Here is a 53,039-nt window from a genome sequence, read left to right on the forward strand (position 1 = left end):
CGCCAGTCGAACCTCCAGCCCGACGAACTTCTGGAAGCCCAGCGCCAGGTCCGGCGTGGCGACCGGCCCTCGCCCGTCGATGACTGCCCTCGCCGTCAGCCGCCGACCGTCGGCCAGCACCGCCTCGGTCTCGGACAGCGACACGACCGGCGCCCCCAGCATGATCCGGCCGGGCAAGGCCGCGCTGACCACCGCCGCGAACCGTTCGGCCGTCACGCTGCGGTATCCGGTGGAGAGATTGCGCTCGAACTGGGGAAACCGAACCGCATAGCCGGGCCAGCGATGCACGACCAAGGGGTCGATCCAGCCGTGTTGCGCCGCCGTCAGATCGCCTTCGAAGAAGGACCAGGTATGCACGCCGCCTAGCGTCTCGGCCGCCTCGACGATTCGGACGTCCAGGTCGGGCCGAACCTGCGACAGGCGCAGCGCCAACAGACCGTTGGCGAGGCCGCCGCCGATCAGGAGGAGGTCAGGCCCGGAGGTGTCAAAGGCGTCGGCCTGCATTCCCGACAGGTGGCACGCGACGACGGATGCGGCAAGCGAACAGGATGCCTACTCGCCCACAGTGCGCTAGTGTCGCGCCATGTCCGCCGTCTCCCCTGCGCCCCGGATCGTCCCGAACCAGACCCTGATCGGTCTGACGCTCGCCGGGATGATCGCGTCGGCCTGGCTGATTCTGCACATCTACGGCGTCTATTTTCACCGCTGGACGGCGTGGAGCGTTCTGATCGCCCCGCTGATCGTCGCCACCCAGACCTGGCTGTCCGTCGGCCTGTTCATCGTCGCGCACGACGCCATGCACGGCTCGCTGGCGCCGGGCCGGCCCAGGCTGAACGTCGCGGTCGGCAACCTGGCTCTGGGCCTCTACGCCGGTTTCCGGTTCATGCCGCTGAAGACCGCCCACCACAGCCATCACGCGGCGCCCGGCACGCCTGACGATCCCGACTTCCATGCCGACGCCCCGCGCGCCTTTGTCCCGTGGTTCTACGGCTTCTTCCGCACCTATTTCGGTTGGCGCGAGCTGGCCGTTCTGACCCTGCTGGTCTGCATCGCCGTCTTCGCCTTGGGCGCGCACGTCCCGAACCTGCTGGTCTTCTGGGCCGCGCCAGCCCTGCTCTCGGCGCTCCAGCTCTTCACCTTCGGCACCTGGCTGCCCCACCGCCACACCGACGACGCCTTCCCCGACCACCACAACGCCCGCAGCAGCCCGTTCGGCCCCGTCCTGTCCCTGCTGACCTGCTTCCACTTCGGCCGCCACCACGAGCACCATCTGACCCCGTGGAAGCCCTGGTGGCGACTGTCGCGACGGTCGATGCCATAAAGATCGAGTATCTCGACAAACATCTCCCGACCGAGGGCGACAAACATTCTCGCAAGCCCACACTCGGAGAGAAAGACCTAAAAGCCTCCCCGCCTAGGGCCTCGACCGCACCTCGAAGTCGAGGGTCCAGCGGCCATCCCCGGCCCGGCGAAAGTCGGCGATGCGCGAGACGATCTGGCGATCCAGGCCATCGAGCAGGGCGGTTCCACTGCCGACCGAGGCGACCGTTGCATTTGTCTGCCAGAACGGGCCGCTCTCGCCCTTCAGCGTAAAGCGCAGATGGACGGTGTCGTTGGCTTTAGGCATGGCGCGCTCGGACAGGAGATCGTTCCGGACAAAAATCAGCCCCGTCGCACAGGGCGACGAGGCCGGAAGTCGATTTGGGAGGAAACGCCCAGGAAGGGCAGACCCGAGATGGCGATGCGCGAACAGGGGTTCAAGGGCGATCCCATGACGTTCGCCACCTCTAGCCGCCAGACAGTGCGGTCGCCACGACCGGCGCCAGACCTTCGGCGATGATGCGCACCCCTCGGGCGTTGGGGTGGATGCCGTCTGGCTGGTTGTAGCGACGATCCAGAGCCACGCCTTCCAGCAGGAAGGGATAGGCCGGGACATCGTCCTGGCGCGCCAGATCCACGAAGATGCGGTCGAACTCGGCGGCGTAGGCGCCGTACTGCGGCGGCGCCTTCATACCCGCCAGCAGGACGGGAATGTCGCGCGCCTTCAGCGATGCGATGATGGCCTCCAGATTGGCCCGGACCGTTTTCGGATCCACGCCTTGAAGCATGTCGTTGCCCCCCAGGGCGACGATGCACAGATCGGTGTCGTCCTGGACGCTGTAGCCGACCCGGGCCAGCCCGCCGCCGGTCGTGTCGCCCGACACCCCGGCCCCGCGAACCCTCACCCTGAGCCCCTTTGCACGCAGCGCCTCTTCCAGCCGCACCGGCAGGGCCTCGGCCGAAGGCAAGCCGAAGCCGGCCGTGATGGAATCGCCCAGCAGGGTCACGACCTTTTCCAGCGCGCCCGAACTGTCAGCCGTGGGCGGGGGCGAAGCCGAGGGTGCCGCCGGCGTCTCTGGCGGGTCGTCCTTCGCGGGGCTGCAACCGGCGAGCACGAGCCCCAAACCTCCGGTCAGGAGCGTGCGGCGAGGGATGGGCGGCATGGGCGATGAGGGCTTTGGAGTCATGATCTGCGCACCCATATAGGGACCGACCTTCCTCCTCCCAATGCAGCAAGCGACATATCGATGGCTTCAGCCGCCCCGCTCGTCCTCGACGGCGTCGTCCTCACCCTGCCCTCGGCCGCAGGCCCCGTGGAAATCCTTCGCGGCGTGGACCTGGTCGTGGCGCCGGGGGAGACGGTCGCCATCGTCGGCCCCTCCGGGTCGGGCAAGTCGTCGCTGATCTCCATCGCCGCCGGGCTGGAGACGCCGACACGTGGCCGAGCGATGCTGTTCGATCAGGACCTGGCCGCTCTGGGCGAAGACGGCCGCGCCCGACTGCGCCGGGGTCGCGCCGCCCTGGTGTTCCAGAGCTTTCACCTCCTTCCCAATATGACGGCCGAGGAGAATGTGTCCGCGCCGCTGGAGCTGGCTCATCGGCCTGATGCGGTCGCGCAGGCACGGGCCTGGCTGGAACGGGTCGGCCTTGGCGCCCGGCGGTCGCACTATCCCCATCAGATGTCGGGCGGCGAACAGCAGCGCGTGGCCTTGGCCCGCGCCCTGGCCGTCGGGCCGGAACTCCTGTTCGCCGACGAACCGACCGGCAATCTGGACGGAACCAACGGCGCCCTGGTCGCCGACATGCTGTTCGACCTCGTGCGCGACAGCGGCGCGGCCCTGGTCCTGGTGACCCATGACGACCGTCTCGCCGCACGCGCGGATCGGATCGTGACGATGCGCGATGGTCAGGTCGTCGTCACGTCGCAGGCCTCCGCATGAGGCTCGCCTTCCGCTTCGCCCGCCGCGAGCTCCGCTCCGGGATCGCGGGGTTTCGCATCTTCCTGGCCTGTCTGGCCCTGGGCGTGGCGGCGATCGCCGCCTCAGGCTCGACCGCCGAGGCCTTCCGCCAGGGGCTGGCCAGTCAAGCGCGGGAGATCCTTGGCGGCGACGTCGTGTTCAGCCTCGATCAGGGCCGGTTCAGCCCCGACCAACGCGCCGCCTTCGCCGCCCTGGGTCCGGTCGCCTATTCGGTGCGGGCCAACGGCATGGCCGAGACCGGCGCCGGCCGACGTCGCCTGGTCGATATGCGCGGGGTCGACGCCGCCTATCCCCTGGTCGGCGCGGTCCAACTGTCGGGCGCGCCCGATCTGGCCACGGCCTTGCGCGTCGAGAACGGCGTGGCGGGCGCTGTCGTCGAACAGGGCCTGCTGGATCGACTCGCCCTCAAGCTCGGCGACACCTTCACGGTGGGTGGAACGCCGTTCGTCGCGCGCGCCGTCCTTCTGGCCGAACCCGACCGGCTGGGCCGGGGCTTTGCGCTTGGCCCCCGCGTGGTGACGACCGTTCCCGCCGTCGAGCGGGCCGGCCTGCTCGCCCCCGGCGGCCTGTTCGGCGAGGCGGTGCGCATCGTCCTTCCCGCCGACGTCGATCCCAAGGCCGCCATCGCAGGCATCGAAAAACGGTTTCCGCAGAGCCGGCTCGAAGCCCGAGATCGGTCGGAGGCCGCCGCCGGCGCCGGACGACTGATCGATCAGCTCGAATACTTCCTCGGCTTCATCGGCCTGGCGTCTCTCGTGGCCGGCGGGCTCGGCGTGGGGGGCGCCGTATCGGCCTATCTGGAAGGCCGCAAGCCGTCGATAGCGACCCTGAAGGCCCTCGGCGCGGAGGGCGCGCTGATCCGCGAGATCTATCTGATCCAGATCGGGGTTCTTGCCGCCGTCGGGGTCGCCATCGGTCTCGTGATCGGCGCCGTCGTGCCGCTCGTCATCGGCGTGCTGGCGAAGGACAGCCTGCCCATCCCCGCCCTCTTCGCCGTCTATCCCGCGCCGCTCGTCAAGGCCGGGGCGTTCGGCCTTCTGGCGGCCGCTGCCTTCGCGCTCGCGCCCCTTGCCCGCGCCCGTGCGACGCCGCCGTCGGCCCTGTTCCGTCGCCAGCTTACCGACCGGCCCGTCCTCGGCGTCGAACTGGTCTTCGCCGTGCTGGCCGCGATCGGACTGGCGGGCCTGGCCCTTTGGACCGCACCGTCGAAGCTTGCGGCGGCCGCATTGATCGGCGGCACGGTCGTCGCCTTCGCACTTCTCTGGCTGCTCGGTCGCGCGGCGGCCGCCCTCGCCGGACGCCTGAGACGACACGCCGGCGGCGCGGTGCGCCTGGGGCTGGCCAATCTCGCCGGCCCCCGCTCGGCGGCGCGCACCGCCTCCCCCGCCATCGGCCTGGGTGTCGCACTTCTGGCCATGGTCGTGCTCATTCAGTCCAGCCTGCTGGGCCAGATCACCGAGGTGGCCCCGCGATCGGCCCCGTCCGTGGTCTTCACCGAAATCCCCGCTGATCGCGGTGCGGCGTTCGATGCGGCGGTGGGCAAGGTGATGGCGAACCCTAGGCCGGATCGCTACCGACGTCTTCCACTCCTCACGGGGCGGATCATGCGGTTGAAAGGCGCGCCCGTCGATCTCGACGCCCTGCCTCAGGGAGAACGCTGGGCCTTCGACCAGGACATTCTCCTGACCGCGCTCGCCGGCGCGCCGGACGATGCCAACCTCGTCTCCGGCCGGTGGTGGGCCGCCGATTACGCCGGTCCGCCTCAGATCGCCCTCTCGCAAGATTTGGCCAAGGCCGCCGATCTCAAGGTCGGCGACAGCCTGACCCTGCAACTGCTGGGTCGAGAGATGGACGTGCGCATCGCGGCCCTGCGCCGGACCGAGCCGGGCGGCTTCGGGACCAACTTCCTGCTCGTCCTCAACGCCGCCGCCATCGAAGGCGCCAATCCCCGCAGCGTCGCCATCGCCCGCGCCAGCCCCGCCGAGGAACAGGCCCTGACCCAGACGCTTGGCGCAGACTTCCGCGAAGTGAACGTCATCAGCGTCCGCGAGCAACTTGAAGCCGCAGCCACCCTCTTCGACCGCCTCGCCCTGGCCATACGCGGGGCCGCGGCCGTCGCCGGTCTCGCCGGTCTGCTCGTTCTGGTCGGCGCCATCGCGGCAGGCGTGCGCGAGCGGGCGCGCGAGGCGGCCGTCCTCAAGGTGCTGGGCGGCTCCCACGCCCAGATCCTGACCGCCTACCTCGTGGAATACAGTTTGGTCGGCGCCATCGCCGGCCTCGCCGGTCTCCTGCTCGGCGCCGCCGGCGCCTGGCCGGTCGTGACCCTGGCCTTCAAGGCCACATGGAGCATGGACTGGGCCGGCGTCGTCCTGCTGCTGACCGGCGCCACGGGCATCGCGGCCCTGGGCGGCGCCATAGCGGCCCTGCACGCCCTGTCGCAACGCCCCGCGCCGGTTCTCCGGTCGGACTGACGCCTGCTGTACCGTCTAGGCTTACGGTGCACGACCGCCCTACTGCGTCGGAGCGATGCGCCACACCGTGTTGGACAGGTCGTCGGCGACCAGCAGGACACGCTTGTTCGGGTCGAAGGCCACGCCGACCGGCCGGCCGCGCGCCTCGCCGTTCTTTAGGAAGCCGGTGGCGAAATCGACCGGCGGGCCTGCGGGACGACCGCTGTTGAAGGGCACCCAGGCCACCTTGTAGCCGGACGGATCCTGGCGGTTCCAGCTGCCGTGCATACCGATGAAGGCACCGTTGGAAAACGCCCCGCCGAAGCCGCCGTTGCGCGCGAAGTCAATGCCCAGCGCCGCGACGTGCGAGCCCAGGGCGTAGTCCGGCGCGATGGCCTTGGCGACCATCTCCGGATTTTGCGGCATCACGCGCGGATCGCGGTTCTGGCCCCAATAGCTGTAGGGCCAACCATAGAAGGCGCCGTCCTTCACCTGGGTCAGATAATCCGGCACCAGTTGCGGGCCCAGTTCGTCGCGCTCGTTGACCACCGACCACAACAGGCTGGTCGTCGGCTCGATCGCCAGGGCCGTCGGGTTGCGGATGCCGGTAGCGATTGTCCGGCGCGCGCCGGTCGCCCGGTCGATCTCCCAGACCACGGCCCGCTCTTCCTCCACGGCCATGCCGCGTTCGCCGATGTTGGAGTTGGAGCCGATGCCGACATAGAGCTTGGTCCCGTCGGCGCTGACGGTCAGGGACTTGGTCCAGTGGTGGTTGATGCGCGAAGGCAGTTCGGTGACCCGCTCGGCCGGCGTCGAGATGCCGGTCTGGCCCGGCTGGAAGGCGAAGCGGACCAGCGCGCCTTGCTCGGCGACGTAGAGAGACCCATCGACATAGGCGAGGCCGTAGGGCGCATCCAGGTTCTCGACCAGGACGGTGCGCAGTTCGGGGATGCCGTCGTTATTGGCGTCGCGCAGCAGGGTGATGCGGTTGCCGCCTTTGATCTTAGTGTTGCCCTGTTTCTTGATGACGCCGGCGATCACGTCCTTGGGGCGCAAGGGCGGGGCGTGGCCGCCGCGCCCCTCGGCGATCAGGACGTCGCCGTTCGGCAGCACCAGCATCTGGCGGGGGATCTTCAGGTCGGTGGCGAAGGCGCTGACGGTGAAGCCTGCCGGCACGGTCGGCGTCTCGCCGTTCCAGTTTGCGGGCGGGCTGATTTTCATCGCCGGGACCAGGGTTTCGTTGACCTGGGGCAGGTCGGGCGTGGCGCCCGTCTGGTTCAGCTTGGGATCGCTGGCGTTGCCGCACGAGGCGACGGTCAGGGCCATGGCGAGGGTCGCGGCGCTGGCGGCGAGCAGGTTCTTGTTCATCGGACGCTCTCCCGCGCGGCATAGGCGGTCCAGCCGGCGACCAGGACCAGGATTGTGCAGAGGATCGACAGGATCACGCCGAAGGCGCCGACCGAGCTCCAGGCGTCCTGGCTATGCTTGAAGGCGTTGACCAGGCCCAGCACCCAGGCCAGCGCCAGGGCGACCAAATGGATCAGCGCGCGACGCGACCGGCCGAAAACGAAATCGACGATGGAGAAGACGCCCGCCAACCCGCCGAACACCAGGGCGCCGGTGATCAGCCAGGCCGAGAAGTTGGTCCATTGAATCTCGGCCGTCTTCAGATAGGCGATGTCGGTGAACAGGGCGAAGGTGAACAGGGCGATCGGAAACGCCAGCAATAGGCCGTGCAGCGGTCGAATGACCGCACCTGATAGTCCGTGGGTGCTCATGCCGGCCCTCTCCTGAAGTCTAGCTTGGCTAACCGTCTGATCGCGAAATGGTTCACCCGTTTTGAATATCGGCGCCGCGTCATTTCCGCCCGACGGTCGCTCAGACCGGCGCGACAAGCACCAGGGTCTGAAACACCACGCCGATCCCGCCCAGCAGCCCTCCTGCGACCGCCAGTCGAAGGCCGAAGGCGCGGGTTTCGTCCGTGGGCTTCATTCGCAGCCAGACGATGCAACGCCAGCACAACCCGGCGATGGCGATCAGGCAGATCATGCTGAAGACCAGCCCTGCCCCGTTCCACGCCCCGGCGTCGTCGCGGGCCACGTCGCTGGCGCTCGACAGCAGGTAAAGGCCCATAAAGTGGGCGGCCCAGATCAACAGGCCGCCCAGCATCAGCAGCCAGAACCTCATGCGCCCACGCCGGGGAACAGGCGGATCAGCAGGGTCGTCGCCGCCCCCTGAACCGCCGTGAAGGCCACGAACAGGGCGACCACTTCAAAGGTCGCCGGATAGCGCGACGACACCAGACCGCACAGCCAGCGCAGCAGGACGAAAGGTCCCATCAGAAGCGAGATGCCGACGAACGTCCCCTGCCAGGCCAACAGCGCATAGACGGTCGCACCCTGGCTGGACGCGTCGGGACGCAGGCCCGAGTTCCACCAGGCCGAGGCCTCCGCCGCAAAGGCGCCGCCCGCCGCCAGGGTCGCGGCCAGCATCAGGACGGCGGCGATGCCGGCGCTGCGGGGCCGGTCCAGTTTCAGTGCGCCTTGAGACGCCCATGCGCCGACGCCGGCGGCTGCGAGCAGGCCCAGCGTCAGCGGCAGCGAACCGATCTCCGGCGGCGCCTGCCACAGGTCAGGCCGCCTGCTCCACAGGAAGACGTAGGAGAAACAGGCCATGATCGCGACCATGCCCGACACGATCAGGGTGATAACCATGGCCCACCAGCCATGACTGCTGGGGCCTGAGACATAGGTCGGCAATCGCACGCCGCCGCCTACATCCACCGTCGCCGGGCCGCTGGGCCGATCCAGGCCCCAGCACCATTTGAGGATGCAGTAGATGGCCAGAACGCCGCTGATGACCGACACCAGATAGGCCTGGATCGTCAGGATCAGGAAGAATCCAGCCGTGAAGATCGCGCCCCACACATACCAGCTGGACGGCCGGGGCATGCGCTGCAGATATTGCGGCTCGGCGTTGATCGGACTGGTGATCATCGTCTCACGCTCGCCACGCGGCGCACCGGGCAGGAAGTAGCGGCCGGCTTCCACATCGCGGGCCAGGTCGGGCTGGTCCCAGACGGGATACAGACTCTTGATCACCGGGACAGAGCGCAACGAATACCGGCCGGAGGGCAGCCACTCCAGCCCGGGCCCGCCGAAGACATTGCCCGCGTCCTTGTTCCCGAACGGTCGGAAGTTGCGCACCATGTCGACGACCCACAGCAGGACCGCGAGGCCGAACATGAAGGAGCCGACGGTCGAGATCATATTGGGCAGGTCCCAGCCCCGGTCCGGCAGATAGGTATAGACCCGGCGCGGCATGCCCATCAGCCCGGTCAGGTGCATGGGCATGAAGGTCAAGTTGTGGCCGACGAACATCAGCCAGAAGATCCACTTGCCCCACCGCTCGCTCAGCGGCCGGCTGCTGGACATCGGGGTCCAGTAGTAGATGGCGGCGAACAGGGGGAAGACCATGCCGCCGATCAGGACGTAGTGCAGGTGGGCGACGATGAAATAGCTGTCGTGGGCCTGCCAGTCGAACGGGACCATGGCGACCATGACCCCGGTCAGCCCGCCCATGACGAAGATCACCAGCCCCCCGACCGCGAAAAGGCCGGGCGTATTGAACCGCATCTTGCCCGCCGCCAGGGTGGCGATCCAGGCGAAGACCTGCACCCCCGCCGGCACGCTGACGGCCATGGAGGCGGCGCTGAAGTAGTTGATCGAGATCTGCGGCATGCCCGTGGTGAACATGTGGTGCGCCCATACGCCGAAGCTGATGAAGCCCGTCGCCAGCATGGCCAGAACCACCAGCCGATAACCGACCAGCTTGGTCTGGGCGACCGCCGGGATCAGGGTCGACATGGCCCCCGCCGCCGGCAGGAAGATTATGTAGACCTCGGGGTGGCCGAAGAACCAGAACAGGTGCTGCCACAGCATGGGGTCGCCGCCCTTGGCCGCATCGAAGAAGGGCCAGCCGAGCGCGCGTTCCAGCTCCAGCAGAAGCGTGGACAGGATGATCGACGGGAAGGCGATGATGATCATGCAGGCGAAGATCAGCATGGCCCAGGCGAAGATCGGCAGCTTGTCCAGCGTCATGCCCGGCGCGCGGGTCTTCAACACGCCGACGATGATCTCGATGGCGCCGGCGATGGCCGAGATCTCGATAAAGCCGATGCCCAGCAGCCAGAAGTCGGCGTTGATCCCCGGCGAATAGGTGGTCGAGGTCAGCGGCGGATACATGAACCAGCCGCCGTTCGGCGCCAGGCCGAAGAACAGCGAGGCGAAGAAGCACAGCCCCCCAACCAGATAGGCCCAGAAGGCGTAGGCGCTCAGCCTCGGGAACGGCAGGTCGCGCGCGCCCAGCATCTGGGGCAGCAGCAGCACGCCCAGGGCCTCGACCGCCGGGACGGCGAACAGGAACATCATCACCGTGCCGTGCATGGTGAAGATCTGGTTGTAGGTCTCCTGCGCCAGGAAGCCCGTCATCGGAAGGGCCAGCTGGGTCCGCATCAACAGGGCCAGCACCCCGGCCAGCACGAAGAACAGCATGGCCGCGCCGACGTAATAGACGCCGATGTAGTTGTTGTTGATCGCGGTGATCCACTCCCACGGACGACGCGGGCCGCACCAGACCTCTTCCAGCTGCTCCAGCTCGCCCTCGGGCCGGGCTTCGGTCGTGGGGAAGCGTTTGTAGAGTTCGGGATCGAACCCGGTTTCCGAACTCATTTCAGGCTTTCCAGATAGGCGGCGACGGCGCGCACGTCCTGGCCCGACAGGACCGCATAGGACGGCATCCGGTTGCCCGGCTTCAGACTCTGGCTGTCCGATATCCAGCCCGCCATCGTCCCCTGATTGTTCGGCAGGATGCCGGCGCCCAGGGTCTGGCGCGATCCGACATGGGTCAGGTCCGGGCCAGCCAGGCCGTTCGCCTCGGTCCCGCGAATGGTGTGGCAGGCGGCACAGCCCGACGCAGCGAAGACATTGCGCCCTTGGTCGATCAGCGCCAGCGGTCCCTGGGCCGACGGCACGGCGGCGGCCGGCCGCGACTGTCGTGCCAGCCAGGCGGCGTAGTCGGCCGGCGCATGGGCCACGACCACCAGCCCCATCAGGGCGTGCGGCCCGCCGCAATATTCGGCGCACTGTCCGCCGTAGGTCCCGGGCGCATCGGCCTGCAACCGCATGAAGTTGCGACGGCCGGGGATCATGTCGGTCTTTCCGCCCAGGCGCGGCACCCAGAAGCTGTGGATCACGTCGGCGCTTTCCAGCTCGAACACCACCGGCTGGCCAGCTGGAATGTGGACCTCGTTGGCGTCCTGAACGATCTCGCGACCCTGACCATCCAGATAGGCGACGCGCCACCACCACATCTCGCCCGTGACCCGCACCCGCATCTCGCCCGGCTTTGGCGCATCGGCCACCCGCGCGGTCGTAGTCAGTCCATAGATCAGCAGGCCCGTGAGAACGACCACCGGAAAGACCAGGCCGGCAATCCAGATCAGGCGCTCGCCCCCGACCCGCCGCTTCCACTTGCGCGGCCCGAACAGGGCGACGCCCAGCGCGACCAGCACGACGACCATGACCACCGCCGCCATGACGAACAGCACCCAGGCCACGGTCTGGATCGGCCCGGCGAACGGTCCGGCCGGGTCGAGCACGGGCGGGGGCCATCCGGCGATTCCGGGAGGAGCTTCAGTCTTCATCGAGCGTGTACAGATAGGCCGCAACGTCGCGGGCTTGGTCTTGCGTCAGGGGCATGGGCGGCATGGCGGTTCCGGGGTCCATCGACGGCGCGTCGATCAGCCAGCGGATCAGGACATCGGGCTGGTTCGGCAGACGCCCGGCGATCAGGGGCCGCGCGCCGAAACCGGCAAGGTTCGAGCCCGAGCGTCCCTCAGGCCAGGCGACGCCGGGAATCTTGTGACAGGCGGCGCAACCGACTTCCTCGATCACCGCCAGTCCGGCTACCGGATCGGCCTGAACCATCGGTCGCGGCAGATCGGCCTTGTCCACGCAGGCGCACAGGGCGAGCGCCAGCGCGCCGACCGTCACCCGCCGTCCCATCGCCTCGCCCGTCGTCCGAAAACCCATCCGCCCCCCAAAGCTTCGCCAGAGCAATCCCCTTGCCGGACGGAGGTTCCCGACTGCGACATGGAGCCCCGTCGCAATCCAATGCGGAACCTCCGCCATAAGCAGGTGTTGCACCGCCGTGCGCGCGCCCCTTTCCGCCCTACTCCTGCTGACCGGCCTGGCCGCCTGCGACTCCACGCCGGGCCAGACGGATCGCGCCTTCACCGCCGATGGCCAGATCATCGCCATGAGCGGCGGCGCCGGCGGCGCGGCCAACGCCTGTTTCACCTGCCACGGTCTGGACGGGGGTGGGGACGGCGTGGCGGCGCCCCGTCTGGCGGGTCTCGACGCCGGCTATCTGCAGAAACAGATGGAAGACTACGCCTCTGGTCTGAGGCCCGATGACGCCATGACCCGAATCGCCAAGGCGCTGGACCAGAAGGGCCGGCGCGAGGTCGCGGCCTACTATGCGTCCCTGCCCGCTCCACAAACCCAGATGCCGGCTACGGCCCCCGCGCCTACGATCTATCTCCAGGGCGACGCCTCGCGCGGCATCGTCGCCTGCGCCTCCTGCCATGGCGCGGACGGTCAAGGGTCCGGACAGGGCGGCAATCCCCAGATCGCGGGCCAGCCCGTCGCCTATACGCTGGAACAGATCGGGCGGTGGAAGTCGGGCGAACGCCGCAACGATCCGCGCGGGGTCATGGCCGCCGCCGTCAAATCGCTTTCGGACCCAGAAGCCCGCGCCATAGCGTCCTGGCTGTCGACGCAACCCGCTTCTCCAGCGCCCGCCAGCGCCGCTGCCACCGGGTCCGCTTCCGTTGACGCAGCGGCACGACCGGCAGCATCGCGTGAAACACGTCGTCCCTATCGATCAGATGGTGCTTGAGCGCCGCGCCGGCGTGGATCGGGATCATCAGCAGCAGGGTCACGACCAGGCCCCAGTGCATCCATTCCGCCGCCGCCTCGATCCCCCATAGTTGGGTGTTCGACAGATCCTGCAACGGCAGCAGCGGCCATTTGATGAAGCCCAGCGTCTCCAGCTGCCGCGTCCGATCCGTCGCCGAGATCATGGCCCAGCCCGACAGCGGCAGGCCGAACAGACAGATGTAGAAGACATAGTGGGTCACATGGGCGGCCATGCTCTCCCACCCCGGCTTGTCGGCATCGTTGATCAGATTGGGCGCCAGCAGTCGCCACGACAGCCGCCCGATCACCAGGATCAGCATCAGCACACCGACCGCGAAATGCAGGTCATAGGCGGCCATCATGGCGCCGCCGACCGGCTGACGCCCCATCCACCAGCCCCAGCCGAGCTGGAAGATCACCAGCCCCGCCATGACCCAGTGAAACAGGATGCCGACGGGCGAATACCGGCCCTCGTCATGGTGCCCCGCCGCCCATTCGAGCAGTTGCGTGAAAAGCTTCTCGATCACGCCGCCCGCGCCTCGACATCAGGCCCGATCACTTGACCCAGCCGCCAAAGCGCCGCGAACAGATACAGCGCCGCTGCCGGCGCCCACATGATCAGCCCGGCCGCCTGCTGATCCTCCAGCGGCGTCATGCCCCAAGCCAGGGTGGTGTAGGCATGCGGCGCATAGACGGCCTGCCCTGCAAAGGTCAGCACCGCTCCCAGCAGGCCCATCGCCAGCATCGCCGCCAGAAGCGCCACGACCGCCGCCGGCGCCGTGGCCGCCCGCGCCGCCGCCCAGAACCACGTCGCACTGGCCAACAAGCTGATCTGCATCACCCAATAGACGCCATCATTGGAAAGGGCGGCGGCATAGGCCCCCGGCGCATGCCAGGCCCAGAAGATGACCGCCTGAACCGCCGTCGCCAGCACCAGCGACCCATATCGCCGAACCGGCAAGGCGCCCGCCAACAGCGGCGCAGCCACGCCGACCAGCAAGACGTGATGCACCGTCCGCGCCGAGAACAGCGCCGAACTCAAGGCGCACAAGGGCGAAACGAACCCCACCGCCAGCACCGCCATCGCCGCCAACCCAAAGGCGCGTCGCCACCCTTCGAGACGCAGCGCGATCAGACCCGTGGCCACGACCAGAACCAGCAGTAACACCGGATCCAGGTTCCACCGCCAATCGCCGAGTTCAGGCGCGACGCCGCAATAGGGCGTCCACATCCCCCCCGCGCTCATGATCGCATCATCTCAGGCATCAGGTGCGTCCCCTCAAGCTTCAACATGGAAAGCCGCAGCGCCGCGCCCCGGTTCCAACTCGGGGTGCGCAGTCTCCACTAACAGAATGGGCGGTCGATTAAGACGCAGATTGCGAACGCTTGAGGTCGTCACCAACACCCCGGAGAACGGCCGGTCGGAACTTGGAAAGAAACGCTCGACATTGATGCTTCTCATAACGGCGACCAGTCGCGCCCGATTTTCCGGAGACACACAGGCATCGAAGGCGGCCGCCAGACGACAGACGTGGGCGGGATTGCGCAGATCGACGGCGTAGGCCCGGCGGAAATCGCCAGCGGATCAACATCCTGTTGGAGGGTTTAGGCGAGTTCGACTTGCGTCCTACGTCGCCTTGACTGCCTGGGAGTGGGCGGGTCTCAGAATGCACAAAACCCCACAGTGTGAACTGTGGGGTTTTGTTTATAGTTTGGGTGCGGGAGTAGGATTTGAACCTACGACCTTCAGGTTATGAGCCTGACGAGCTACCGGGCTGCTCCATCCCGCGGCAAACGGTAGTGTCGAAAAGGAAGAACGGTTCGAGAAGTGCGCTCAAGTAGGCCGAAGGCCGTTAGCGCGTAAATCATGTGTGCTTGGTAGACCCGGCGACGACCTACTCTCCCGCGCCTTGAGACGAAGTACCATTGGCTCTGGAGGGCTTAACGACCGAGTTCGGAATGGGATCGGGTGGGGAACCTCCGACATAGTCACCAGGTCAACCAAGCACACATGATTTCTGGCCTATCGGGCTTTCGCCCTACTTGAGGCCAGATACCACTCAAGCTCAAGCAGCGCGAAGCGCGGTAGCTTAAGCAAGAGTGAGAAGAAGACATTGTCTGAGATTGCTTCGGTCAAGGAGCAATCATCGAATGAGTTTTGCTGAGAAACGATCAAACCGATCGGATTATTAGTACCAGTAAGCTTCATGGGTCGCCCCACTTCCACACCTGGCCTATCAACGTGGTAGTCTTCCACGATCCTCAGCGAAGCCTTGTTTTGAGGTTAGTTTCCCGCTTAGATGCTTTCAGCGGTTATCTATTCCATACTTAGCTACCCTGCTGCACAGCTGGCGCCATGACAGGTACACCAGAGGTATGTCCATCCCGGTCCTCTCGTACTAGGGACAGATCCTCTCAAGCTTCGAACACCCACGGCAGATAGGGACCAAACTGTCTCACGACGTTCTGAACCCAGCTCACGTACCACTTTAAATGGCGAACAGCCATACCCTTGGGACCTGCTCCAGCCCCAGGATGTGATGAGCCGACATCGAGGTGCCAAACTTTGCCGTCGATATGGACTCTTGGGCAAAATCAGCCTGTTATCCCTAGAGTACCTTTTATCCGTTGAGCGATGGCCCTTCCACTCGGGACCACCGGATCACTATGGCCGACTTTCGTCTCTGCTCGACTTGTCAGTCTCGCAGTCAGGCGGGCTTATGCCATTGCACTCGACGACCGATTTCCGACCGGTCTGAGCCCACCATCGCGCGCCTCCGTTACACTTTAGGAGGCGACCGCCCCAGTCAAACTACCCACCACGCCATGTCCCGGGACCGGATAACGGCCCTCGGTTAGACGTCAACGACAGTAAGGGTGGTATTTCAAGGACGACTCCACCAGAGCTGGCGCTCCGGTTTCATAGTCTCCCACCTATCCTACACATACGGTCGCTAACGCCAAGGCGAAGCTATAGTAAAGGTTCATAGGGTCTTTCCGTCTGACCGCGGGAACCCCGCATCTTCACGGGGAATTCAATTTCACTGAGCCTATGCTGGAGACAGTGGGGAAGTCGTTACGCCATTCGTGCAGGTCGGAACTTACCCGACAAGGAATTTCGCTACCTTAGGACCGTTATAGTTACGGCCGCCGTTTACCTGGGCTTCAGTTCGTCGCTTTCACAACTCCCTTTAACCTTCAGGCACCGGGCAGGCGTCAGACCCTATACGTCGCATTGCTGCTTCGCAGAGCCCTGTGTTTTTGCTAAACAGTCGCTACCCCCTGGCTTGTGCCACTCAGTCCTGGTTGCCCAGGGTGAGTCACGCTTATTCCGAAGTTACGCGTGCAATTTGCCGAGTTCCTTCAGCATAGTTCTCTCAAACGCCTTGGTATGCTCTACCTGACCACCTGTGTCGGTTTCGGGTACGGTCTCTGCTGGAGTTATTTCCTGGGACAACGCCCCCGCACACACAATCCAATAAGTGGGTACGAGTTAAGCCATCCGTCACTTCCAGCTGGTGCAGGAATATTTACCTGCTTCCCATCGACTACGCTTTTCAGCCTCGCCTTAGGGGCCGACTAACCCTGCGCAGATTAGCTTTACGCAGGAACCCTTGGTCTTTCGGCGGGAGTGTCTCTCACACTCCTATCGTTACTCATGTCAGCATTCTCACTTCCGATACCTCCAGCCAGGCTCACGCCTGACCTTCACCGGCCTACGGAACGCTCCGCTACCGCTTGCAGTAAACTGCAAACCCATATCTTCGGCGCACGGCTTGAGCCCCGTTACATTTTCCGCGCAGGTTCGCTTGATCAGTGAGCTGTTACGCTTTCTTTAAAGGATGGCTGCTTCTAAGCCAACCTCCTGATTGTCAAAGCAATCCCACATCGTTTCCCACTTAGCCGTGACTTGGGGGCCTTAGATGATGGTTAGGGTTGTTTCCCTTTTCACGACGGACGTTAGCACCCGCCGTGTGTCTGCCCGATAGTTCTCTTGGGTATTCGGAGTTTGGTTAGTATTGGTACCGCTCGCGCAGCCCGCAACCATCCAGTGCTCTACCCCCCAAGGAATTCGTCGGACGCTCTACCTAAATAGATTTCGCGGAGAACCAGCTATGTCCAGGTTTGATTGGCCTTTCACCCCTATCCACAAGTCATCCCAGAATTTTTCAACATTCACGGGTTCGGTCCTCCAGTTGGTGTTACCCAACCTTCAACCTGCTCATGGATAGATCACCTGGTTTCGGGTCGTCATACGTCGAACTTAGCGCCCTATTCAGACTCGCTTTCGCTGCGCCTACACCTAACGGCTTAAGCTTGCTCGACACATGAAGTCGCTGACCCATTATACAAAAGGTACGCCGTCACCCCGCTTGGGGGCTCCGACTGCTTGTAGGCTTCCGATTTCAGGATCTGTTTCACTCCCCTTGTCGGGGTGCTTTTCACCTTTCCCTCACGGTACTTGTTCACTATCGGTCGTAGAGGAGTACTTAGGCTTGGAGGGTGGTCCCCCCATGTTCAGACAGGATTTCACGTGTCCCGCCCTACTCGAGTCTCTTGCTATTTGATGACTACGGGGCTTTCACCCACTATGGCCGACCTTTCCAGATCGTTCGTCTTTATTTCACAAGAGCACTGGCCTGGTCCCGGTTCGCTCGCCACTACTACGGGAGTCTCGGTTGATGTCCTTTCCTCCGGGTACTGAGATGTTTCAGTTCCCCGGGTTCGCTTAATGAACCTATGTATTCAGTTCATTATACCTTTCAACAATCCGCCAATCGCCGTCCTGGCCGAAACCAGAACGAAGTTGGAAGACTGTAAAGGTGGGTTTCCCCATTCGGAAATAACCGGATCAAAGGGTGCTAGCGCCTCCCCGGTTCTTATCGCAGCTTGCCACGTCCTTCATCGCCTCTCTACGCCAAGGCATCCGTCAGAAGCCCTTCAACGTTTGATCGTTTCTCAGCAAAACTCATGCTTGGTTTATTCCGCCCGACTGGAAAGTTGCCGGGGGACCAAGCCTGATATTTGTCAGACAATGTCTTCTTCTCGAACATAACCTAAAAGCTCAGGGGAGCCGGTTGCGTTCTTCCTTTACGATTTCAATGCACGCCAACCTTACGGCTGACGGCAAACTTGAATGCGATCACAAGATCCTGGTGGAGCCAGACGGAGTCGAACCGACGACATCCTGCTTGCAAAGCAGGCGCTCTACCAACTGAGCTATGGCCCCGTTCCAAGGAACAGTGCGAAGCCCAGGAGAGCTGTCGGCGATGCCGTCTTGAGGCTGAGAACCCCGGCGAACCAGAAGTCCTGGTAGGCCCGGGCAGACTCGAACTGCCGACCTTACGCTTATCAGGCGTACGCTCTAACCACCTGAGCTACGGGCCTATGGCAGCGACAGCCGGGCTATAAGACCCAGGCTCGCGATCGCGTCACCAGTACAACGACCCGAATGGTCGATGCGTCGATGACGAAAGTGGAAAGAGAAACGGAGACGGCGGCGTTCCGCCGTTTGTGCTCGGCGCTGTGAAGCGCTTCGCTATTGGAGCCTCAATAGACAGCCTCGTGAGAGACAGCCTGGAGAAGCATCCTTAGAAAGGAGGTGATCCAGCCGCAGGTTCCCCTACGGCTACCTTGTTACGACTTCACCCCAGTCGCTGACCCTACCGTGGTCGCCTGCCCCCTTGCGGTCAGCGCAGCGCCTTCGGGTAGAACCAACTCCCATGGTGTGACGGGCGGTGTGTACAAGGCCCGGGAACGTATTCACCGCGGCATGCTGATCCGCGATTACTAGCGATTCCAACTTCATGCCCTCGAGTTGCAGAGGACAATCCGAACTGAGACGACTTTTAAGGATTAACCCTCTGTAGTCGCCATTGTAGCACGTGTGTAGCCCACCCTGTAAGGGCCATGAGGACTTGACGTCATCCCCACCTTCCTCCGGCTTAGCACCGGCAGTCCCATTAGAGTTCCCAACTAAATGATGGCAACTAATGGCGAGGGTTGCGCTCGTTGCGGGACTTAACCCAACATCTCACGACACGAGCTGACGACAGCCATGCAGCACCTGTGTCCTAGTCTCCGAAGAGAAAGCCAGATCTCTCTGGCGGTCCAGGCATGTCAAAAGGTGGTAAGGTTCTGCGCGTTGCTTCGAATTAAACCACATGCTCCACCGCTTGTGCGGGCCCCCGTCAATTCCTTTGAGTTTTAATCTTGCGACCGTACTCCCCAGGCGGATTGCTTAATGCGTTAGCTGCGTCACCGAAATGCATGCATCCCGACAACTAGCAATCATCGTTTACGGCGTGGACTACCAGGGTATCTAATCCTGTTTGCTCCCCACGCTTTCGAGCCTCAGCGTCAGTAATGAGCCAGTATGTCGCCTTCGCCACTGGTGTTCTTCCGAATATCTACGAATTTCACCTCTACACTCGGAGTTCCACATACCTCTCTCATACTCAAGACACCCAGTATCAAAGGCAATTCCGAGGTTGAGCCCCGGGATTTCACCCCTGACTTAAATGTCCGCCTACGCTCCCTTTACGCCCAGTAATTCCGAGCAACGCTAGCCCCCTTCGTATTACCGCGGCTGCTGGCACGAAGTTAGCCGGGGCTTCTTCTCCGGGTACCGTCATTATCGTCCCCGGTGAAAGAATTTTACAATCCTAAGACCTTCATCATTCACGCGGCATGGCTGCGTCAGGCTTTCGCCCATTGCGCAAGATTCCCCACTGCTGCCTCCCGTAGGAGTTTGGGCCGTGTCTCAGTCCCAATGTGGCTGATCATCCTCTCAGACCAGCTACTGATCGTCGCCTTGGTGAGCCTTTACCTCACCAACTAGCTAATCAGACGCGGGCCGCTCTAATGGCGATAAATCTTTCCCCCGAAGGGCACATTCGGTATTAGCACAAGTTTCCCTGAGTTATTCCGAACCAAAAGGCACGTTCCCACGTGTTACTCACCCGTCCGCCACTAACTCCGAAGAGTTCGTTCGACTTGCATGTGTTAGGCCTGCCGCCAGCGTTCGCTCTGAGCCAGGATCAAACTCTCAGGTTGAGTTGACTTCTGACCTAAGCTTAAGAACATCCCGAAGGACGTCTTGGCATTAGTTCTACGTATTTTATTGACGAGTTCCCATTCATCGATCCGAAGACCGACGCATGGTATCTTTTCAAAAAGACCGCAGATAGTCAGTGTCGTATGATGACCTTCTAGGGTCATCGCAAGAACACCGCCGCCTGCGTTTCTCTTTCCAAATCAACAATGTCAAAGACCAAAACCGCATCAGCGGCCCGACTTGTTTAGCGCCGTGTCGTCGGCGGAGGCGGGGATTTAGAGACCGCCGAACCTCATGTCAACCGCTCTTTTCAGAGATCTTTCGGAGAGAAAGGCGAACCCTTCAGACCGCAAGAAACCACCGGAGGAAAGCGAGGCTTACCTCTAAAAACCCGTCGGCGATTCGATTGGAGCGCGGAACCTAGTGAAACCAACCGATGAAAGCAAGAAGTTTTTCAACCCCTCCTCCCGTGGGACCTTGGAGATTTGCACCCCCTCAGACCCGTCGGCCGGCCCGTTTCCGAGCGAGGCGGCTCTATACGTAGACCCCGATTTGTCCGCAACCAGATTCTGACAGGACCGCGAAACTTTCTCAAAGAGCACGAGTCAACGAGCGACGGCAGCAGTCGTCAGCCCGCAATGTAAGTGCGCAAACTCGCGGCCTCCTGGGCGTGCTCAGCGATCTGGCATTTCACCACGTCGCCGATGGAGATGACGCCGACCAATCGTGTGGCTTCCATCACCGGTAGATGTCGGATGCGTCGGTCGGTCATGCGAGCCATCAGGGCCGACATCTCCTCGCCGGGTTCGGCGAAGATCACCTTGGCGGTCATATAGTCGGCGACCGGACGATCCAGCGCCTTGGCGCCATCGGCGGCCAAGGCCTTGACCACGTCCCGTTCGGAAAAGACGCCGACGACATGGTCGCCGTCAAAGACGACCAGCGCCCCGACCCTTTTCTGCTCCAACTCTGCGCAGGCCTGCGTCACCGTCAGGTCGGGCGTGATGGAGAAGACGGCGTTTCCCTTGGTCTTGAGGATTTCGGCGACGAACATCGCGGCTCCTTCTCTCTAAAGAAGAGACGACCGCAGGGCCGGAATGGCGACAGGGCCGCTCGGGAACCGATGATTGCTCAGCACACGCCAGGAATCAAACGCCGCTGACGGATTTCGGCGCGACGCCTCTGCCGAACAGCCGGCCCAACGGCCCGATCGCCAGGAAGCCGACGACGAAGCCGACCGCGTGGGCTTCCCACGCGATACGCGCACCTTCCGCGCCGGGCGCATAGCCGATCAGGCCGGTCAGCGCATTGATCCCCATCCAGGCGACGGCGGCGCTGATGACTCGGCGATCGGTCATCGGCAGCACCCTGCCCTGCCCTCCAAGCAGCCGGGTCGCCGCCCCGATCAGGCCGAACACCGCACCCGACGCTCCCACCATCGGCTCGGTCGAGCCCCAATGGATCAGCCCATAGCCCAGCGCAGCCAACACGCCGCAGCCTATATAGAAGAGCAGGAAGACCGTCGGCCCGATCTTGTCCCCGAACAGTCGCGCCACCGGCGTTCCGAACGCCAGCGCCGCGACCGCATTCATGATGGCATGGGTCCAGCCGCCGTGCAGCAGCATGGCCGTCAACAATCCGCCCCAGCGTCCCTGCTCCAGATCTACCGGCGCGAAGGCCATGCTCATGCCCATGTCGGGCAGATCGCGCTGGAAGAAGAACAGCGTCGGCATCGACAGCACGATCAGCAGCACGACCAGCGGCACGTTGAACGCGGGTTCTCTGACGGGCTGGCTGTTCTGCGGATCGAATCGACCGGGTGCGTCTGACATGGCGCACAAATGCTCAGTGACCCTCGTCACATCAAGCGCTTCTTAATAACCTTAATGCAGGTTGGGGTGCGGATCACGCTCGTGGTTCGGCGTACGTTTGCGCGAGGAACCACCAGAATGCCCGCCAAGAGGCTGTTTACATCCACCGCCGTCGTGGCCGTCGTCGCCGCAGCGAGCCTGCCGGCAGCCGCCCAATCGACGGGTTCCGGCAGCGCGTCGCGCTTCCAACAGGGTTATGGCGGCGCGCGTTCGGCCGCCAGCACGGCGACCACCGGCTATACCCGCGACGCCAACGGCAATCGCCTGATCGTCAACGGCATCATCCAGCCGGGCGCCTCGTCCTATTCCAGCCAGTCGGGCGGCGTCGCCTCGGCCTATGCGGGCGCGGGTTCGTCCAGCAACGGCGGCACGACCATCGGCGGCTCCACCGCCATCGGCAATCAGCTGAACGTGGTGGTCCAGGGCAGCCGCAACACCGTCATCGTCAACTCGACCCAGACCAATACCGGCGCGATCAACGCCGGCACGGCCCTGAACGGGAATATCAACCTGCCATGAGCCGCCGCCATCTTATCAAGGGTTCCGCCGCCGTGTCGGCCGTAGCCCTGCTGCTCGCCGGTTGCGTCAGTCCGGTCGCGGGTCCGTCGGGTCAATATGCGACCCCGATCGGCAATGCGCCGGTGACCGCCAACCCGACCCCCTATTCCGCGGCGCTCTACTGCCTGGCCGACTACGCCCGTCGCTACAACCTGCCCTCGCCGCGCATGGCCGTGGGCCGGATCAGCGATTACACGGGCACGGTCTCTTCGGACGGCGGGCGTCAGATCACCGGCGGCGCCTCTCTGATGGCGAACTCGGCCCTGGCCAAGGCGGGCGCCCGGATCGTCGAACGCTACGACACCTCGGTGTCCGAGCTGGAACTGCGCTACGCCAACAACAAGCTGATCGGCGACCAGGCTCCCGAAGCCCAAGGTCCCGAGGACACCCAGTATCGCCGCATCCTGGCCGGCCAGGTGCCCGGTTCTGACTTCTATGTCGTCGGCGGCATCACCGAGGTGAACTACAATATCCGCTCCGGCGGCTTCGACATCGCCGGCGGCGAGGTAGACAGCAATCGCCCCGGTTCGGGTATCGTCAACCACCGCGTCTATGTGATGAACATCGCCATGGACCTGCGCCTGGTCCAGACGACCACGCTCGAAGTCGTCGACGTCGTCTCCTATCAGAAGCAGATCATCGGCCGTGAGATCTCGGCCGGCGTGTTCGACTTCCTGAACGGCAATGTCTTCGACATCTCGGCCGGCACGGGAGGGATGGAGCCGACGCAGCTGGCCGTCCGCGCCCTGGTCGAACGGGCCACGGTCGAGTTCATGGCCAATCTCTACGGCGCGCCCGGCCCCGAAATCTGCCTCAACGCCGCCAACGATCCGCTCGGCGATTCCGCCGTCGGTCCGACCGGCGGCTATTATCCGGCCTACCCCACTCAGGACACCAACAATGGCCAGACACGCGCCGATCCGTCTCGCTGGCATGATGGCCGCGACGGCGACGTTCGCCGCACTCGCCACTGAAGCGAGCGCGCAAGCGACGCCGGTCTGCGATCCGCAGGCCGGCGACGCCTGTTCCAGCACCCAGACCCAGTCCGGCGACGTCACCGGCCTGGTGGACATCGACCTGTCCGTCGATCAGGTGACCGTCAGCACCAGCGCCCAGGGCAATGCGCTCGCGGGCGGGGTGACGGCTGCGTCCGCCGGCCTTGTCTCGCGCCAGACCATGACCGGTGCGACGGTCGCGCGCAGCAATGTCGTCGTGAACGGCGAGGCCGACGGCCAGCTCAGCGTCCAGACCACCGCGCGCGGCAACTATCTGGCCGTCACCACCAATGGCGCGACCTTCGCCGTCGATGCGACCCAGTCCACGACCGGCGATCAGGTGCGGGCCGGAACCTATGTCCAGGCGCCGGGCGGCCGCGTGCTCCAGGGCGGCTTCGCGACCAGCGCCGCCGTCGCCAACACCGTCGCCATGGGCGGTCCCTCGTCCTCCTTGACCGGCGTGATCGACCAGACGGCCCAGACCACCGTCTTCGCCGAGACCGTCGCCGACGTTCAGTACATCCCCGCGCCCGCCACCTTCTCGTCCCAGGCCGTGGCCAATGCGGTCCAGACCAATACGACCGGCGCCTCGAACCAGGATCTGGCCATCCGTCAGTCCAACGGCGCCTCGACGACCGAGGCCCGCACCGACGTCTATGTCGACAACGCCTGGGACCTGACGGTCGGTGCCAACGCCGGCGCCAACCAGGCCATCACGGCCAACGCCGGCGGCTCGATGCTGATCGCGACGGACCAGGCCAACGCCGGCCGCGTTCGCGTCGACGCGCGGGTCCAGACCAATCTCCAGGGCCAGACCGTGCTGGCCGCCCGCAGCGTCGCCAACGAGACCGTCGCCGGCAACAACGACATCTATCTGAAGCTGGACAACACCCAGCTGAACTCGGGCGGAGTCGAGGCCAACGCCACCTACGTCGGCGTGAACGGCTACGACGCCTATGTCGGGGCCGACGCGGTCGGCAATGCGGTGACCGGCTACGCCTGTTCCCAGTGCGGCGGCGACGTCAACATCACCAACTCCCAGACCAACAGCGGCAACGTCACCGCCACGACCAGCGCCACGGTCGCCTCCGGCCGCACCGCCGTGGTCGGCGCCAACGCCGTCGGCAACACCGCCACCTTCTACGTCAGCCGCCCGGGCGGCTGATCCAAACATGACAAGTCGGTAAGGTTCTCCGGCCCAGCTTGCCGGGAAGGCAAGCTCACTTTACACATCCGGGATCGCGCCATCGGGGGTTGCGGTTTCGGAGTGATACCATGCGTTCTGCGCGTCATCTGCTGCTCGTCGCCGTCTCGGGACTGGCCCTTACCACCGGGGCGTTCGCCGCCCCCGCTCTCGCCCAGACCGCAGCGCCCGCCGCCGCAACAGCCGTCCAGGTCGCGCCGTCCGCCCCCTGGGCCCAGGCCGCCAGCGACATTCCCGCCGATCCCGCCGTCCGTTACGGCCTGCTGCCCAACGGCATGCGCTACGCCCTGCTGCACAATGCGACGCCTCCGGGCCAGGCCTCGTTCCGCCTGCGCATCGACGCCGGTTCGTTGATGGAGCGCGACGACCAGAAGGGCCTGGCCCACTTCATGGAGCACATGGCCTTCAACGGCACCAAGGAGGTGCCCGAGAACGAGATGCTGCGCATTCTGGAGCGTCTGGGCCTGGCCTTCGGCGCCGACACCAACGCCTTCACCAGCTTCGACCAGACCGCCTATATGCTGGAGCTGCCGAACACCAAGGACGAGACGGTCGATCCCAGCCTGCATATCCTGCGCGAGATGATGTCGGCGGCCCTGATGGCGCCGGACGCCATCGACGCCGAGCGCGGCGTCATCGTCGGCGAGGAACGCACCCGCGACACGCCGCAACTGCGCGTGCTGAAGACCCAGCTGGGTCTGCTGGCGCCCGGTCAGCGCCTTTCGGAACGCCTGCCCATCGGCGACCTCGACATCATCCGCAACGCGCCGCGCCAGCGGTTCGTCGACTTCTACGACGCCTATTATCGCCCCTCGCGCGCCACCTTCATCGCCGTGGGCGACTTCGACGTGGACGCCATGGAGGCCAAGGTCCGCGCGGCCTTCGCCGACTGGAAACCCACCGCCGCCGATGGCCCGGAACCCGATCTCGGAACCGTCGCCGCGCGTGAACCCCAGACCAGCATCCTGGTCGAGCCGGGCATCCAGTCCTCGATCCAGCTGAACTGGATCAAGAACCCCGACCTGGACCCCGACACGGTCGCCGAACGCGCCGCCGACATCCGTCGCGGCCTGGGTCTGGCCGTGCTGAACCGTCGCCTGGGCGAGATCGCCCGCGCCGACAACCCACCCTTCATCGGCGCCGGCGCCGGCTATCAGTCGCTGTTCGACAGCCTCGACGCCGGCACCCTGTCGGTCGCCTTCAATCCCGGCGGTTGGCAGCGTGCGCTCGAAACCGTCGAACAAGAAAGCCGTCGCCTGGCCGAATACGGCGTGACAGACGCCGAGCTTCAGCGCGAGATCGTCAACACCCGCACCGCGCTTCAGAACGCCGTGGCCTCGGCCGCGACCCGTTCGACCCCCGCCCTGGCCACCGGCCTGCTGGGCGCCGTCAACGACGATCAGGTCTTCAGCGCGCCCCAGACCAATCTCGACCTGTTCAACGCCGCCGTCGAAGGCCTGACCGCCGATCAGGTCAACCAGGCGACCAAGGCCGTGTTCGAAGGCCAAGGCCCGCTGGTGCTGTTCAGTTCGCCCGTCCCGGTCGAGGGCGGCGAAGCGGCTGTCACCGCCGCGCTGGAGGCCTCGCGCAACACCCCGATCCAGGCCCGCGCCGTCGAGGCCGAGCTGAAATGGCCCTATGACAACTTCGGCGCCCCCGCCGTCCCGGCCTCGCGCACCGAGGTCGCCGACCTGGGCGCCACTTTGGTCCGCTTCCCGAACGGCACCCTGCTGAACATCAAGAAGACCGACTTCCGCGCCGAACAGATCCTGGTCAGCGCCCGGACCGGCATCGGCGAACTCGGCCTGCCGGCCGATACGCTGTCGCCACTGTCGATGGCCAGCACGGTTCTGACCCCCGGCGGCCTGGGCAAGCTCAGCCTGGACGAGATCAACCGCGTCCTCAGCGGCCGCACCTACAGCGCCTCGGTCAACCAGGCCGGCGACGCCTATGTCTTCTCGGGCGCGACCAAGCCCGCCGACCTCCAGCTGGAGCTTCAGGTGCTGGCCGCCTATCTGACCGATCCCGGCCTGCGCGCCGCGCCGTTCGAACAGACCAAGGCCATGTTCCCGCAGATCCTGGCCCAGCTGGGCGCGACGCCGCGCGGCGTGTTCCAGCGTGACGCCTCGGGTCTGCTGGCCGGCGGCGATGCGCGTGAGGTGACACCGACGGCCGAACAGGTCGCCGCGATCCAGATCGACGACGTCCGCAACGGCGTCCGCTCGGCCCTGGCCCAGGGTCCGGTCGAGATCACTGTCGTCGGCGATGTCGATATCGACCCCGTCATCGCCGCCGTCGGCTCGACCTTCGGCGCCCTGCCCTCGCGCGGCGCCGAACCGACCCCGCCCGCCGGCTCGACCGAGCGCAAATTCCCGGCCCCGACCGCCACGCCGGTCCAGCTGTATCACACAGGCCCGGCCGAGCAGGCGCTGGGCTTCGTCGCCTGGCCGACCACCGACCAGATCGCCGATCGCAAGACTGCACGCCAGCTGTCGATCCTGTCGGACGTGCTGCAACTGCGCCTGAACGACGAGATCCGCGAGAAACAGGGTCTGGCCTATTCGCCCAGCGCCGGCTCCAGCGCCTCGGACGTCTATCCCGGCTATGGCTTCATCTCGGTGACGGCGGAAACCCCGCCGGCCGCCCTGCCCAAGCTGTTCGAGACAGTGGACGCCATCGCCGCCGACCTGCGCGACAAGCCGGTCAGCGACGATGAGCTGAACCGCGCCCGCCGCCCGGCCGTCGAACGCCTCCGCCGCAGCATGGCCGACAACGGCTACTGGATGACCCAGCTGGCCGAAGCCCAGTCCAATCCGGCCACGCTGGACCAAACCCGCAGCCAGGTCGCCACCCTGGAAGCCGTCACCGCCGCCGACCTTCAGACCCTGGCCCGCCAGTATCTGAAGCCCGACGCCGCCTGGCGCGCCACCGTCACGGCCCAAGCCGCCGCAGATCAGACCGCCCCGGCTCAATAAGCGCCCACGAAAAAGGCCCCGGTTCTCGCGAACCGGGGCCAGTCGTCAGGATCGTCGACGGAGAGCCGACTGTCTTCTTATCTCACGCGCCGCCTGATCGGCGGCTGAACGGGCCGGTTCGGCTCCCGTTCAGAACACCCGGCCGCCGACGCCGCCGTCCAGGGTGATGACCCCGGTCAGCACGGTCGCGCTCTCGACCTGTTCCTCGCGGTATTCGGTGTATTCCTCTTCGCGATACATCGTCAGGATCTTCACCCCGGCGCCGTAGCGACGCAGCAGCGACCGCTCGTTGCAGTCGCGCTCGGGCTTCTCGGGACGGCATTCCAACTTGCCTTCCGGCCCATACCACAGCGCCTCATGCTTGCGGCAGGTCAGGGTCGTGCCATGGTCGAAGCTGATGTCGCCGTTATAATCCGCAATGGTCGCCTGCAACCATGTCCCCGACAGGCATCGATAAAGCTCGCCCTCGAACCCGTCCGCGATCTCGCGATCCGGTCGCACCTGCGATGCGGGGTGCGGCACCTGGCGGGCGTCGATGCAGACGGCCTGGATGACGACCCGCTTCATCATGCTGCGGAAGGCGGTATAGGGGGTGCGCACGGTCTGGGCGATCATGCCCTCGACGGCCAGGCCCTGGATCGTGGTCGGATAGGGCTGATCGACGCTGACATAGGCCGCGCCGCCGCCCCCGCCGAAGCTGCCCGAAAACCCGCCCGCCCGTGCATTCACGAACGAGCGCGCGCCCGAGTTGGCGTTGGCGCCCGCGTTCGCATTGGCGTTCGCGCCCAGGTTCACGTTCACATTGACGTTGGTGTTGATGTTGCCGTTCCAGTTTCCACCGCCGCCACCGGGACCGCAGTTTCCACCGCCGTTGCAGGGCGGCGGCTCGGGCGGCGGCGGGGGCTCGCACGAGGTGCAGGGCGGCGGCTGACAGCCGGACGTGCACTGCGCCAAAGCCGCCCCGGCGCCCGCCGAGACAGCGAGACCGGCCGCCAGGCCCAGCATCCATTTCGTGATCCGCAGCCGCATCGGCGGGAACTCCCAAACGTAGATTTCGTGTCGACTGGGCAAGACGCCGGCCGATCCTGCATTCACCAAAACGACAAAAGCCTTTCGTTTCCGTTGATGACGCCTGCGCTTCGGGATGGCGCAATGCCGCATCCGTCTGCTAGACCGCCCGCATAATGACCGTCCGCGTCTCCATTCGCCTGATTTCGATTAGCCGCCCGGCGTAGCGCTTCTGGGCCGCTTGGCCCCGTGCACGCCGGGATCGACACGCGAACGTAACTCTTAGAAGACGCTGAGACTCTGCATGGCCGACGCCACCGACACCACCGACACCCCTGCCGGCCGCGACTATCGCGACACCGTCTTCCTGCCCGAGACGCCCTTCCCCATGCGCGGCGGTCTGCCCCAGAAGGAGCCGGTCATCCTGGAACAGTGGGGCGACCTCTATGGAACCCTGCGCGCCGAGCGGCAGAAGCAGAACGCCCCCCTCTATGTCCTGCACGACGGCCCGCCCTACGCCAACGGCGACATCCACATCGGCCACGCGCTGAACAAGACGCTGAAGGACTTCGTTGTCCGCAGCCGCTTCCTGCTGGGCTACGACGTCGACTACGTCCCCGGCTGGGACTGCCACGGCCTGCCGATCGAGTGGAAGATCGAGGAACAGTTCCGCGCCAAGGGCCGCCGCAAGGACGAGGTGTCCAAGGACGAATTCCGCGCCGCCTGCCGCGAATACGCCGGCAAATACATCGACCTGCAACGCGACCAGTTCAAACGCCTGGGCATCACCGGCGACTTCGCCAACCGCTACGCCACCATGGACTTCACGTCCGAGGCGGCCATCGTAGCCGAGTTCCACAAGTTCAAGAACTCGGGCCAGCTGTATCGCGGCTCCAAGCCCGTCATGTGGTCGCCGGTCGAGCGCACGGCCCTAGCCGACGCCGAGATCGAATACCACGACCACGTCAGCCCCACGATCTGGGTCAAGTTCCCGGTCACCGGCGCGTCCGACGACCATCCCGACGACCTGCTGGCCTTCCGCACCGGCACCCCGTCCATCGTCATCTGGACCACCACGCCCTGGACCATCCCGGCCAACCGGGCGATCAGCTACGGTCCCGAAATCGCCTATGGCCTGTATGAGGTCACGGCCATGGAAGAGGGGTTGGAGTTCGCGCCCTGGGCCAAGCCGGGCGACCGCCTGATCGTCGCCGACAAGCTGGCCGAGGACGTGTTCAGGGCCGCAAAGATCGCCGCCTGGACCCGCATCTACGACATCAATCCGTCTGGCCTGGAATGCGCCCACCCTCTGGCCGCGCTGGACAGCGGCTATGGCTTCTCCGTGCCCCTGCTGGCCGGCGACCACGTCACCGACGACGCGGGCACGGGCTTCGTCCACACCGCACCGGGCCACGGCGCCGACGACTTCGAGGTCTGGAAGGCCCACGGTCATCACGAGGTGCCGGACACGGTCGATCCCGACGGCGCCTATTATCCGGGCGTTCCCCTGTTCGCGGGCCTGAAGGTGCTGGAGACCGAGGGCAAGAAGACCGGCAAGTTCGGCCCCGCCAACGGCGCGGTGATGGACAAGCTGATCGAGGCCGGCAACCTGCTGGCGCGCGGCCGGCTGGAACACTCCTATCCGCACTCGTGGCGCTCCAAGGCCCCGATCATCTTCAGAAACACGCCCCAGTGGTTCATCCGCATGGACGAGTCCCTGGCCTCGGGCGACAGCCTGCGCGAGACGGCGCTGAAAGCCATCGACGACACGGCCTTCCACCCCGCCGCCGGCCGCAACCGCATCCGCTCGATGGTCGAGGGCCGTCCCGACTGGCTGGTCAGCCGCCAGCGCGCCTGGGGCACGCCCCTGGCCATGTTCATCGACAAACAGACCGGCCAGCCCCTGCATGACGCCGAGGTCGACGCCCGGATCGTCAAGGCCGTGGCCGAACACGGGGCGGACATCTGGTTCACTGCGCCCGACAGCGACTTCCTGGGCGCCCACGACCCGGCCCGATATGAAAAGGTCGAGGACATCCTGGACGTCTGGTTCGATTCCGGTTCGACCCACGCCTTCACCCTGGACCCCCGCCTGCCCGAGCATGGCTATACGGGCGACCGCCCGGCGCACTGGCCCGCCGACCTCTATCTGGAAGGTTCGGACCAGCATCGCGGCTGGTTCCAGTCGTCCCTGCTGGAGGGCTGCGGCACCCGTGGCCGCGCGCCGTTCAAGGCGGTCCTGACCCACGGCTTCACCCTCGACGAGAAGGGGGAGAAGATGTCCAAGTCCAAGGGCAATACGACCGATCCACTGACCATCATCAAGGAGAGCGGCGCGGACATCCTGCGTCTGTGGGTGTCGCTGGTCGACTATTCCGAGGACCAGCGGATCGGCAAACAGATCCTCCAGACCACGGTCGACGCCTATCGCAAGCTGAGGAACACCGTCCGCTATCTTCTGGGCGCCCTGGCCGATTTCGACGAGGCCGAACGCCTGCCGCTGGACCAGATGCCGCCGCTGGAGCGCTTCGTCCTGCACCGCCTGCACGAACTCGACGCCCAGGTCCGCACAGCCTACACCGAATACCGCTTCCAGGACGTCGTCCGCCCGGTGCTGGAGTTCTGCTCCAACGACCTGTCGGCCCTATATTTCGACATCCGCAAGGACGCCCTCTACTGCGACCGCCCCGACAGCCTTCGCCGTCGCGCCGCCCGCACCGTGATGGACGAGGTCTTCATGCGCCTGACCGCCTGGCTGGCTCCGTTGACCCCGTTCACCATGGAAGAAGCCTGGACGACGCGCTTCCCGGATGCCGGCACCAACTGCGCAAGGGTGATCCCAGAGACACCAGCGGAATGGAACAACCCGGCCGAGGCCGCGCGTTGGGCGAAAGTGCAGCGCGTGATTTCGCTAGTGAACGATGCGTTGGAACACAGCAGAAACAACAAGTGGATTGGCGGTGCGCTAGACGCCAACGTGCTGGTCTGGATCGATAGCGACGATCTTTATCAAGCTTTCGTAGGCCTAGACGCTGCTGAGGTGTTCCGAACCAGCACAGCAACAATCCGTCAGGGTGTTGGCGAGCTTAGCGGTTGGACTGCTGCGGGCTTTGATGAAGAACGAGTTTGGCCAATCGTATCCAAAATCGAAACAGCCAAATGCGCCCGCTCCTGGCGCCGCGTCCCCGACGTAGGCTCCGACCCCGCCTACCCCGACCTCTCGGCCCGCGACGCCGATGCTGTTCGGTATTGGGACGAAACCCACGCCTGACGAATCCTTCTCCCCTCGGGGGAGAAGGTGGCTCGCGCAGCGAGACGGATGAGGGGGCTGTTTCCGCAGCCTCACCCTCACCGTCCCGAGGCGGACAGACACCCCTCGTCCGAGGCCTCTGGCCCCGCCTTCTCCCCCAAGGGGAGAACGAATGCCTGTGGCGGACGGCTGTCGAAGACCCGCAGGCGTCTCGCCTCTATTTTAAAGTCCGTCATCCTCGGCCTTGTGCCGAGGACCCACGGTCAGGCGGACTCGAACGTCGAAGAAGGCGCACAACGGTTCATGCGCCCCGCCCGGTGATCATGCGGCGGACGGGTGGGTCCTCGGCACAAGGCCGAGGATGACGGGTGTAGAGAAGCGTGAATTGCGCCCCAGCCACCACAATGACGCTGGTCCATTTGCAGCGAATACAACCGCTTGCCGATTTATGTCCCCCTTCTCCCATCCCCCCTCCGAAACGCGCGTATTCTAAACCCGTCCCGTCGCATGGAGGGCTCGCTTGGCCTGCGACCTTGCGGCGGCGGGAGCGGATGGAACGGGAGCGGGTCTGAAACGGCTCGCGCTGGCGGCGACTCATGGAGCGTTGTCGGAGGGTCGAGGGGGATACTCGATCGCACTCGGGACGGGGTTCGCAGACCCCGCCGACCCGTCGCAGGCTTATGGGGTTAGGCGATAAGACCGCCACCGCTCGACGCCCCGAGCTTGCAGGCCAACCTTCCGCGCGGAGCGTCTATCCTTCGTCGAAACGGTAATAACACAAACACACTCCGGGCGAAGGCCCGGCGCTCCGCCCAGCCCTCCCAAACTTCGCAGCGAAAGCGCGAAGACGAAGCGGTTTTCCGCCCCGCGCGACACCGCGTCATCTTGTCAAACGCGCCCTCGCGTCCCAACTGCAAAGCCTGCCCACACCGCACCCCTCGCCCGCGACAGGAGCCCTGATGCCGCATGCCGACAGCCTGATCCTCACCCTGGTCGGGGGCTTCGTCCTCGCCTTCGTGTTCGGCATGCTGGCGCATCGGCTGAAACTGTCGCCCCTGGTCGGCTATCTGGTCGCCGGGGTCGTCGTCGGTCCCTATACGGGCGGTTTCGTCGCCGACACCGAACTGGCGCCGCAGCTGGCCGAGATCGGCGTCATCCTGCTGATGTTCGGGGTCGGCCTGCACTTCTCGCCCAAGGACCTGATGCAGGTCCGCAAGGTCGCCATTCCCGGCGCCCTGGTCCAGATCACTGTCGCCACCGTGCTGGGCTGGGGTCTGGGCCGGTTCGTCCTGGGCCAGGGCGACGTCGAGGCCCTGCTGATGGGCTTCGCCCTGTCCGTCGCCTCCACCGTCGTCCTGCTGCGGGCATTGGAGGAGCGCAAACAGGTCAAGGGCGAGATCGGCCGCATCGCCGTCGGCTGGCTGATCGTCGAGGATCTGGTCATCGTCATCGCCCTGGTCATGCTGCCCATGATCCTGGTCCCGGCCGGAACCCAGACGGATTTCGCCGCCCTTGGAACCGACGTCGGCCTGACCCTGCTCAAGGTCGTGCTGTTCGTCGTCGGCATGTTGGTCGTCGGCGGCAAGGTCATTCCGTGGCTGCTGATCCGCATCGCCCACACCAAGTCGCGCGAACTCTTCACCCTGGGCGTTCTGGCCATCGCCCTGGGCATCGCCTGGCTGGCCTATTTCCTGTTCCACTCGTTCGCCCTGGGCGCCTTCCTGGCCGGTCTGGTCATGAACGCCTCGCCCCTGGGTCACAATGCGGCCGAGCGGTCCCTGCCGCTGCGCGACGCCTTCGCCGTGCTGTTCTTCGTCTCGGTCGGCATGCTGTTCGATCCGATGATCGTGGTGCGCCAGCCCTGGGCCGTGCTGGGCGTGCTGGGCATCATCATCGTCGGCAAGTCGGTCGCCGCCCTGGTCATCACCAAGACCTTCAAGCTGGACCGCCCGACCGGCTTCACCGTCGCGGCGTCGCTGGCCCAGATCGGCGAGTTCTCCTTCATCCTGGCCGCGCTGGGCGTGTCCCTGGGCGCCATGAGCCGCGAGACCCACGACCTGATCCTGGCCGCCGCCCTGCTGTCGATCTCGTTGAACCCGTTCGTCTTCCTGTTCACCGACCGGATGGGCGGCAAGCCCAAGCCGCCTCCGCCCGGCGCGATCCGACCTGCCGCCGCGGACGGCCCGATCACGGATGCGGTCGCCACGACCTGAACCCCTTTTCGCACCGCACGACGCCCGCTATCGTCCGATCATGGACATGACCGCTGCAGACCAGGCCGTTCTTCACTATGGCGACGGCGAGTTCGCGGTGCTGAAGCCCGGCCGCTTCGTGCGCTGCGCCGTGACGGATAAGCCGATCCCGCTGGAAATCCTCCGCTACTGGAGCCCGACCCGCCAGCAGCCCTATTTCGGACCGGCCGAATTCATCGCAGCCGTGCAAGCCGCGACATGATCCCGTCGCGCCGCGCCCTGCTGACCGGCGCGGGCGCCAGCCTGATCGCCGCGCCGCTCGTCGCTCCTGTGGCGGCCCAAGATCGCAACGCCCTTCCGCTGGCCCTGAACGGGGCCTGGCGTCAGGGCGGCTACGCCTTCGGTCGCACTGCGCCGCGCGCCCTGATCTTCGTTGATGGCGATGCCCTGACCACCGCCTCGGCCGCCGGCCTCTTCGTGATCGGCTTCGACCGCGACGCCGCCGCCAGCGTCCAGATCGAGGCCCTCGCGGATGGCCGCTCGGCCCGACGCACGCTCGACATCGCCCCCTACGCCTTCCCCTCGACCACCGTGAACGGTCTGCCGCCCTCGACCGTCGAGCCCAGCGACCCCGCCCTGCTGGCCCGCATCCAGCAGGAGATCGCCCTCAAGACCGAGGGCTTCGCCAGCCGCATCGACGCCGACGATTTCAAGTCCGGCTTCATCTGGCCGCTGGAGAGCTACCGCGTCTCCAGCGCCTGGGGCGCCCAGCGCATCCTGAACGGCACGCCCGCCCGCCCCCACTACGGCATCGATCTCGCCGCGCCCCAGGGCAGCGTGATCCGCGCCCCCGCCGACGGCCGCATCGCCTTCGTGCGGCCCGACATGCATTTCGAGGGCGGCCTGACCCTGATCGACCACGGTCAGGGCCTGATCACCTGCTATCTGCATCAGTCCCGCCTGAACGTGGAACAGGGCCAGCGCGTGCGGCGCGGCGATCCGCTGGGCCGCGTCGGCATGACCGGCCGCGCCACCGGCCCGCACCTGTGCTGGCGCATGAAATGGCGCGACCGCAATCTGGATCCGTCGCTGATGGTCGGAGGCCGCGCCCCGGAAACTCTGGCCTGATCAATGGCTACGCTTGCGGGACTAGGTATACCCCCTTAGCGTCCGGTCGCCATTTGCCGGGGACCGATGTTTTCTCTCAGATCGTTGAACGTCCTGCTGGTGGACGATAATCAGAACATGCGCGCCATCGCCGCCGCCGTGCTGCACTCGGCCGATATCCGCAACGTCCATGAGGCGGCCGAGGGCGCGACCGCCTTCGACCTGCTGCGCCGCCACCCCATCGACCTGGCGATCGTCGACTTCAACATGTTCCCGCTGGACGGCGTCGAGTTCACGCGCCTGGTCCGCACCAGCCCCGACAGCCCCAACACCTTCCTTCCGATCATCATGATGACCGGCCATTCCGAACGCACCCGCGTCTATGAGGCTCGCGACGCCGGGGTGACCGAGTTCATCGTCAAACCCCTCACCGCCAAGGCCGTGCTGGACCGGATCAACGCCGTCATCATGCGCCCCCGCGCCTTCATCAAGGCCGACGACTACGTGGGCCCCTGTCGCCGACGCCGCGAGACGCCTGACTACGCCGGGCCGTTCCGCCGCGCGTCCGACGCCTCGCGCTCCAACGCCGCATAGACCTTGTCGGGCCAGCGCTTGTGGACCCAGAACCAGTCCACGGGACGCTCGCGCACCCGGTCCTCCACGAAACGGTTCGCGGCCTGAATCCCAGCCAGGGTATCGGCCGCCTTGTCCTCGCTCTGGCTGACCACGATCGGTTCGTGCGCCGTCACCCGGAACCGCACGCCAGGCAGCCGCACCACCGACAGCGGCAGCATGACTGTGTCGAATTTCAGCGCCAGCCGCGCCGCACCGGGCGAGGCATTGATCGGCTGACCGAAGAACTCGACCTCCGGCCCCTGATTGTATTTCTGATCGACAAGCAGGGCGATGGAATCGCCGCGCTTCATCCCCGCCATCAGCTCGCGCGTCCCGTCGCCCTTGGGCGCGAACAGGCGGATGCCGTACCGCTCGCGGCTCTGGCGGATCAGGGCGTCCACATACGGATTGTTGGCGGCGCGATAAGTCACCTGACACGGCACGCCCGACGCCATGATCACCGCCGCCATCACCTCGAAATTGGCCAGATGGCCCGAGATCAGCACCGCCGGCCGGCCGCTGTCGCGCAGGGCGTGCAGCCGCTCCATCCCGACCACCTCGACCCGCCCGCCCTCGGGCGTCAGACGGTCCATGACCGCCAGTTCGGCGAAGGTCCGCCCCGTCTGATCCCACTGGGCCAGCGCCAGCGCCTGACGCTCGGCCTCGCCCATGTCGGGAAAGGCGATCCGCAGGTTTCGCATCACCGTCTTCTGCGTGCCGGTCAGCGGACCCAGCGTCCGCAGCAACCAGCCGCCCAGCCCCGACGCCGCCTCGACACCCAGCAGGCGCAGGAAACCGAACAGCGCCTGGAAGCCCAAGGCCTCCAGACGCCAGATCAGATCCTGCTTTACACTCGCGGCGCGACCGCCCGTTGGGCGGCTTGAGCGCGTTTCTTCACCAGGCAATCGTCAATCCACCGTCCACCACTAGGGTCTGGCCGGTCACATAGGCCGACGCAGGGCTGCACAGATAGACCGCCGTGCCCGCGATTTCATCGGGCTGGCCGATCCTTTTCAGCGGCGCCGGCTCGGTGACCGTCTTCAGCAGCTCGGGATTCTCCCACAGATATTTGGCGAAGTCGGTCTGCACCAGGCCCGGCGCGATACAGTTGACCCGCACGTTCGACGGACCCCACTCCACCGCCAGGTTCCGCACCAGCTGCATGTCCGCCGCCTTAGAGATATTGTAGGCGCCGATCAGCGCATTGCCACGAAGCCCGCCGATGGACGAGATCACCAGGATGGCCCCGTCCTTGCGCTCCACCATCTGCGGCGCGACCATCTGGATCAGCCAATGGTTCGAGATGACGTTATTCTGCAGGATCTTCTCGAACTGATCGTCGGCGATGCCCGCCATCGGTCCGGCATAGGGGTTGGTCGCCGCGTTGCAGACCAGGATGTCGATCTGACCGAAGGCGGCGTTGGTTTCGTCCACCAGCCGCTGCAGATCTTCCTTCGACGCGATATTGGCCGGCACCGCGATGGCCCGGCCCTCACCATACTTGCCGTTGATCTCGGCGGCGACCTCGTCGCAAGGGCCAGCCTTGCGCGACGAAATGACGACCTTGGCGCCGTGTTCGGCCAGCCGTTCGGCGATCGCCTTGCCGATTCCGCGCGACGATCCGGTGATGATTGCGACCTTGCCGGTCAGATCGAACAGTTCCATTGCGTTTCCCGTAGGTTTTGGCGGGGATATTTGTTTTCCCGCTCTAGCCGAATGACATTGATAGCCTGATACTCGGGCGATTCCATCCGGGAGTGGCCGACCGCCAGCCGATGCGCAACGTAACAACGGGCTTTCTGTATTTCGCCTACCTGTTCCTCGGCATGACCGTGGGCGCCTTCCTGTGGCGCGCCGGCCTCGGGATCGGCGCAGGTGTGGCGGGAACGCTCGGCGCGCTGGGTCTGCTGGGCGCCTTTCACGGCATCGTCACCGGCATCGCCGAGCGCCGCGTCCTGAAGAAGGAAATCGGCCAGGTGCGCGAGGCTCACCGCCTGCTGGCCGATGCGATGGAGTCGACGCAAGGCGCCCTCACCGAATTGGCCCACGCCATCGAAAGCGGCGTCCTGTCCGACACCGACGCCCTGACCGGCGAGGTTCGCATGCTGGAATCCCTGGTCCAGCAGATGAGCGAGAGCATCGACGAACGCCTGTCGGCCGCGCCCCACATCGGCGTCGAGACCTTCGAGGGCCGTCGCGTGGCCCAGTCCAACGTCCTGCTGCGCACCATCCACGAAGCGCTCAGCGAAGGCCGCGTCGATCTGTATCTCCAGCCGGTCGTCTCCCTGCCTCAGCGCCGGACCATCTTCTACGAGAGCTTCACCCGTCTGCGGGATTCGACCGACCGCGTCATGATGCCGGCGGAATACCTGTCTCTGGCCGAGGGCGAAGGCCTGGTGCCCGCCATCGACAATCTGCTGCTGTTCCGCTGCGCCCAGATCGTGCGCCGCCTGGCGCGCCAGGATCGCAAGGTCGGCGTCTTCTGCAACGTGGCCCTGACCTCGCTGGGCGACGAGACCTTCTTCCCGCAGTTCCTGGATTTCCTTTCCGAGAACCGAGACCTGAACCAGGCCCTGATCTTCGAACTGGGCCAGGCCACCTTCGACGCCCGCGGCGCCATCGAGGCCCGCAACATGGCCAAGCTGGCTGACCTCGGCTTCCGCTTCTCGCTGGACAAGGTGCAGACGCTGGACCTCGACTTCGCCGACCTGCAGCGGTCGGACGTCAAGTTCATCAAGGTCTCGGCCGACCTGATGATCGAACAGCTGCTGGATCTGGACGGCGGCGCGCCCTTGCGCTCCATGCCCGACATCCAGGCCGCCGACTTCGCCGCCCTGACCCGTCGTTACGGCGTCGAGGTCATCGCCGAAAAGGTCGAGAACGAACGCCAGGTCGTCGACATCCTGGAGCTCGATGTTGCGATGGGCCAGGGCCACCTGTTCGGCGAACCCCGCGCCATCAAGGACGAGGTCCTGGCCGAGACCGACCCGCCGGCCGAGTTCCTGCGTTCGACCCTGCGCAGCGCCGAACAGCGCCGACGGTTTTAGCGGAACAATCCGTCTCCTCCCCACCTCGTGGGGAGGTGGCGCGGCGCGCGTTCGCGCCGTGACGGAGGGGCTCTTCACCGCATCGCAGGCGTCTGTGGGATTTCAAAAGCCCCTCCACCACTTCGTGGTCCCCCTCCCCACAAGTGGGGAGGAGACTTTCGCGTTGGGGTCCAAACCGCTACCAACACACCATGACCCTCCCCCACGCCCTGCCTCACCTCGGCGCCGTCGCCGGCGACTACGACATCCTGCTCTGCGACGTGTGGGGCGTGATCCACAACGGCCGCGAAAGCTGGGCGGCGCCCTGCGAAGCCCTGACGCGGTTCAACCGCGAGGGCGGCCATGTCGTCCTGATCTCCAACTCGCCCCGCCCGGCCTCCGACGTGATCGCCCAACTCGACGGCCTGGGCGTCCCGCGCGAGGCGTGGAAGGCCTTCGTCACCTCTGGCGACGCGACCCGTGCCGAACTGGCCAAGCGCGCGCCCGGCCCGGCCTGGATCGTCGGTCCTGAACGCGACGCTCCCCTCTACGCCGGGCTGGACCTCAGGCGCGCCGACAGCGCCCAGGACGCCGCCTTCATCTCCGTCACCGGCCCCTTCGACGACACGGTCGATACGCCCGAGGACTACCGCGAACGGTTCGCCGTCGGCGCGGCGCGCGATATCGAACTGATCTGCGCCAACCCCGACCGCGTGGTGCAGCGGGGCGACCAGTTGATCTACTGCGGCGGATCGCTGGCCGATCTCTACGAATCTCTGGGCGGGCGCGTGGTCATGGCGGGCAAGCCCTTCGCCCCCATCTACGACCTGGCCCTGCATGAGGCGCAAAGCCTGCTGGGCCGTCCGGTCGATCGCTCGCGCGTCCTGTGCATCGGCGACGGCGTCGTCACCGACGTAATGGGCGCCAACGCCCAGGCGCTGGACTGCCTGTTCATCGCCCAGGGCATCCACGGCGACCAGGCCAAGGGCGAGGACGGAACCCTCGACCCCGCCCCCGCCGGCGACCTGCTGAAGGCCGAAACGACCTATGCGCGATACGCCGCGCTCGAACTCGCCTGGTAAGGCTCGCCATTTTGTCGCACCGCAGCTAAAGCCTGCATCATGGTCGAATTGGTTCAACAGCATCCGTCCGGTGGTTACATCCTGGACGAACTTCACGTCGGCATGGCCGCCGAGAAAATCGTCGTCGCCACGGAGGACCGCATCCGGCTGTTCGCCGAGGCGTCCGACGACTTCAATCCCGTCCACCTGGACGAGGCTTACGCGTCCAAGACCGCCTATCGCGGCCGGATCGCCCACGGCCTGCTCAGCGCCTCGTTCGGCTCTGCGGTGGTCGGCACCATGCTGCCGGGCGCGGGATCGATCTACATCTCCCAGACCCTGGCCTTCCATCAGCCGGTGCGCATCGACGACGTCGTGCGCATCGTGATCACCGTGATCGAGGTCGAGGCCGAGAGCGCGCGGGTTAAGCTCAGCTGCGAAGGCTTCGTCGGCGAGACCATGATCATGGACGGCGTCGCCGTCGTCCGCGTGCCCCGCCGGCGCAAACCGTCCCAGCGCTGATGCAGATCGTCCGCGACTGGCGCGGCCTGTCCGAGGCCCTGAAGGGCGCGGCGGTCGCCGTCGGCGCCTTCGACGGCGTGCATCGGGGGCATCAGGCCGTCATCGCCGGCGCACGCGAGGCCGCTAAACGGCTGGGCGCGCCCTTGGGCGTCGTCAGCTTCGATCCCCATCCGCGCCGCTGGTTCCAGCCCGAGGCCGCCCCTTTCCGCCTGATGACCGCCGACCAGATGGCGGAGGCTCTGGCGCCGCTGGGCGTGGACATCCTGTATCTGCTGCCCTTCGACGCCGAGATGGCCGGCATGACCGACGCCGCCTTCGCCGAGCGCGTGCTGTCCGACGGCCTGGGCATCCGCCACGCCGCCGTCGGTTTCGACTTCACCTTCGGCAAGGGCCGCTCCGGCTCGCCCGAGGGTTTGCGCACCCATGGCGAACGGCTGGGCTTCACCGTCTCGGTCGCCGAACGCCTGGACGACGCCGACGGCCTGAAACTGTCGTCCAGCGCCGTGCGCGAGGCCCTGAAGGCCGGCGACATGGCCCGTGCCGCCGCCATCCTGGGCCGCCCCTTCGCCATCCGGGGCGAGGTGATTCATGGCGACAAGCGTGGCCGCACCATCGGCGTGCCGACTGCCAACATACCCTTGAGCGACTACATGCGCCCCGCCTACGGCGTCTATGCGACCCGCAGCCGCTTGGCGGACGGGCGCATCATCGACGGCGTCGCCAGCCTAGGTTTGCGCCCCATGTATGCGCTGGAGACCCCGTTGCTGGAAGTCTGGCTGTTCGACTTCGACGGCGACCTCTATGGCCAGACGCTGGACACCCAACTGGTCGCGTGGCTGCGAGGCGAGGAAACCTTCGACGGCCTCGACGCCCTGAAGGCCCAGATCGACGCGGATGCGGCAGCGGCGCGGGCGGTTCTCGCGACCTGAGGGTCAGACCGCCCTCAACTCCTCCGCAAACCGCTTCCAGTTCTGCACATAGTGCTCGGCCGACATTTGCAGCACAGCGATGTGCGCCGGATCGCGTTCGCGCACCACCTTGCCCGGCTGCCCCATGACCAGACTGTTGTCGGGAATGACCTTGCCCTCGGTGATCAGGGCGTTCGCGCCGATGATGCAGTTCTTGCCGATTTTCACCCCGTTCAGCACCACCGCCCCGATGCCGATCAGGCTGTAGTCCCCGACCTCGCAACCATGCAGCATGGCCTTGTGCCCCACCGTCACCCCGCGCCCCAAGGTCAGGGGCGATCCCATGTCGGTGTGCAGGACGCTGCCGTCCTGAATGTTGCTGTCAGGACCCACTGTGATGGGATCGTTGTCCCCGCGCAGCACGGCGCCGAACCAGACGCTGGCGTTGGCATGCAGAATCACATTCCCTATCACCGACGCACTCGGCGCCACCCAGTATTCGCCCAGCGGCGGAAGCTGCGGTTTGCTGTCGCCCAATGCGTAAATGGTCATCAGTGCACCGCCTAATCTTTGAAAAATGAGGGCTTTAACGGATCGCTAACCACGATAGCATCAAACTGTTGATGCGATTCGTGGGTCGCCATTTCGGCCCCGGATCCGAAACCGGATCAAGCCCGATCCGGTCATTGTCGGGGCTTTCGCGTGGCGCGTTGGGATCCTGGTTCGGTTGTTCGGCGGCGGGCCTGTCCCGTTGCAGACGGCCCTGCTGTCGATCCGGGCGGTCGCTGCGATGCGGGCCGCGACCCTTTCCTCCCCAAGACCATCCAAGGCGGAACCCGTGTGGGTCCGCCTTTTTTCATGCCCTGGAGGCGTCCATGACCAAGCGTGCTGCAACCAAGCGTCAAACGCGTGAACACGGAATCCTGGATTCGCGTGACTTCATGGAGGAGTCGAAAGTTCGCCGGCTCCATGCCCCTCACAACGAAAGGTCGGGCTGGTCGCCCAACCCGTCGAACGATGATCGGGAACAGGGCTACCTCAAGACGCTGAAGCCCAAATCAGAGGGCCAGATCGAAATGATGGAGGCCATCGACGCCCACAATCTGGTCATGGCGCTCGGTCCCGCAGGCACCGGCAAGACCTATCTCGCCGTCGCCAAAGCCGTAGAGGCGCTGGAGGCCGGCAAGATCGGCCGCATCGTCCTCAGCCGTCCTGCCGTCGAGGCGGGCGAATCGATCGGCTTCCTGCCCGGCGACATGGAGGACAAGCTGGCCCCCTATCTGCGCCCGCTGTACGACGCCCTGTCGGATCGCTTGTCGATGAAGCGGGTCAAGGCCCTGATGGCCGAGGGTCTGATCGAGATCGCCCCCATCGGCTATATGCGCGGCCGCACCCTGAACAACGCCTTCATCGTCGTGGACGAGGCGCAGAACTGCACCTACGTCCAGCTCAAGATGCTGCTGACCCGCCTGGGCTGGCACTCGACGATGGTGGTCACGGGCGATCCGCAGCAGTCCGACCTGCTGCCCGGCATCTCGGGCCTGTCCGATGTGTCCGCTCGTCTTGAGGCCGTGCCGGACATCGCCGTGGTTCGCTTAGCCGAACGCGACATCGTCCGTCACCCGCTGGTCGCCTCAATGATCGGCGTCCTCTAGGCGCCTCTGCCTGCAGCCGGTGCCGCGAGGCGTCGGCTGCACTCCGGTTGCAGCAAGAAACCAAAAGCCATTGTCCCGAAGCGCACCGCCCCGCTAAAGGTCGCGTCGCCGCTGATGAGGGATTTCGATGCGCGTAGCGATGATTGGGACGGGTTATGTAGGCCTGGTGTCCGGCGCCTGTTTCGCCGACTTCGGGCACGTCGTCACGTGCATCGACAAGGACCCGTCCAAGATCGAACGGCTGGAGCGGGGCGAGATTCCGATCTTCGAGCCGGGGCTGGACGATCTGGTCGCCGCAAACGTGCGCGAAGGCCGGCTGTTCTTCACCCTGGACGGCGCCGAGGCCATCCGTAACGCCGACGCCGTTTTCATCGCCGTAGGCACGCCGACGCGTCGCGGCGACGGCCATGCCGACCTCTCCTACGTTCATGCCGCCGCCGAGGAGATCGCCGGTCTGATTGAGGGCTTCACCGTCATCGTCACCAAGTCCACCGTCCCGGTCGGCACGGGCGATGAGGTAGAGGCCATTATCCGCAAGACCAATCCCCAGGCTGACTTCGCCGTCGTCTCCAACCCCGAGTTCCTGCGTGAAGGCGCCGCCATCGGCGACTTCAAACGTCCCGACCGCGTCGTCATCGGCGTCGACGACATCGACAGCGACACGGGGTCGCGCGCCCAGAAGGTGATGAGCGAGCTCTATCGTCCGCTGAACCTGAACGAGAGCCCGCTGCTGTTCGTCGGCCGACGCACGTCGGAGCTGATCAAATACGCGGCCAACGCCTTCCTGGCGATGAAGATCACCTTCATCAACGAGATGGCGGACCTGTGCGAGGCCGTCGGCGCCGACGTGCAGCAGGTCGCGCGCGGCATCGGCCTGGACAAGCGGATCGGCTCGAAATTCCTGCACGCCGGCCCCGGCTACGGCGGTTCGTGCTTTCCCAAGGACACCATCGCCCTGGTCCGCACGGCTCAGCAGTATGGCGCCCCGACAAAGCTGATCGAGGCCACGGTCGAGGTCAACGACGCCCGCAAGAAGGCCATGGCCGAACGCGTCGCCGCGACCCTGGGAACCAGCGTCCAGGGCAAGACGGTCGCCCTGCTGGGCCTGACGTTCAAGCCGAACACCGACGACATGCGCGACGCGCCCAGCCTGGACATCGCGCCCGCCCTGATCGCAGCCGGCGCCAAGGTCCAGGCCTTCGACCCCGAGGGCATGCACGAGGCCGCCAAACTGCTGCCCGACGTCGAGATGAAGGACAGCGCCTATGACGCCGTCGTCGGCGCCGACGCCGTCGTTCTAGTCACCGAATGGGACCAGTTCCGCGCCTTGGATCTGGACCGCATCAAGCTCTTGATGAAGCAGCCCGTCCTAGTCGATCTGCGCAATATCTATCGGCCCGAGGACATGAAGAGCCGCGGCTTCCGCTACATGGGCATCGGGCGCGGCTGATGGGGGCGCCGATCCTCGTCACCGGTGCGGCCGGCTTCATCGGCATGCACGTCGCCGAACGCCTGCTGGACCGTGGCGAACAGGTGATCGGGGTCGATGTCTTCAACGACTACTATGATCCGCGCCTTAAGGCGGCCCGCGCCGCCCGGCTGGAGGGGCGCGACGGCTTTCGCATGGTGCGCGCCGACATCGCCGATCATGAGCAGATGCGCGCTTTGGTCGCCGACGCCGGCGTCAAGCGAATCGTCCATCTCGCGGCCCAGGCGGGGGTGCGGTATTCGCTGGAGAACCCCTTCGCCTATGAGCGGTCCAACCTGGCCGGCCATCTGTCGATGCTGGAGGCCGCGCGCCACAATGGCGTGACCCATCTGGTCTATGCCTCGTCCAGTTCCGTCTATGGCGACCGGCCGCTGGAGGGCTCAGGCTTCCGCGAAGACGACCCGACGGTCCAGCCCGTCTCGCTCTACGCCGCGACCAAACGGTCTTGCGAACTGATGAGCCAGAGCTACGCCAAGCTCTATGGTTTCCCGCAATCAGGCCTGCGCTTCTTCACCGTCTATGGCCCCTGGGGCCGGCCGGACATGGCCTATTTCAGCTTCACGCAGAAGATCGTGCGCGGTGACGCCATCGAGGTCTATGGCGAGGGCCGGATGGCGCGCGACTTCACCTATATCGACGACATCGTCGATGGCGTGGTCGCCGTGCTGGACCACCCGCCGGCTCAGGGCGTGCATGAGGTCTACAACATCGGCGACAGCCAGCCGGTCGGTCTGATGGACATGATCTCGACGCTGGAAACCGCCCTGGGCGTCGAGGCGAAGAAGGTCATGCGGCCGATGCAGCCGGGTGATGTGACCGCCACCTATGCCGACATCTCCAAGCTGAACGCCCTGACCGGCTACCAGCCCAAGGTGCCGCTGAAGGCCGGGCTGGAGACGTTCGTCGCCTGGTGGCGGCAGTACGAGAACGGCTGAAGCGAAAGGCGGGGGCCGATGCGACGCGACATCCTTCCGGCCGCCGCCGCACTGGCCCTGTTCGGCGCGACCGAGGCGTCCGCCCAATCTCTACGCACGGCCCAGGATCGAACCGCCGACCTGTTCGCCCGCGACCGCGCCGTCGCCGTGCGCGACCGTCCGCAACCCGCTTATGACGCCCTGGGCATCCGCACGGGCGGCTTCACCGTCTTTCCCCGGCTTCCTTTCGATATCGTCCAAGACGACAACGTCTTCGCCGCCGAAGACGACCGCCAAGCCGCCACGACCCTGCGACTGCGTCCCGAGATCGCCGCCAAATCCAACTGGTCCCGCCACGCACTCCAGGCCCAAGCCCGCGCCCAGATCGACCGAAATCTCGACTTCGACAGCGAGAATACCATCGACTGGAATCTGCGCGGCGCCGGCCGCCTTGATGTCGTTCGCGGTGCCAGCATCACCTTCGCCGTCGACTATGCCCATGACCACGAGGCGCGCACCGCATCCGGCGCCGATCCGATCACGCAGGAGCCCGTCGCCTTCGACCTCGCATCCGCCTCTCTCGACGCCGAACGGGCCAGGGGACGTCTGCGCGTCTCGGCGCGAGCCGCCGTTCACCGCTACGACTACCGCGACGGCTTTGGCGAAACGGGCGCCGTGATCGAACAGGACGACCGCGACCGCACGGTCTTCACCCTGACCGGCCGCGCCGACTATGCCCTTTCCCCCGCCACGGCGATCTTCCTGCAGGTCATTAGCGACGACCGCGACTACGACCGCATCGCCGGACGCCCCCTGCGGACCTCATCGGGCCATCAGACCCTGGCGGGCGTGGATTTCGAACTGGGCGCCCTGGTCCGGGGCGAGATCGCCGCCGGCTATATCCGCCAGGATTTCGAGGACGCGGCCTTCGGCGACCTAAACGGTTTCGGCGGCCGGGCGAAGCTGTCCTGGTTCCCGACGCAGCTGACCACCGTCACAGCGGCCGCAGCGCGAACCGTCGAGGATACGGGCGTCATCGGCGCGGCCGGCGCCCTGCGCACCGACCTGTCGCTCACCGTCGATCACGAGTTGCTGCGCAATCTGATTCTGACGGCCCAGGCGACCTATGCCGACGACGCCTACAACGGCCTGGCGCGCACCGACACGCGCTTCGGCGCCGGCGTCAGCGCGGTCTATCGGCTCAGTCGCCGCTACGGCTTCACCGCCGGCCTGACCTGGCTCGACCAGTCCTCGTCTGGCGCCGCCCAAGGCCCCAGCTATCAAAACACGCGGTTCTACGTCGGCTCGACCGCCCAGTTCTAACTCTCGCGAAGATTGACAACCTGAAGGCGAAGCCGCACCACTGAAACGGACGATCACCGTTCGATGGCGCGATGACACAGACGAACGACCCTGCCCTCGGGACCATGCCTTCCGACGACGACATCGACCTCCAACGCTACGTCGCCGCCTTCCGTCGTCGCGCCGGCCTGTTCATGGCGGTCGCGACAGTCGTCTGCCTGATCGTGTTGGCCCTGATGCTGGGCCAGACGCCGGTCTATACCGCCACCGCCAATCTTCAGATCAACACCCGCAAGGAACAGGTGATCGCCGGCCCGGCGGTCCTGTCCGCCCTCGACGCCGAGGCCGCCATTGTCGACACCGAGGTCGAGGTGCTGAAGTCGCCCCAGCTCGCGGCCGGCGTCGTGGACGCGCTGAACCTGGCCCAGGATCCCGAGTTCAACGCCCGACTGCGCAAATCCACCTTCGCCGCCCTCGCCGACCGGACCGGCCGCACCGCGATCCCCGACCGCGAGATCGAGCGCCAGCAGGTCATCGACGCCGTCAGCCGCCGCCTGACCGTGCGCCGCGTCGGCCTGACCTATTCGATGGCGGTCGGCTTCACCTCCGACAGCCCGACCAAGGCGGCCCGCATCGCCAACGCCTTCGCCGAACGCTACCTTCAGTCCCAGCTGACCGCCAAGTTCGACGCCAACAGCCAGGCCAACGCCTTCCTCGGCGCCCGGCTGGAAGACTTGCGCCGCCAGGTCGAGACCGCCGACGCCGCCGTCTCCCTCTACCGCATCGAAAACGGCCTGCTCAGCGCACAGGGCGCGACCCTGACCGAGCAGGAAATCTCGGTCTATAATCAGCAACTGGCGTCCGCCCGCGCGCAACAGGCCGAACAAGACGCCCGCCTGCGCACCGCCCGGTCCCAGATGGCGGCCGGTTCGAACGGCGACGATGTCGGCGAGGCCCTGACCTCGCCCGTGGTCCAGAATCTGCGCGCCCAACGGGCGGCGATCAGCATCCGCGTCGCCGACCTGTCCGTCCGCTATGGCCCCCTGCACCCCGACATGATCCGCGCCCGCCAGGAGTTGGCCGACATCGACGCCCAGATTCAGGCCGAGATCCGCCGCGTCGTCTCCAACCTGGACGCCCAGGCCCAGGTCGCCCAGCAGCGCGCCGCCTCGGTGCAGGCCAGCCTAAACGCCGCGCGCGGCGTCCTGGCCGACAACAACGCCGCCTCGGTCCGGCTGCGCGAACTGGAGGGAGAAGCCGAGGCCGCCCGCGCCATCTACCGCGCCTTCCTGGACCGCTATCGCGAAACCAGCGCCCAGACCGGCGTCGAACAGGCCGACGCCCGCATCGTCTCGCGCGCTACGCCGCCGACCTCTCAGAGCGCGCCGAACCTGATGCTCAGCCTCGCGCTCGGTCTGGTGCTGGGCGTCGGCGTCGGCGCGCTCGCCGTCATCGTCGCCAACACCATGCAGACCGGCCTGGGCGGCCCCGAAGACATCGAACGCAAGCTGGGCCTGGCCCCTATCGGTACGATCCCGCTCGCCTCGTCCGTCGCCGCCCCGGAAGACCGCGACCTGCATCCGATAGACCTCGTGCTGCAACGGCCGCTGTCGGTCTTCACCGAGGCGTTTCGCGCCCTGCGCACCTCGATCACCCCGATCGTCAGCGTCGTGGGCGAGCCGGCCGGCCGCATCGTCGCCGTCACCTCCGCCCTGCCCGGCGAGGGCAAGACCACCGCCGCCGTCTGCCTGACCCGCGTCGCTGCCCGATCGGGCGGCCGCATACTGCTGATCGACGGCGACCCGCGTCGGCGCGGCGTCACGCGTATGCTGGGTTTGGATCCCAATGCGGGCCTGGCCGAGGTGCTGCACGGCGCGGCATCCTGGCGAAACCTCCTGGTGCTTGACCCCGCATCAGGCGCGCACGTCCTGCCGCTGTCGGGCGCCGGCCTGTCGGCGGACGACCTCTTCGCCGCCCCGCCCATGGACGCCCTGCTGACAGAGCTCCGTCAAGCGTTCGATCTGATCGTCATCGACACCGCGCCGGTGTTGGTCCTGGCCGACGCCCGCGTCCTGGCGGCCAAGGCCGACAGCGTCCTTCTGTTGGCCCGCTGGCGCAAGACCCCCGCCCGCACCGTCGCCGCCGCCGTCCGCATCCTGAACCAGTCCGGCGCCCGCACCCTGGGCGTCACCCTGACCCAGGTCGACGTCAGAGCCCAGGCGAGACAGGACTACGGCCACGCCGGCTACGACTATCAGGCCTACCGCAAATACTACGCCGCCTGACGCCGGCTCTCAGCCCGCATTGCGCCGGAAGGGCGCGACGGCCAGAACTGCCTGGGGGCGATCTCCAGCTTCTGCAGGATGGCCTGGCTTCGGCCAGCGCCGTAGCCTCGAACAGGCACTCATGAACCGGCCTCGATGATCGCCGCAACTGCTTGGACAAAGAAGGGTTGGCCACATCGTGGAAACGACGCGACGTAGATGCCGTCGCCCTGCCTGATGGCCAAAAAATCATAAAACATTGTCCAAGAATCTCGCTTGGAGAACCTCGGTAAAGCCCGCTGGGTCGCCATTTCGGGCGCGTATCGCCGCACCCGAGGCCCTCTCGCTCTATGCGAAGCCCAATACGATCACGAGATCCAACACCCCGACCGCAGGGTCTGACCGGTACTGATGCGTCACTGACGGTCGCTGGCGAACACGACTTCCTTTTTGATCCGCTCCGCCTGCTCCGCCGTCAGGCGTGCGCCGCGTGAGAACTCCGCGCGACCCGGCCCGCGCGAGCCGAAGGTGGCGAAGCGAACGTCTTCGGGCTGGAGCATGGTGCGCGGATTGCCGTCGCGTCCCGTGTACCACATCTCGGTCCAGCCGGCCGGCGCGATATGGTCGTCCATCCAGCAGTTCAGGAAGGTCGTGGCCCCGACGAAGCGCGGGTCGCCATACCGTCCATCAGGGAAGGCGCTTGAGGGCCGCCACGGCCGTCCGAGAAAGACGGAGTGTCGTGCGACGTCCGCGTCCTTAGTCAGGCGGCACTCGTGGAAGACGAAGCCGTAAGCCTGTTCGATGGGTGTGCTGGGGGCCACGATATAGCCCTCGACAGGATCGGCGGGCCGCAGACGCGACCGGATTTCACAGCGTTCGAACCAGGCACACCCGCCCCCGAAGATGAAATCATAGCTGCCCGTGATCAGGCAGCGATCGAACAGCGTCGCGCCTGCGTCGGGGAACAGGGTGTCCTGATAACTGAGAATATCGCAGTTGCGGACGACGGCGCGGTCCGACCCCTTGTCCAGCATCAGGGCCACGGCCTGAGGCCCTGCCCCATTATGCGAATGAAGGCCGTTCGGCTTGGTCATTTCGGAAAGACCGTCGAAGGCGTTGTTGATCGTCAAAGTCTCGGCATGGAAATCAGGCGCCCGCACGAACAGGGTCGGCGTGCGAAACGTGCCCCACATCCGGCCATCCGGCGCCGCCAGACCCGAGGCCGCCAGGTGATTGATCACAGAGCCCGAGCGATCCTCGCCGATCAGATGGATGAACGGCTTGTCCACCACGACCTGCTCGGTCCAGATTCCGCGCGTCACCAGAATGCGGAATGGCCGTCGGCCGTCCGCTGGCGCGGCGGCGATGGCGGCGGAAAGACTGGGATAGACGGGCGCGCCGAATTGACGGTCGCCGGGGCCGGCCCAGATGACGGCGTCGAATGCTGTCGCTGCCGCCCAGGACGACGTCGACGTCATCATGGGCAGGACGGCGCCAGCGGCCAACAGGTTGCGACGTGAGACCAGCGGGATCATGGCGGCTCCGAATGAAAATCGGCGCCGACCGGCGAACCGGTCAGCGCCAGGTCTCCTTGGGGGAGTTGGGAGTGTCTTAGAAGGTGTAGCGGACGCCGAAGTTGTACTGCCGTCCCGTGTGGGAATAGACGTAGATGCTGTCGCGGCGGCTGTCGGTGTACTGCTCGTTGAAGGCGTCGGTCAGGTTCAGCCCTTCGAACGTCACCTTGATGCGGTCGTTCAAGGCGTAGGAGGCCGAGGCGTCCACCGTCACGATCTCGCGCACCCCGTCGATGTCGTTGGTGCTGGTGCCGCTGGGCACCGCCGTCAGATAGCGATCGCGATAGGCGGCCGAAACACGGGCGCTGAACCGGTCGTCCTCATAATAGAGGGTGGCGTTGTAGGCGGTCTTCGACAGACCGAGCAGATCGTTCTCGACGAAGCCCGTCGGAGAACGCGACGAGATGTAGCTGATCTTCGAATCCACCAGGGTGACGTTGAAGATGGCGCCGAGATTGTCGAAAGGTCCAGGCAGGAAGGTGAAGGGTTGCTGATAGCTGATCTCTATCCCTTTCAGCGGGCCGCCCTCGGTGTTCACCGGCTGGCTGAACAGGAAGACATCGCTGGGCGACACGCCCAGGCCGTCGAGCAGATCAAGCGGAAGGCCCGACTGGTTGAACGGCTGTGAGATTCGCGAGGTCTGGATGTAGCTGTCGATGTCCTTGTAGAAGAGCCCGACCGACAGCAGGGCGTCCGGGGCGAAATACCATTCGGCCGACAGGTCGTAGGTCGTGGCGCGAATGGGATCCAGATACGGATTGCCCGAACTGACGCTGAACACGCCGACGGTGCTCAGGCTGCCGCCCGGCGTCACACTGCCGAGGTTGGGGCGCGTCATGACCTTGGCCGCCCCGAAGCGCAGCAGGAAGTCCGGCGTGACCTCTGCCGTCAGGTTCAATGCCGGCAGCACGTCGTCATAGTCGCGATCGACCGTCGTCTGCTGGGCGGTGCCGGCGACCAGTTGATAGCCGGTCGAGCTCTGCTTCGTCTTCACATAGCGAACACCGATGTCGCCACGCACCGGAATACCGCCGAGCTCCGTATCGAAGTCCAGCTGCAGATAGGCGGCCGAATCCTTCTCGGTGACGTTGCGGATATTGCCGCGCGCATTGGCGTTCGATGCGCCGCTCAGCTCGAACAGGCCCGTGCCGCTGTAGATGTTGAAAAGGTCCGCGAAGGCGTTGAGGTTCGGTGCGATCCAGTTCGTCACCGTCCCGTCCGGCGCACCCAGATTGCGTCCAAAGCCGCTGACCAGCTCGGTCAGGCTCGCCAGGGTCACGCCCGCCGGCAGTTGGGGCACGACGCCCTCGTTGACGCGCGCCAGAGCCCAGGAATCGAACTCGTATTCCTTGTAGTTCACCCCGGCCTTCAGCGTCAGCGACGGCGTCAAGTCAAAGCCTCCGTCGAGCTGCGCCGTCTTGATCGTGTTCGTCACCCCCTGCGGACGCAGGCGGATCTCCGAACGCGCGGCGCCGAAATTATAGGCCAGCGGATCGGTGACATCGTAGCCGAAGCCGATCAGCGGCGCGTCGCGGTTCTGTCGATAATCGTAGAAGTAGTTGTCCGAATTCTCGCGATTCAGGATCACCGTCGTCTGGATCGGGTTATCGAAATCGGACTTGGAATAGCCGATCAGCCCCTTGACGCGGAATCGGTCGCTGAACTCATGCTCGATGCTCAGCGTGCCTTGGGTGTATTTGGTGTCCAGCTCGTCGTAGCGGGTCTCGGTCTCCACATCGACGTCGTCGAACAGACCATAGACCATGTCGCCATTCGCATCGATGACGCCTTCACGCACGATGATCTCAGGCCGTCCGCCCTGGGACGCGTTGCGGGCGAAGGACAGGGCCTCCAGCCAGTTCTCCTGACGCGTCGCCTTGAAGTCGGAATAGAGCAGATCGAGGTTGATCAGCGTCTGTTCCTGCGGGCGGAACTGCACTGAACCGGTCAGGCCGAGACGCTCCTGATCATGGGTGAGCCGTCCATAGCGCGGGAAGCGCGGCGTATAGACATCCGCCCGGCTGGCGTCGGCAAAGGGCGACGCGGGATTGTAGCCGCCGGCCTCGGTGCCGTTCAGCCAGCCACCCGAGCCGTGGCCTTCTTCCAGCAGTTGCCGCTTGGTGTAGGCGACCGACACCAGGGCGCCGAGCCGGCCGTCCATCCAGGTGTTGCTGGCGAGCGCGGCGAACCTGGGGTCCCATTTGCGCGACAGGTCGTTGTAGCCATACTGGCCCGACAGCACGAGATTGGCGCCGGAATAGTCGAAGGGCCGGCCCGTCTGCAGATCGACCGTCGCGCCCAGCGAGCCTTCTTCGGTCTCGGCCGAGGCGGTCTTGCGCACGGTGATGCTGTTGAATAGCTCGGACGCAAAGACGTTGAAGTCGAACGCGCGGTTGCGGTTCGCGCCGCCCGAGCTGTCGGTGCCCGACGCCGTGCTCTGGCCCTCGACGCCGTTGATGCGGACACGCGTGAACTGCGGTCCCAGGCCCCGCACCGTGATCTGACGGCCTTCGCCGGCGTCGCGTGCGATGGAGACGCCCGGCACCCGCTGAATGGACTCCGCAAGGTTGGCGTCGGGGAAGTCGGCCATGTCCTCGGCCTTGATCACATCGACGACGCCGTTGGCCCGACGCTTGGCGGTCAGCGCGCTGCCTAACGAGGCGCGGAAACCGGTTACCACGATAGTTTCAACTTCGTCGGCCTGGTCTTCGACCTCGCTCCCCTGGGCGGCGGTCTGCGGAGCCACGGTCGCACCGGCGAGAA

Annotated in this window: 40 protein-coding genes, 3 tRNA genes, 3 rRNA genes and 1 pseudogene (1 of these 47 only partly in view); 22 read left to right on the top strand and 25 right to left on the bottom strand. The window is 65.7% G+C overall.

Annotated features, from left to right (window positions below; genetic code table 11):
- Positions 1-504 carry the 5' portion of a lycopene beta-cyclase CrtY gene (crtY, locus tag EGY25_RS01525; RefSeq protein WP_135193297.1) on the bottom strand. Its footprint begins 675 nt before the window's first position, so only the first 504 of its 1,179 coding nucleotides appear in the window; its start codon is at positions 502-504; its stop codon lies beyond the left edge, outside the window.
- 79 nt (positions 505-583) lie between these two features.
- Here crtY and EGY25_RS01530 point away from each other — a divergent pair, with 79 nt between their 5' ends.
- On the top strand, positions 584-1,321 hold the full coding sequence (locus EGY25_RS01530; RefSeq protein ID WP_135193298.1) for a fatty acid desaturase: 738 nt from the start codon (positions 584-586) through the stop codon (positions 1,319-1,321).
- 93 nt (positions 1,322-1,414) lie between these two features.
- Here the strand turns inward: EGY25_RS01530 and EGY25_RS01535 are convergent, their stop codons facing one another.
- Both EGY25_RS01535 and EGY25_RS01540 read right to left on the bottom strand, forming a co-directional pair.
- Positions 1,415-1,627, bottom strand: coding sequence for a hypothetical protein (locus EGY25_RS01535; protein WP_135193299.1), 213 nt, complete (start codon positions 1,625-1,627; stop codon positions 1,415-1,417).
- A gap of 160 nt (positions 1,628-1,787) precedes the next feature.
- Positions 1,788-2,435: an arylesterase gene (locus tag EGY25_RS01540; protein ID WP_245159294.1), complete on the bottom strand. Its 648-nt coding sequence runs from the start codon at positions 2,433-2,435 to the stop codon at positions 1,788-1,790.
- A gap of 132 nt (positions 2,436-2,567) precedes the next feature.
- On the opposite strand from EGY25_RS01540, the gene EGY25_RS01545 reads away from it, so the two are divergent.
- A complete protein-coding gene (locus EGY25_RS01545; protein WP_135193301.1) occupies positions 2,568-3,260 on the top strand; it encodes an ABC transporter ATP-binding protein in 693 nt (230 codons plus the stop codon).
- A complete protein-coding gene (locus tag EGY25_RS01550) occupies positions 3,257-5,770 on the top strand; it encodes an ABC transporter permease (RefSeq protein WP_135193302.1) in 2,514 nt (837 codons plus the stop codon). Before EGY25_RS01545 ends, EGY25_RS01550 begins: the two co-directional genes overlap by 4 nt.
- A gap of 39 nt (positions 5,771-5,809) precedes the next feature.
- On the opposite strand, the gene EGY25_RS01555 is transcribed toward EGY25_RS01550, so the two are convergent.
- From EGY25_RS01555 to EGY25_RS01580, 6 genes are all read right to left on the bottom strand, one after another.
- Positions 5,810-7,075 carry a PQQ-dependent sugar dehydrogenase gene (locus tag EGY25_RS01555; protein ID WP_432417361.1) on the bottom strand — a complete coding sequence of 422 codons (1,266 nt, stop codon included), beginning with the start codon at positions 7,073-7,075 and terminating at the stop codon, positions 5,810-5,812.
- 38 nt (positions 7,076-7,113) lie between these two features.
- Entirely contained in the window at positions 7,114-7,527 is a 414-nt protein-coding gene (locus EGY25_RS01560; protein ID WP_135193304.1) for a DUF2231 domain-containing protein, read from the bottom strand.
- A gap of 100 nt (positions 7,528-7,627) precedes the next feature.
- On the bottom strand, positions 7,628-7,936 hold the full coding sequence (locus EGY25_RS01565) for a hypothetical protein (RefSeq protein ID WP_135193305.1): 309 nt from the start codon (positions 7,934-7,936) through the stop codon (positions 7,628-7,630).
- Complete coding sequence (gene ctaD, locus EGY25_RS01570) at positions 7,933-10,479, bottom strand: cytochrome c oxidase subunit I (RefSeq protein ID WP_135193306.1); 2,547 nt, start codon at positions 10,477-10,479, stop codon at positions 7,933-7,935. Before ctaD ends, EGY25_RS01565 begins: the two co-directional genes overlap by 4 nt.
- Positions 10,476-11,408, bottom strand: coding sequence for a cytochrome c oxidase subunit II (gene coxB, locus EGY25_RS01575; RefSeq protein ID WP_245159289.1), 933 nt, complete (start codon positions 11,406-11,408; stop codon positions 10,476-10,478). The genes ctaD and coxB overlap by 4 nt, the downstream gene beginning before the upstream one ends.
- 34 nt (positions 11,409-11,442) lie before the next feature.
- On the bottom strand, positions 11,443-11,841 hold the full coding sequence (locus EGY25_RS01580) for a c-type cytochrome (protein ID WP_135193308.1): 399 nt from the start codon (positions 11,839-11,841) through the stop codon (positions 11,443-11,445).
- Positions 11,842-12,067: 226 nt separating this feature from the next.
- Between EGY25_RS01580 and EGY25_RS16700 the strand changes: the two are divergent.
- Positions 12,068-12,529 (top strand): annotated as a pseudogene (locus EGY25_RS16700) (c-type cytochrome); the annotation flags it as partial.
- A 7-nt stretch (positions 12,530-12,536) separates the two neighbouring features.
- Here the strand turns inward: EGY25_RS16700 and EGY25_RS16705 are convergent.
- The 10 genes from EGY25_RS16705 to EGY25_RS01635 form a co-directional block, all read right to left on the bottom strand.
- Positions 12,537-13,256, bottom strand: a complete 720-nt coding sequence (locus tag EGY25_RS16705; RefSeq protein WP_135193310.1) for a cytochrome b — start codon at positions 13,254-13,256, stop codon at positions 12,537-12,539.
- On the bottom strand, positions 13,253-13,975 hold the full coding sequence (locus EGY25_RS01595) for a cytochrome c oxidase assembly protein (protein WP_167762449.1): 723 nt from the start codon (positions 13,973-13,975) through the stop codon (positions 13,253-13,255). The genes EGY25_RS16705 and EGY25_RS01595 overlap by 4 nt, the downstream gene beginning before the upstream one ends.
- Positions 13,976-14,442: 467 nt before the next feature.
- A tRNA-Met gene (locus EGY25_RS01600) sits at positions 14,443-14,519 on the bottom strand.
- A gap of 92 nt (positions 14,520-14,611) precedes the next feature.
- A 5S ribosomal RNA gene (gene rrf / locus EGY25_RS01605) occupies positions 14,612-14,726 on the bottom strand.
- Between the two features lie 171 nt (positions 14,727-14,897).
- Positions 14,898-17,683, bottom strand: a 23S ribosomal RNA gene (locus tag EGY25_RS01610).
- A gap of 200 nt (positions 17,684-17,883) precedes the next feature.
- Positions 17,884-17,959 (bottom strand) — tRNA-Ala (locus tag EGY25_RS01615).
- Between the two features lie 81 nt (positions 17,960-18,040).
- A tRNA-Ile gene (locus EGY25_RS01620) sits at positions 18,041-18,117 on the bottom strand.
- 207 nt (positions 18,118-18,324) lie between these two features.
- A 16S ribosomal RNA gene (locus tag EGY25_RS01625) occupies positions 18,325-19,785 on the bottom strand.
- The 16S, 23S and 5S rRNA genes sit together here with 3 tRNA genes alongside, the layout of an rRNA operon.
- Before the next feature lie 629 nt (positions 19,786-20,414).
- Complete coding sequence (locus EGY25_RS01630) at positions 20,415-20,840, bottom strand: CBS domain-containing protein (protein WP_135193311.1); 426 nt, start codon at positions 20,838-20,840, stop codon at positions 20,415-20,417.
- 94 nt (positions 20,841-20,934) lie between these two features.
- The gene (locus EGY25_RS01635; RefSeq protein ID WP_135193312.1) at positions 20,935-21,618 is read right to left on the bottom strand and encodes a rhomboid family intramembrane serine protease; all 684 of its coding nucleotides are present in this window, start codon (positions 21,616-21,618) and stop codon (positions 20,935-20,937) included.
- A gap of 117 nt (positions 21,619-21,735) precedes the next feature.
- Here EGY25_RS01635 and hfaA point away from each other — a divergent pair, with 117 nt between their 5' ends.
- From hfaA to EGY25_RS01655, 4 genes are all read left to right on the top strand, one after another.
- A complete protein-coding gene (gene hfaA, locus EGY25_RS01640; protein WP_135193313.1) occupies positions 21,736-22,176 on the top strand; it encodes a holdfast anchoring protein HfaA in 441 nt (146 codons plus the stop codon).
- On the top strand, positions 22,173-23,189 hold the full coding sequence (gene hfaB, locus EGY25_RS01645) for a holdfast anchoring protein HfaB (RefSeq protein WP_135193314.1): 1,017 nt from the start codon (positions 22,173-22,175) through the stop codon (positions 23,187-23,189). The genes hfaA and hfaB overlap by 4 nt, the downstream gene beginning before the upstream one ends.
- Positions 23,116-24,375, top strand: coding sequence for a holdfast anchor protein HfaD (gene hfaD, locus EGY25_RS01650; protein ID WP_245159290.1), 1,260 nt, complete (start codon positions 23,116-23,118; stop codon positions 24,373-24,375). The genes hfaB and hfaD overlap by 74 nt, the downstream gene beginning before the upstream one ends.
- Positions 24,376-24,485: 110 nt before the next feature.
- A complete protein-coding gene (locus tag EGY25_RS01655; RefSeq protein WP_135193315.1) occupies positions 24,486-27,389 on the top strand; it encodes a M16 family metallopeptidase in 2,904 nt (967 codons plus the stop codon).
- A gap of 129 nt (positions 27,390-27,518) precedes the next feature.
- Here EGY25_RS01655 and EGY25_RS01660 read toward each other — a convergent pair whose 3' ends face one another.
- Positions 27,519-28,418: a hypothetical protein gene (locus EGY25_RS01660; protein WP_245159291.1), complete on the bottom strand. Its 900-nt coding sequence runs from the start codon at positions 28,416-28,418 to the stop codon at positions 27,519-27,521.
- Positions 28,419-28,701: 283 nt separating this feature from the next.
- Between EGY25_RS01660 and ileS the strand changes: the two genes are divergently transcribed.
- The 5 genes from ileS to EGY25_RS01685 all read left to right on the top strand — a co-directional run bounded on the left by ileS (position 28,702) and on the right by EGY25_RS01685 (position 35,540).
- The gene (gene ileS, locus EGY25_RS01665) at positions 28,702-31,668 is read left to right on the top strand and encodes an isoleucine--tRNA ligase (protein WP_135193316.1); all 2,967 of its coding nucleotides are present in this window, start codon (positions 28,702-28,704) and stop codon (positions 31,666-31,668) included.
- 938 nt (positions 31,669-32,606) lie between these two features.
- The gene (locus EGY25_RS01670; protein WP_135193317.1) at positions 32,607-33,860 is read left to right on the top strand and encodes a cation:proton antiporter; all 1,254 of its coding nucleotides are present in this window, start codon (positions 32,607-32,609) and stop codon (positions 33,858-33,860) included.
- Positions 33,861-33,900: 40 nt separating this feature from the next.
- Positions 33,901-34,101, top strand: coding sequence for a DUF2093 domain-containing protein (locus EGY25_RS01675; protein ID WP_135193318.1), 201 nt, complete (start codon positions 33,901-33,903; stop codon positions 34,099-34,101).
- Positions 34,098-34,967, top strand: a complete 870-nt coding sequence (locus EGY25_RS01680; protein ID WP_135193319.1) for a M23 family metallopeptidase — start codon at positions 34,098-34,100, stop codon at positions 34,965-34,967. The genes EGY25_RS01675 and EGY25_RS01680 overlap by 4 nt, the downstream gene beginning before the upstream one ends.
- Before the next feature lie 66 nt (positions 34,968-35,033).
- A complete protein-coding gene (locus EGY25_RS01685) occupies positions 35,034-35,540 on the top strand; it encodes a response regulator (RefSeq protein WP_135193320.1) in 507 nt (168 codons plus the stop codon).
- On the opposite strand, the gene EGY25_RS01690 is transcribed toward EGY25_RS01685, so the two are convergent.
- Both EGY25_RS01690 and EGY25_RS01695 read right to left on the bottom strand, forming a co-directional pair.
- Positions 35,486-36,466, bottom strand: a complete 981-nt coding sequence (locus EGY25_RS01690; protein ID WP_135193321.1) for a lysophospholipid acyltransferase family protein — start codon at positions 36,464-36,466, stop codon at positions 35,486-35,488. The two genes, EGY25_RS01685 and EGY25_RS01690, sit on opposite strands and share 55 nt — an antisense overlap.
- Complete coding sequence (locus EGY25_RS01695; protein ID WP_135193322.1) at positions 36,456-37,226, bottom strand: SDR family NAD(P)-dependent oxidoreductase; 771 nt, start codon at positions 37,224-37,226, stop codon at positions 36,456-36,458. The genes EGY25_RS01690 and EGY25_RS01695 overlap by 11 nt, the downstream gene beginning before the upstream one ends.
- Positions 37,227-37,336: 110 nt before the next feature.
- On the opposite strand from EGY25_RS01695, the gene EGY25_RS01700 reads away from it, so the two are divergent.
- The 4 genes from EGY25_RS01700 to EGY25_RS01715 all read left to right on the top strand — a co-directional run bounded on the left by EGY25_RS01700 (position 37,337) and on the right by EGY25_RS01715 (position 41,099).
- Positions 37,337-38,608: an EAL domain-containing protein gene (locus EGY25_RS01700; protein ID WP_135193323.1), complete on the top strand. Its 1,272-nt coding sequence runs from the start codon at positions 37,337-37,339 to the stop codon at positions 38,606-38,608.
- A gap of 191 nt (positions 38,609-38,799) precedes the next feature.
- On the top strand, positions 38,800-39,669 hold the full coding sequence (locus EGY25_RS01705; RefSeq protein WP_135193324.1) for a TIGR01459 family HAD-type hydrolase: 870 nt from the start codon (positions 38,800-38,802) through the stop codon (positions 39,667-39,669).
- A 39-nt stretch (positions 39,670-39,708) separates the two neighbouring features.
- On the top strand, positions 39,709-40,170 hold the full coding sequence (locus tag EGY25_RS01710) for a MaoC family dehydratase (RefSeq protein WP_135193325.1): 462 nt from the start codon (positions 39,709-39,711) through the stop codon (positions 40,168-40,170).
- Positions 40,170-41,099, top strand: coding sequence for a bifunctional riboflavin kinase/FAD synthetase (locus tag EGY25_RS01715; protein ID WP_135193326.1), 930 nt, complete (start codon positions 40,170-40,172; stop codon positions 41,097-41,099). Before EGY25_RS01710 ends, EGY25_RS01715 begins: the two co-directional genes overlap by 1 nt.
- Positions 41,100-41,102: 3 nt before the next feature.
- Here the strand turns inward: EGY25_RS01715 and EGY25_RS01720 are convergent, their stop codons facing one another.
- The gene (locus tag EGY25_RS01720) at positions 41,103-41,630 is read right to left on the bottom strand and encodes a gamma carbonic anhydrase family protein (protein WP_135193327.1); all 528 of its coding nucleotides are present in this window, start codon (positions 41,628-41,630) and stop codon (positions 41,103-41,105) included.
- A 311-nt stretch (positions 41,631-41,941) separates the two neighbouring features.
- Between EGY25_RS01720 and EGY25_RS01725 the strand changes: the two genes are divergently transcribed.
- From EGY25_RS01725 to EGY25_RS01745, 5 genes are all read left to right on the top strand, one after another.
- Positions 41,942-42,733: a PhoH family protein gene (locus tag EGY25_RS01725; RefSeq protein ID WP_135193355.1), complete on the top strand. Its 792-nt coding sequence runs from the start codon at positions 41,942-41,944 to the stop codon at positions 42,731-42,733.
- A gap of 127 nt (positions 42,734-42,860) precedes the next feature.
- Positions 42,861-44,183 carry a UDP-glucose dehydrogenase family protein gene (locus EGY25_RS01730; protein WP_135193328.1) on the top strand — a complete coding sequence of 441 codons (1,323 nt, stop codon included), beginning with the start codon at positions 42,861-42,863 and terminating at the stop codon, positions 44,181-44,183.
- Entirely contained in the window at positions 44,180-45,157 is a 978-nt protein-coding gene (locus EGY25_RS01735; protein ID WP_135193356.1) for an SDR family NAD(P)-dependent oxidoreductase, read from the top strand. Before EGY25_RS01730 ends, EGY25_RS01735 begins: the two co-directional genes overlap by 4 nt.
- Before the next feature lie 18 nt (positions 45,158-45,175).
- On the top strand, positions 45,176-46,459 hold the full coding sequence (locus EGY25_RS01740; protein ID WP_135193329.1) for an outer membrane beta-barrel protein: 1,284 nt from the start codon (positions 45,176-45,178) through the stop codon (positions 46,457-46,459).
- A gap of 71 nt (positions 46,460-46,530) precedes the next feature.
- Positions 46,531-48,723, top strand: a complete 2,193-nt coding sequence (locus EGY25_RS01745; protein ID WP_135193330.1) for a GumC family protein — start codon at positions 46,531-46,533, stop codon at positions 48,721-48,723.
- Positions 48,724-49,118: 395 nt separating this feature from the next.
- On the opposite strand, the gene EGY25_RS01750 is transcribed toward EGY25_RS01745, so the two are convergent.
- Positions 49,119-50,237, bottom strand: a complete 1,119-nt coding sequence (locus EGY25_RS01750) for a pectinesterase family protein (protein ID WP_135193331.1) — start codon at positions 50,235-50,237, stop codon at positions 49,119-49,121.
- A 76-nt stretch (positions 50,238-50,313) separates the two neighbouring features.
- On the bottom strand, positions 50,314-53,039 hold a 2,726-nt coding region (locus EGY25_RS01755; RefSeq protein ID WP_209307929.1), incomplete at its 5' end, for a TonB-dependent receptor.

Source organism: Brevundimonas intermedia, assembly GCF_004614235.1.
Classification (GTDB): Bacteria; Pseudomonadota; Alphaproteobacteria; order Caulobacterales; family Caulobacteraceae; genus Brevundimonas; species Brevundimonas intermedia_A.

Coding starts and splice junctions, on each gene's coding strand:
- ctaD (WP_135193306.1), bottom strand. CDS start 10,479: ATGAGTTCGGAAACCGGGTTCGATCCCGAACTCTACAAACGCTTCCCC.
- EGY25_RS01750 (WP_135193331.1), bottom strand. CDS start 50,237: ATGATCCCGCTGGTCTCACGTCGCAACCTGTTGGCCGCTGGCGCCGTC.
- EGY25_RS01555 (WP_432417361.1), bottom strand. CDS start 7,075: ATGGCCCTGACCGTCGCCTCGTGCGGCAACGCCAGCGATCCCAAGCTG.
- EGY25_RS01655 (WP_135193315.1), top strand. CDS start 24,486: ATGCGTTCTGCGCGTCATCTGCTGCTCGTCGCCGTCTCGGGACTGGCC.
- EGY25_RS01580 (WP_135193308.1), bottom strand. CDS start 11,841: ATGGGTTTTCGGACGACGGGCGAGGCGATGGGACGGCGGGTGACGGTC.
- EGY25_RS01565 (WP_135193305.1), bottom strand. CDS start 7,936: ATGAGGTTCTGGCTGCTGATGCTGGGCGGCCTGTTGATCTGGGCCGCC.
- EGY25_RS01595 (WP_167762449.1), bottom strand. CDS start 13,975: ATGAGCGCGGGGGGGATGTGGACGCCCTATTGCGGCGTCGCGCCTGAA.
- EGY25_RS01545 (WP_135193301.1), top strand. CDS start 2,568: ATGGCTTCAGCCGCCCCGCTCGTCCTCGACGGCGTCGTCCTCACCCTG.
- ileS (WP_135193316.1), top strand. CDS start 28,702: ATGGCCGACGCCACCGACACCACCGACACCCCTGCCGGCCGCGACTAT.
- EGY25_RS01630 (WP_135193311.1), bottom strand. CDS start 20,840: ATGTTCGTCGCCGAAATCCTCAAGACCAAGGGAAACGCCGTCTTCTCC.
- EGY25_RS01680 (WP_135193319.1), top strand. CDS start 34,098: ATGATCCCGTCGCGCCGCGCCCTGCTGACCGGCGCGGGCGCCAGCCTG.
- EGY25_RS01660 (WP_245159291.1), bottom strand. CDS start 28,418: ATGCGGCTGCGGATCACGAAATGGATGCTGGGCCTGGCGGCCGGTCTC.
- EGY25_RS01550 (WP_135193302.1), top strand. CDS start 3,257: ATGAGGCTCGCCTTCCGCTTCGCCCGCCGCGAGCTCCGCTCCGGGATC.
- EGY25_RS01730 (WP_135193328.1), top strand. CDS start 42,861: ATGCGCGTAGCGATGATTGGGACGGGTTATGTAGGCCTGGTGTCCGGC.
- EGY25_RS01535 (WP_135193299.1), bottom strand. CDS start 1,627: ATGCCTAAAGCCAACGACACCGTCCATCTGCGCTTTACGCTGAAGGGC.
- EGY25_RS01740 (WP_135193329.1), top strand. CDS start 45,176: ATGCGACGCGACATCCTTCCGGCCGCCGCCGCACTGGCCCTGTTCGGC.
- hfaA (WP_135193313.1), top strand. CDS start 21,736: ATGCCCGCCAAGAGGCTGTTTACATCCACCGCCGTCGTGGCCGTCGTC.
- EGY25_RS01635 (WP_135193312.1), bottom strand. CDS start 21,618: ATGTCAGACGCACCCGGTCGATTCGATCCGCAGAACAGCCAGCCCGTC.
- EGY25_RS01695 (WP_135193322.1), bottom strand. CDS start 37,226: ATGGAACTGTTCGATCTGACCGGCAAGGTCGCAATCATCACCGGATCG.
- EGY25_RS01710 (WP_135193325.1), top strand. CDS start 39,709: ATGGTCGAATTGGTTCAACAGCATCCGTCCGGTGGTTACATCCTGGAC.
- hfaB (WP_135193314.1), top strand. CDS start 22,173: ATGAGCCGCCGCCATCTTATCAAGGGTTCCGCCGCCGTGTCGGCCGTA.
- EGY25_RS01700 (WP_135193323.1), top strand. CDS start 37,337: ATGCGCAACGTAACAACGGGCTTTCTGTATTTCGCCTACCTGTTCCTC.
- EGY25_RS01705 (WP_135193324.1), top strand. CDS start 38,800: ATGACCCTCCCCCACGCCCTGCCTCACCTCGGCGCCGTCGCCGGCGAC.
- EGY25_RS01670 (WP_135193317.1), top strand. CDS start 32,607: ATGCCGCATGCCGACAGCCTGATCCTCACCCTGGTCGGGGGCTTCGTC.
- EGY25_RS01685 (WP_135193320.1), top strand. CDS start 35,034: ATGTTTTCTCTCAGATCGTTGAACGTCCTGCTGGTGGACGATAATCAG.
- hfaD (WP_245159290.1), top strand. CDS start 23,116: ATGGCCAGACACGCGCCGATCCGTCTCGCTGGCATGATGGCCGCGACG.
- EGY25_RS01715 (WP_135193326.1), top strand. CDS start 40,170: ATGCAGATCGTCCGCGACTGGCGCGGCCTGTCCGAGGCCCTGAAGGGC.
- EGY25_RS01720 (WP_135193327.1), bottom strand. CDS start 41,630: ATGACCATTTACGCATTGGGCGACAGCAAACCGCAGCTTCCGCCGCTG.
- EGY25_RS01675 (WP_135193318.1), top strand. CDS start 33,901: ATGGACATGACCGCTGCAGACCAGGCCGTTCTTCACTATGGCGACGGC.
- EGY25_RS01560 (WP_135193304.1), bottom strand. CDS start 7,527: ATGAGCACCCACGGACTATCAGGTGCGGTCATTCGACCGCTGCACGGC.
- EGY25_RS01530 (WP_135193298.1), top strand. CDS start 584: ATGTCCGCCGTCTCCCCTGCGCCCCGGATCGTCCCGAACCAGACCCTG.
- EGY25_RS01745 (WP_135193330.1), top strand. CDS start 46,531: ATGACACAGACGAACGACCCTGCCCTCGGGACCATGCCTTCCGACGAC.